Annotated in this window: 51 protein-coding genes and 1 riboswitch (1 of these 52 running past the window's edge); of the genes, 29 read left to right on the top strand and 22 right to left on the bottom strand. The window is 67.1% G+C overall.

The genetic code is table 11. From position 1 onward, the window contains the following. The 4 genes from ehuA to ehuB form a co-directional block, all read right to left on the bottom strand. A protein-coding gene (gene ehuA, locus DN824_RS16525) for an ectoine/hydroxyectoine ABC transporter ATP-binding protein EhuA (RefSeq protein WP_138409504.1) crosses the window boundary here: on the bottom strand, positions 1-685 show its 5' portion. It extends 95 nt beyond the left edge of the window; the window shows 685 of its 780 coding nt (coding positions 1-685); its start codon is at positions 683-685; its stop codon lies off the left edge, out of view. Positions 686-712: 27 nt separating this feature from the next. Next, positions 713-1375, bottom strand: a complete 663-nt coding sequence (ehuD, locus tag DN824_RS16520; protein ID WP_138409503.1) for an ectoine/hydroxyectoine ABC transporter permease subunit EhuD — start codon at positions 1373-1375, stop codon at positions 713-715. Continuing rightward, a complete protein-coding gene (gene ehuC / locus DN824_RS16515) occupies positions 1372-2031 on the bottom strand; it encodes an ectoine/hydroxyectoine ABC transporter permease subunit EhuC (protein WP_138409502.1) in 660 nt (219 codons plus the stop codon). The genes ehuD and ehuC overlap by 4 nt, the downstream gene beginning before the upstream one ends. 76 nt (positions 2032-2107) lie before the next feature. Continuing rightward, complete coding sequence (gene ehuB, locus DN824_RS16510; protein WP_138409501.1) at positions 2108-2965, bottom strand: ectoine/hydroxyectoine ABC transporter substrate-binding protein EhuB; 858 nt, start codon at positions 2963-2965, stop codon at positions 2108-2110. Between the two features lie 243 nt (positions 2966-3208). Between ehuB and ehuR the strand changes: the two genes are divergently transcribed. The 15 genes from ehuR (at position 3209) to DN824_RS16435 (ending at position 22368) form a co-directional block, all read left to right on the top strand. Then, positions 3209-4606: a MocR-like ectoine utilization transcription factor EhuR gene (gene ehuR / locus DN824_RS16505; protein ID WP_138409500.1), complete on the top strand. Its 1398-nt coding sequence runs from the start codon at positions 3209-3211 to the stop codon at positions 4604-4606. A gap of 135 nt (positions 4607-4741) precedes the next feature. Continuing rightward, entirely contained in the window at positions 4742-5713 is a 972-nt protein-coding gene (gene eutB / locus DN824_RS16500) for a hydroxyectoine utilization dehydratase EutB (protein ID WP_138409499.1), read from the top strand. A 35-nt stretch (positions 5714-5748) separates the two neighbouring features. Continuing rightward, complete coding sequence (locus tag DN824_RS16495) at positions 5749-6732, top strand: cyclodeaminase (RefSeq protein ID WP_138409498.1); 984 nt, start codon at positions 5749-5751, stop codon at positions 6730-6732. 76 nt (positions 6733-6808) lie between these two features. Next, positions 6809-7999, top strand: a complete 1191-nt coding sequence (doeA, locus tag DN824_RS16490; RefSeq protein ID WP_138409497.1) for an ectoine hydrolase DoeA — start codon at positions 6809-6811, stop codon at positions 7997-7999. Positions 8000-8105: 106 nt separating this feature from the next. Next, positions 8106-9107, top strand: coding sequence for a N(2)-acetyl-L-2,4-diaminobutanoate deacetylase DoeB (gene doeB / locus DN824_RS16485; protein ID WP_138409496.1), 1002 nt, complete (start codon positions 8106-8108; stop codon positions 9105-9107). Positions 9108-9162: 55 nt separating this feature from the next. Then, entirely contained in the window at positions 9163-9639 is a 477-nt protein-coding gene (locus tag DN824_RS16480) for an Lrp/AsnC family transcriptional regulator (RefSeq protein ID WP_138409495.1), read from the top strand. A gap of 60 nt (positions 9640-9699) precedes the next feature. Beyond that, positions 9700-10587: a LysR substrate-binding domain-containing protein gene (locus tag DN824_RS16475; RefSeq protein ID WP_138409494.1), complete on the top strand. Its 888-nt coding sequence runs from the start codon at positions 9700-9702 to the stop codon at positions 10585-10587. Positions 10588-10702: 115 nt separating this feature from the next. Beyond that, complete coding sequence (gene leuC, locus DN824_RS16470) at positions 10703-12106, top strand: 3-isopropylmalate dehydratase large subunit (RefSeq protein WP_138409493.1); 1404 nt, start codon at positions 10703-10705, stop codon at positions 12104-12106. Positions 12107-12118: 12 nt separating this feature from the next. Then, entirely contained in the window at positions 12119-12769 is a 651-nt protein-coding gene (leuD, locus tag DN824_RS16465; protein ID WP_138409492.1) for a 3-isopropylmalate dehydratase small subunit, read from the top strand. Positions 12770-12896: 127 nt separating this feature from the next. Continuing rightward, on the top strand, positions 12897-14183 hold the full coding sequence (locus DN824_RS16460) for an SLC13 family permease (protein WP_174236530.1): 1287 nt from the start codon (positions 12897-12899) through the stop codon (positions 14181-14183). A gap of 223 nt (positions 14184-14406) precedes the next feature. Beyond that, a complete protein-coding gene (locus DN824_RS16455) occupies positions 14407-15063 on the top strand; it encodes a 7-cyano-7-deazaguanine/7-aminomethyl-7-deazaguanine transporter (protein WP_138409491.1) in 657 nt (218 codons plus the stop codon). A gap of 314 nt (positions 15064-15377) precedes the next feature. Continuing rightward, positions 15378-16847 (top strand): NAD-dependent succinate-semialdehyde dehydrogenase, encoded by a 1470-nt coding sequence (locus DN824_RS16450; RefSeq protein ID WP_138409490.1) that lies wholly within the window; start codon positions 15378-15380, stop codon positions 16845-16847. Between the two features lie 89 nt (positions 16848-16936). Then, complete coding sequence (locus DN824_RS16445; protein ID WP_138409489.1) at positions 16937-18313, top strand: aspartate aminotransferase family protein; 1377 nt, start codon at positions 16937-16939, stop codon at positions 18311-18313. 373 nt (positions 18314-18686) lie between these two features. Then, on the top strand, positions 18687-20285 hold the full coding sequence (locus DN824_RS16440; protein WP_138409488.1) for a malate:quinone oxidoreductase: 1599 nt from the start codon (positions 18687-18689) through the stop codon (positions 20283-20285). 160 nt (positions 20286-20445) lie between these two features. Beyond that, on the top strand, positions 20446-22368 hold the full coding sequence (locus tag DN824_RS16435; RefSeq protein WP_138409487.1) for a methyl-accepting chemotaxis protein: 1923 nt from the start codon (positions 20446-20448) through the stop codon (positions 22366-22368). Between the two features lie 42 nt (positions 22369-22410). On the opposite strand, the gene DN824_RS16430 is transcribed toward DN824_RS16435, so the two are convergent. Genes DN824_RS16430 through def form a run of 5 tightly spaced genes read right to left on the bottom strand, consistent with a single transcriptional unit; the run spans position 22411 to position 26954 of the window. Beyond that, positions 22411-22722: a tetratricopeptide repeat protein gene (locus tag DN824_RS16430; protein WP_138409486.1), complete on the bottom strand. Its 312-nt coding sequence runs from the start codon at positions 22720-22722 to the stop codon at positions 22411-22413. A 23-nt stretch (positions 22723-22745) separates the two neighbouring features. Continuing rightward, positions 22746-24119, bottom strand: a complete 1374-nt coding sequence (gene trkA / locus DN824_RS16425; protein ID WP_138409485.1) for a Trk system potassium transporter TrkA — start codon at positions 24117-24119, stop codon at positions 22746-22748. After that, positions 24116-25444: a 16S rRNA (cytosine(967)-C(5))-methyltransferase RsmB gene (rsmB, locus tag DN824_RS16420; RefSeq protein WP_138409484.1), complete on the bottom strand. Its 1329-nt coding sequence runs from the start codon at positions 25442-25444 to the stop codon at positions 24116-24118. Before rsmB ends, trkA begins: the two co-directional genes overlap by 4 nt. 10 nt (positions 25445-25454) lie before the next feature. Beyond that, on the bottom strand, positions 25455-26387 hold the full coding sequence (fmt, locus tag DN824_RS16415; protein WP_138409483.1) for a methionyl-tRNA formyltransferase: 933 nt from the start codon (positions 26385-26387) through the stop codon (positions 25455-25457). 60 nt (positions 26388-26447) lie between these two features. Next, positions 26448-26954, bottom strand: coding sequence for a peptide deformylase (def, locus tag DN824_RS16410; protein WP_138409482.1), 507 nt, complete (start codon positions 26952-26954; stop codon positions 26448-26450). A gap of 147 nt (positions 26955-27101) precedes the next feature. On the opposite strand from def, the gene DN824_RS16405 reads away from it, so the two are divergent. From DN824_RS16405 to tsaC, 3 genes are all read left to right on the top strand, one after another. Next, complete coding sequence (locus DN824_RS16405) at positions 27102-28127, top strand: LysM peptidoglycan-binding domain-containing protein (protein WP_138409481.1); 1026 nt, start codon at positions 27102-27104, stop codon at positions 28125-28127. Positions 28128-28217: 90 nt separating this feature from the next. After that, positions 28218-29327 (top strand): DNA-processing protein DprA, encoded by a 1110-nt coding sequence (gene dprA, locus DN824_RS16400; RefSeq protein ID WP_138409480.1) that lies wholly within the window; start codon positions 28218-28220, stop codon positions 29325-29327. A gap of 52 nt (positions 29328-29379) precedes the next feature. Further along, positions 29380-29937 (top strand): L-threonylcarbamoyladenylate synthase type 1 TsaC, encoded by a 558-nt coding sequence (gene tsaC / locus DN824_RS16395; RefSeq protein WP_138409479.1) that lies wholly within the window; start codon positions 29380-29382, stop codon positions 29935-29937. A 20-nt stretch (positions 29938-29957) separates the two neighbouring features. Here the strand turns inward: tsaC and DN824_RS16390 are convergent, their stop codons facing one another. Then, positions 29958-30935, bottom strand: coding sequence for an NADPH:quinone reductase (locus tag DN824_RS16390; protein ID WP_138409478.1), 978 nt, complete (start codon positions 30933-30935; stop codon positions 29958-29960). A gap of 172 nt (positions 30936-31107) precedes the next feature. On the opposite strand from DN824_RS16390, the gene hemF reads away from it, so the two are divergent. Beyond that, positions 31108-32028, top strand: coding sequence for an oxygen-dependent coproporphyrinogen oxidase (gene hemF, locus DN824_RS16385; protein WP_138409477.1), 921 nt, complete (start codon positions 31108-31110; stop codon positions 32026-32028). Then, positions 32028-32849, top strand: a complete 822-nt coding sequence (gene aroE / locus DN824_RS16380; protein WP_138409476.1) for a shikimate dehydrogenase — start codon at positions 32028-32030, stop codon at positions 32847-32849. The genes hemF and aroE overlap by 1 nt, the downstream gene beginning before the upstream one ends. Before the next feature lie 9 nt (positions 32850-32858). On the opposite strand, the gene DN824_RS16375 is transcribed toward aroE, so the two are convergent. After that, positions 32859-33476 carry an NAD(P)-dependent oxidoreductase gene (locus DN824_RS16375; RefSeq protein WP_138409475.1) on the bottom strand — a complete coding sequence of 206 codons (618 nt, stop codon included), beginning with the start codon at positions 33474-33476 and terminating at the stop codon, positions 32859-32861. Positions 33477-33492: 16 nt separating this feature from the next. Then, complete coding sequence (locus DN824_RS16370; RefSeq protein WP_138409474.1) at positions 33493-33804, bottom strand: ElaB/YgaM/YqjD family protein; 312 nt, start codon at positions 33802-33804, stop codon at positions 33493-33495. A 280-nt stretch (positions 33805-34084) separates the two neighbouring features. Beyond that, a riboswitch (cobalamin riboswitch) is annotated at positions 34085-34288 on the top strand. 106 nt (positions 34289-34394) lie between these two features. On the opposite strand from DN824_RS16370, the gene DN824_RS16365 reads away from it, so the two are divergent. The 5 genes from DN824_RS16365 (at position 34395) to treS (ending at position 41543) form a co-directional block, all read left to right on the top strand. Next, the gene (locus tag DN824_RS16365) at positions 34395-36545 is read left to right on the top strand and encodes a TonB-dependent receptor (RefSeq protein WP_241666720.1); all 2151 of its coding nucleotides are present in this window, start codon (positions 34395-34397) and stop codon (positions 36543-36545) included. A gap of 46 nt (positions 36546-36591) precedes the next feature. Continuing rightward, positions 36592-37371, top strand: coding sequence for an ABC transporter ATP-binding protein (locus tag DN824_RS16360; RefSeq protein WP_138409473.1), 780 nt, complete (start codon positions 36592-36594; stop codon positions 37369-37371). 20 nt (positions 37372-37391) lie between these two features. Then, positions 37392-38336 (top strand): ABC transporter substrate-binding protein, encoded by a 945-nt coding sequence (locus DN824_RS16355; protein WP_138409514.1) that lies wholly within the window; start codon positions 37392-37394, stop codon positions 38334-38336. Then, on the top strand, positions 38333-39364 hold the full coding sequence (locus DN824_RS16350; protein ID WP_241666719.1) for a FecCD family ABC transporter permease: 1032 nt from the start codon (positions 38333-38335) through the stop codon (positions 39362-39364). Before DN824_RS16355 ends, DN824_RS16350 begins: the two co-directional genes overlap by 4 nt. Before the next feature lie 109 nt (positions 39365-39473). Then, positions 39474-41543, top strand: a complete 2070-nt coding sequence (gene treS / locus DN824_RS16345) for a maltose alpha-D-glucosyltransferase (RefSeq protein WP_138409472.1) — start codon at positions 39474-39476, stop codon at positions 41541-41543. Here treS and DN824_RS16340 read toward each other — a convergent pair whose 3' ends face one another. Further along, positions 41544-43163, bottom strand: coding sequence for a hybrid sensor histidine kinase/response regulator (locus DN824_RS16340; protein WP_158295394.1), 1620 nt, complete (start codon positions 43161-43163; stop codon positions 41544-41546). 67 nt (positions 43164-43230) lie between these two features. After that, entirely contained in the window at positions 43231-43869 is a 639-nt protein-coding gene (locus tag DN824_RS16335) for an MEDS domain-containing protein (RefSeq protein ID WP_138409470.1), read from the bottom strand. Positions 43870-44219: 350 nt separating this feature from the next. Here DN824_RS16335 and DN824_RS16330 point away from each other — a divergent pair, with 350 nt between their 5' ends. Together DN824_RS16330 and DN824_RS16325 are read left to right on the top strand one after the other, a co-directional pair. Continuing rightward, complete coding sequence (locus DN824_RS16330; protein ID WP_138409469.1) at positions 44220-45494, top strand: hypothetical protein; 1275 nt, start codon at positions 44220-44222, stop codon at positions 45492-45494. Between the two features lie 170 nt (positions 45495-45664). Continuing rightward, positions 45665-45865, top strand: a complete 201-nt coding sequence (locus DN824_RS16325; RefSeq protein ID WP_138409512.1) for a DUF2934 domain-containing protein — start codon at positions 45665-45667, stop codon at positions 45863-45865. An 84-nt stretch (positions 45866-45949) separates the two neighbouring features. Here DN824_RS16325 and DN824_RS16320 read toward each other — a convergent pair whose 3' ends face one another. The 4 genes from DN824_RS16320 to DN824_RS16305 all read right to left on the bottom strand — a co-directional run bounded on the left by DN824_RS16320 (position 45950) and on the right by DN824_RS16305 (position 50828). Continuing rightward, entirely contained in the window at positions 45950-47752 is a 1803-nt protein-coding gene (locus DN824_RS16320) for a bifunctional metallophosphatase/5'-nucleotidase (RefSeq protein WP_138409468.1), read from the bottom strand. A 135-nt stretch (positions 47753-47887) separates the two neighbouring features. Next, entirely contained in the window at positions 47888-48553 is a 666-nt protein-coding gene (locus DN824_RS16315; RefSeq protein WP_138409467.1) for a DUF2931 family protein, read from the bottom strand. A gap of 68 nt (positions 48554-48621) precedes the next feature. Continuing rightward, positions 48622-49278: a DUF2931 family protein gene (locus tag DN824_RS16310; RefSeq protein ID WP_138409466.1), complete on the bottom strand. Its 657-nt coding sequence runs from the start codon at positions 49276-49278 to the stop codon at positions 48622-48624. Further along, positions 49278-50828: a T6SS phospholipase effector Tle1-like catalytic domain-containing protein gene (locus tag DN824_RS16305; protein ID WP_138409465.1), complete on the bottom strand. Its 1551-nt coding sequence runs from the start codon at positions 50826-50828 to the stop codon at positions 49278-49280. Before DN824_RS16305 ends, DN824_RS16310 begins: the two co-directional genes overlap by 1 nt. 185 nt (positions 50829-51013) lie before the next feature. Between DN824_RS16305 and DN824_RS16300 the strand changes: the two genes are divergently transcribed. Both DN824_RS16300 and DN824_RS16295 read left to right on the top strand, forming a co-directional pair. Further along, positions 51014-51496, top strand: coding sequence for a DUF4126 domain-containing protein (locus DN824_RS16300; RefSeq protein WP_138409464.1), 483 nt, complete (start codon positions 51014-51016; stop codon positions 51494-51496). 177 nt (positions 51497-51673) lie between these two features. Next, positions 51674-52864, top strand: coding sequence for an MFS transporter (locus DN824_RS16295; RefSeq protein WP_138409463.1), 1191 nt, complete (start codon positions 51674-51676; stop codon positions 52862-52864). Positions 52865-52996: 132 nt separating this feature from the next. Here DN824_RS16295 and DN824_RS16290 read toward each other — a convergent pair whose 3' ends face one another. From DN824_RS16290 to DN824_RS16275, 4 genes are read right to left on the bottom strand one after another with little or no spacing between them, the layout of a single operon-like run. After that, entirely contained in the window at positions 52997-53875 is an 879-nt protein-coding gene (locus tag DN824_RS16290) for an ABC transporter substrate-binding protein (protein WP_138409462.1), read from the bottom strand. Beyond that, positions 53872-55881 (bottom strand): Fe(3+)-hydroxamate ABC transporter permease FhuB, encoded by a 2010-nt coding sequence (fhuB, locus tag DN824_RS16285; RefSeq protein ID WP_138409461.1) that lies wholly within the window; start codon positions 55879-55881, stop codon positions 53872-53874. Before fhuB ends, DN824_RS16290 begins: the two co-directional genes overlap by 4 nt. Beyond that, positions 55881-56651: an ABC transporter ATP-binding protein gene (locus DN824_RS16280; protein WP_138409460.1), complete on the bottom strand. Its 771-nt coding sequence runs from the start codon at positions 56649-56651 to the stop codon at positions 55881-55883. The genes fhuB and DN824_RS16280 overlap by 1 nt, the downstream gene beginning before the upstream one ends. Next, on the bottom strand, positions 56645-57403 hold the full coding sequence (locus tag DN824_RS16275) for a siderophore ferric iron reductase (protein ID WP_138409459.1): 759 nt from the start codon (positions 57401-57403) through the stop codon (positions 56645-56647). Before DN824_RS16275 ends, DN824_RS16280 begins: the two co-directional genes overlap by 7 nt. Between the last annotated feature and the right edge of the window lie 268 nt (positions 57404-57671).

Here is a 57671-nt window from a genome sequence, read left to right as displayed (position 1 = left end):
TGCCCTTGTGGAAGAAGCACACGCGGTCGGCGAATTCCCGGGCGAAGCCCATCTGGTGCGTCACCATCAGCATCGTCAGGTTGTGCTCGGCGCCCAGCTTGCGGATCACCCCCAGCACCTCACCGCACAGCTCCGGGTCCAGCGCCGAGGTCACCTCGTCGAACAGCATCACCTTCGGCCGCATGGCCAGTGCCCGAGCGATGGCCACACGCTGTTGCTGGCCGCCTGAGAGCTGCGACGGGTAATGCTGGTGCTTGTCGCCCAGGCCCACCAGATCCAGCAGCTCGCGCGCCCGTTCGCCGGCTTCCTGCTTGTTCATGCCCAGCACCTGGACCGGCGCTTCCATGACGTTCTGCAGCGCGCTCATGTGGGGAAACAGGTTGAAGCTCTGGAACACCATGCCGATCTTGCCGCGCACGCGCCGCTGGTGCCGCGCGCTGGCCGGTACCAGCCGACCGGAGCGGTTGGGCATGTGGGTCAGGGGCTCGTCGTCGACGACAATCAGGCCGTCGTCGATCTGCTCGAGCGTCATCAGGGCGCGCAGCAGGGTGGATTTGCCGGAGCCGCTGGGTCCGATGATCGCCACCTTTTCCCCCGCTTCGACGCTGAGGTTCAGGTTATCGAGCACCGTGAGGTTGCCATAGCGCTTGGTGACATCGGTGAAGCGAACGATGGGGCGGGGCATGGGGAAACTCCTCGGGCAATCGCGCGGTCAGCGCGGGGCGTGTTCCATGCGCGCTTCGAGGCGCCGCACGAACCAGGCCAGGATGAGGCTGACCGCCAGAAAGAACAGGCCGACCAGGGTGATGGGTTCGAGGTAGCGGAAGCTTTCCGAACCGATGTTCTTGGCCTGCTGCATCAGCTCGACGACGGTGATCGCCGACAGCACGGGCGTGTCCTTGAGCATCGCCACCAGATAATTGCCCAGTGCCGGCAATACCGGGCGTAGCGCCTGCGGCAGGATCACGTCGCGGTAGGCCGTCAGCGGCTTCATGTTCAGCGCCGTGACCGCTTCCCACTGGCCGCGCGGCACCGCATCGAGGCCGGCGCGGTAGACCTCGGCCGTGTAGCAGGCATAGTGCAGCGCGATACCGATGATGCCGGCCTGCAGCGCGGTGAGGCTGATCCCGTAGTTGGGGAACACGTAGAACAGGAAGTACACCTGGATCAGCAACGGCGTGCTGCGAATGAATTCGATCAGCCCGGTGGCCGGCCAGGAAAACACCGCCAGGCGACTGCGCCGTGCGATCGCCAGCAGCAGGCCGAGGACCAGGGCGATGGCGAACCCGACGGCGGTGATGTACAGCGTGTTGAGCGAGGCGCGCAGCAGGTCGGGCAGAATGGCGAGCGCGAAATCCCAGTCGAACAGCTTCATGACATCCCCCCGCGCATGCGGCCGCGACTGAGCCGACGATCGAGCAGGCGCATGGCCAGGTTGATCGCCTGGGCCATGACGAAATAGAGCACCAGGGTCAGGGCGAATATCTCCAGGGTCATGAAGGTCGCCTGGTCCAGCTGACGGGCACGGAACGTCAGGTCCGACAGCGTGATCAGCGACACCAGGGAGGTGTTCTTGAGCAACTCGATCAGCAGGTTGGTCCCGGGGGGAATCGCCGCCAGCAAGGCTTGGGGCAGCACGATCCGATAGAAGCGCCGGACCGGGGTCATGTTCAGTGCCACGCAGGCCTCGTACTGGCCCTTGTGTACCGAGCGGATGGCGCCTCGCATGACCTCGGCGCCGTACGCGCCGATGTGCAGGCCCAGGCCGATCACCGCCACGCTGAAGGCGCTGAGTTCGATGTTGAATGGCGGCATCGGCAGCACGAAGTACAGCCAGAACAGCTGCACCAGCAACGAGGTACCGCGAAACAGCTCGATATAGGTCACCGCCAGCCAGCGTACTGGTGCAATGGGCGAGAGCCGGCCCAGCGCGCCCAGGATGGCCGAGACAATCGCCAGCAGCGAGCCCCAGAAAGTGACCTGCAGGGTCATCCAGGCGCCCTGCAGCAACAGGGGAATCAATTCGTTCATAAGGGTCCCGATGCGGTCCGCGGGGTACAGGCAGGCCGCCGCCGGAGGTCTCGCGCGGCGGCTGCCGTTTCGGGCCTTACTGGCCGCAGAGCTCTGCGGCGGTCTTGTCGGTCAGGTTGGAGCGGTCGAAGCCGAACGGCTCGATCGTCGCCAGGTGATCGTCGCTGCCCAGCCACTCCTTGAGCTGGTCGTTGACCGCATCGCGCAGGGCCTTGTCCTGCGGACGGAACGCCAGGGCGCCGTAGCCGGTGTGGGCCGGATCGTCCTTGAAGTCGGAAATGGCTTCGACACGATCACCGCCCTTGTCGGCAAGACCCTTCATGGTCAGCTGCGTGCCGACCGCGGCGTCGGCGCGGCCGCTGCGTACCGCCTGCAGCTGCGCGGTGGTGTCGGGGACCTGGAGTATCTGCGCATCGGTGATACCGGCGCTGCGGGCATAGCCGAGGTTGACGGTGCCGGCCATGATCGCCACCTTCACCTCGGGGTTGGCGGCGATGTCTTCGTAGCTGCCGAGCTGCCTGGGATTGCCCTTGGCCACCAGCAGGGTGTCGGGCAGCTGGTAATGCGGGTCGGTGAAGAGAACCTGCTTGCAGCGTTCGGGGGTGATGTACATGCCCGCGGCGATCAGGTCGAAGCGGCCGGCGCCGAGGCCGGGAATCAGCGAGCCCCATTCGGTGAGCACCGGCTTGATGGTCTCGACGCCGAGCCGGTCGAAGACCTTGCGGACGATTTCCGGGGATTCGCCGGTCACCTTGCCGTCGAGTTCGGTATAGGCGAAGGGGGTCTCGTTGGCGTAGCCGATGCGCACGCTGCTGCTGGCCTTGACCTTGTCCAGGGTATCGGCCATGACCAGGCCGCTGGCGAGGGTGGCGCAGAGCATCGAGCAGGCGATCGCCAGCCGAGCGAGGGGAGTGGTGCCTGTGGCGCTGCTCATCGTTGTATCTCCTAGCTTATTGTCATCCACCCCTGGGTGGAACGCGCTTTCATAGGAGGCAGTAATCAAGAGCGAAGAGGTTGGAAACCCCAGGTATGGATTTTTATTGGATTCTGTCGTGATTGTTCCAACCTGGGTTCGAGCATACAAAAGGGCGTTTCGTCATTCGATTGCACTAGGACAATAGAGTTGGCGCCAAGGGCAGGGGATGCTTGCATCGGTCAAGCGGACGAAGAGGCGGTCATGCAGCACTGGAAACAGGCCCTATCGGCGGCACGTTGCGGCGAGACCAAATACAAGCGGCTGGTTCACGCGATCGTCGCCGACATCGAACAGGGCCGGCTCGGCGACGGCCAGCGCTTGCCGCCCCAGCGCCAGATCGCCAGTGCGCTGGGCATCAGCATGCAGACGGTGACCAACGCCTACAAAGAGCTCGAGCGCCAGGGACTGGTGCGCTGCGAGGTGGGACGCGGCAGCTTCGTTTCCCGGCGCACCAGCGAGCGGGTCGCCACCTCGATGCTCGACAGCGAGGGCGAGCTGCTGGACTTTTCCAGTGCCCGCATCGTCCACACGCTCGAGCACGATCGCCTCTGGCAGGAGACCTGCCTGGAGCTGGCCGGCGAAGCCGAACAGCCCTGGATGCGTGCCTTCCGTCCGATCGCAGGGTTCGAGCGGCATCGCGAAGTCGCCGTCGGCTGGCTCGCGCACCTGGGTCTTGCGGTCGAAAGCCGTGACCTGCTGCTGACCAACGGCGCCTCCCACGGCATCTTCCTGGCCCTGGCGTCCCTCGCCGGCCCCGATGACGTGGTGCTCTGCGCCGGGCTGTCCGACCATGGCGTGATCGGCGCCTCGCAGGTGCTGGGCTTCACCCTGCGCGGGCTGGAAATGGATGGCGACGGGATCGATCCCGAGCATTTCGAGGACCTCTGCGCCAACGAGCGGATCACCGCCCTGGTCTGCACGCCGAACCTGAACAACCCCACCAGTTGCGTGATGCCCGACGCCCGTCGCCGGGAGATCGCCGCCATTGCCCGGCAGTACGGCGTGCACGTGATCGAGGACGACGTCTACGGTCCGCTGCTGGCTGGCCAGCAGAAGGCGCGGCCGATCAGCCACTACCTGCCGGAGCTGTCCTTCTATTGCACCAGCATGACCAAGTCGGTGCTTTCCGGCTTGCGCCTGGGCTATCTGGCGATGCCCAAACGCCTGGCGTTGCGCACCGAGAGCATCCTGCGGGTCAACAGCTGGATGGCCACGCCGCTGCTCGGCGAAATCGCCACGCGCTGGATCGAAGGCGGGCAGGCCGAGGCGCTGGTGCAGCTGCAGCGTCAGCTGCTGGCCAACCGGCAGGCGATGGTCGAACAGGAGTTGGGCGAGCATCTGCTGCGCAACCACGTCTACTCGCTCAATGCCTGGCTGCGGGTACCCGATTACTGGGAGGCCGACATGCTGCAGCGTGAGCTGCGCCAGCGGCAGATCGCCCTGACGCTGCCCGACCCGTTCATGCCGCCCGGCGCGCCGCGTCCACGGGCGATGCGCCTGTGCGTGGGCGCCGAGTGCAGCGAAGCCCAGATGCGCCAGGGCTTGCAGGCGGTGCGGGAAGTCTTCGAGCAGTACCCCCACATCCACCAGGATTTCTAGCGAAAGCCCTTTTGTTAGGGGGCATCGGGGCGATTGCCATGCCCGTGAAAAAATAGCGTCCTAGTACATTCGGCGATTGTGCGACGCACTTTTACACTCGCCCGAAATCGGACCTCACGGGAAGACCCTCGGGCCATGCAAACCCTCCAGCCAGACGCGATCCGGGCCGCCCGCCAGCACATCGGCGAGCATGTCCGGGTGACCCCGCTAGAACACTCGGCGAGTCTTTCGCAGCGGCTCGGCGTGCCGGTGTGGCTCAAGCTCGAATCGCAGCAGGCCACCGGCAGCTTCAAGCTGCGCGGTGCGGTCAACGCCGTGGCGCAGCTTTCGGCCGAGGCTCGCCGTGGCGGGGTGGTCACCGCCTCGACGGGCAACCACGGCCGGGCCTTGGCCCATGCCGCCGCGCAACAGGGCGTCAGGGCCACCGTATGCCTGTCGCGCCTGGTGCCGGCGAACAAGGTCGAGGCGATTCGTGCGCTCGGCGCCCAGGTGCGCATCTGCGGCGACAGCCAGGACGCCGCCGAGGCGATGGCGCTGCGCCTGGCCGCCGAGGAGGGGGCCACCTACCTGCCGCCGTTCGATCATCCGCACATCGTCGCCGGCCAGGGCACCCTCGGGCTGGAAATCCTGGAACAGTGCCCGGAGGTCGCCGAGGTGCTGGTGCCGCTGTCCGGCGGCGGCCTGCTCGCCGGTGTGGCGTTGGCGCTCAAGAGCGCACGCGACCAGATCCGCGTGCACGGCATCAGCATGCGCCGCGGCGCCGCGATGCACGCCAGCCTCCAGGCCGGCCATCCGGTCGAGGTCGAGGAGCTGCCGACCCTGGCCGACTCGCTGGGCGGCGGCATCGGCCTGCACAACCGCTTCACCTTCGGCATGACCCGCTCGCTCTGCGACGCGCTGCACCTGCTCGACGAGCCGGCGATCGCCGCTGGCATCCGCCACGCCTACCACGAGGAGCGACTGGTGATCGAAGGCGCCGCCGCAGTGGGCATCTCGGCCCTGCTCGAAGGGCTGATCGAGCCGCGCGGTCCGGTGGTCGTGGTGATCAGCGGGCGCAACATCGACATTCAACAGCACCTGCGGGTGATCAACGGCGAGAACAGCTGATTTCGGCGCGCCGGACAGCGATTCGGAGGGACACCATGGCCACTGTCGTTCTGCTCAATGAATCCGACCTGCGCGCCTGCGTCGGGCTCGACCACGACAGCCTGGAGGCCGTGGAGCAGGCCTTCGCGCTGCTGGCCACCGCGGCGGTGGCGATGCCGCCGATCCTGCGTCTGGACATCCCCGAGCATAACGGCGAGGTGGACGTGAAGACCGCCTACCTGCCGGGCATTCCGCACTTCGCGATCAAGGTCAGCCCAGGCTTCTTCGACAACCCCAGGCGCGGCCTGCCGAGCCTCAACGGCATGATGATGCTGCTCTCGGCGCAGACCGGTCTGCTCGAGGCGCTGCTGCTCGACAACGGCTACCTGACCGCGGTGCGTACCGCCGCCGCCGGCGCGCTGGCTGCCAAGTGGCTGGCCCGGGAAGATGCCCGCTGCGTCGCGATTCTCGGTGCCGGCGAGCAGGCGCGCCTGCAGCTCGCCGCCCTGCGCCTGGTGCGTGACGTCCGCGAGGTGCGTATCTGGGCGCGCGACGCCGGCAGGGCCACCGCCTTCGCTGCCGAGATCGAAGGGCTCGAGGCCCGCGTCTGTTCGAGCATCGACGAGGCGCTGGCCGATGCCGACATCGCCCTGACCACCACGCCGAGTCGCGAGCCGCTGATCGAGGCGCGTCACCTGCGTCCAGGGCTGCACATCACCGCGATGGGGTCGGATGCCGAACACAAGAACGAAATCGCCCCGGCCGTGCTGGCCGCGGTCGATCTCTACGTCGCCGACCGCCTGAGCCAGACCCGTCTGCTCGGCGAACTGCACCACGCGCTGGAAGCCGGCTGCGTCAGCGACGAGAACGGATTCACCGAGCTGGGACGGGTAATTGCCGAAGAGCACCCCGGCCGCACCTCGCCGCAGCAGGTCACCCTGTGCGATCTGACCGGCACCGGTGCGCAGGACACCGCCATCGCCAGCTTCGCCTTTGCGCGCGCGCAAGCGCTCGGAAAGGGTTTCGCGTTTTCTTCCTAGGTGCCAGCGGCAGGCGCCCGGGTTCTCACTGCCAACGCCGTAACCCCATTATCGAGCCATACACGAGGGCAGTTGCATGTCCGAAATCGTCGTCAATCTCCCGTTCAGCCGGGAGGAATATGCCACGCGCATCGCCAAGACCCGCAAGGCCATGGAAGCGCAGGGCATCGAGCTGCTGATCGTCACCGACCCGTCGAACATGGCCTGGCTGACCGGCTATGACGGCTGGTCCTTCTATGTCCACCAGTGTGTGCTGCTGCCGCTCGAAGGCGATCCGGTCTGGTTCGGCCGAGGCCAGGATGCCAACGGCGCGCGTCGCACCGCCTTCATGGGTGATGCCGACATCATCGGTTACCCGGATCACTACGTGCAGTCGCGGGTGCGTCATCCGATGGACTACCTGTCCCTGGAAGTCATCGTCGCCCGCGGCTGGGAACGCCTCGGCATCGGCGTCGAGCTGGACAACTACTACTTCAGCGCCGCGGCCTACGGGTCGCTGCGCCGGCACCTGCCCTGCGTGCGCTGGTGCGACGCGACCGGGCTGGTCAACTGGCAGCGGGCGATCAAGTCGCCCAAGGAAATCGAGTACATGCGCGTCGCCGCGCGCATCGTCGACCGCATGCACGAGGCGATCTACGAGCGTATCGAACCCGGCTTGCGCAAGAACGAACTGGTCGCCGAGATCTACCGCACCGGGATCTGCGGGGTGGAAGGCCATGGCGGCGACTACCCGGCCATCGTCCCGCTGCTGCCCACCGGGGCCGACGCCAGCGCGCCGCACCTGACCTGGGACGACACGCCGTTCGAGCGCGGTGCGGGCACCTTCTTCGAGATCGCCGGCTGCTACAAGCGCTACCACTGCCCGCTGTCGCGCACCATCTACCTCGGCAAGCCGCCGCAGCACTTCCTCGATGCCGAGCAGGCGGTGCTCGAGGGCATCGCCGCCGGCCTGGAGGTGGCCAAGCCCGGCAACACCACCGGCCAGGTCGCCGCCGCGCTGTTCAACGTGCTGGAGAAGTCCGGCATCCACAAGGACAGCCGCTGCGGCTACCCCATCGGCCTGAGTTATCCGCCGGACTGGGGCGAGCGCACCATGAGCCTGCGGCGCAGCGATGAAAGCGTGCTGCAGCCCGGCATGACCTTCCACTTCATGCCGGGGCTGTGGATGGAGGACTGGGGGCTGGAAATCACCGAGAGCCTGTTGATCACCGACACCGGCGCCGAGACGTTCTGCAGGGCGCCACGCAAGCTGTTCGTCAAGGACTGAGCCTGTACCACCCGTTGCGGGGAGGGAGATGCCCGGCGCGCATCTGCCCCCTGCCATTGACCCGGGCGGACGAACCTGCGTCCGCCCCTGATGCTGGATGCCATCGATGACCGCATTGCGCGACAACCCCATCAGCCCCACCGTGGACTTCGACCGCGACGGGGTGCAGCACGGCTTTCTCAAACTGCCCTATTCGCGGGACGACTCCGCCTGGGGCGCGATCATGATTCCCCTGACCGTGGTGAAGAACGGCGCCGGCCCCACCGCGCTGTTCACCGGCGGTAACCACGGTGATGAATACGAGGGGCCCCTGGCCCTGACCAAGCTGGCGCGCGAGCTGGACGTCGACCAATTGCAGGGGCGGGTCATCATCGTCCCGTTCATGAACCTGCCCGCGGTGCAGGCCGGCACCCGCACCTCGCCGATCGATCGCGGCAACCTCAACCGCAGCTTTCCGGGACGGCCCGACGGCAGCGTGACGGAAAAGATCGCCGACTATTTCCAGCGCACCCTGCTGCCGATGGCCGACTTGGTGCTGGACATCCATTCCGGCGGGCGGACCCTGGATTTCCTGCCGTTCGCCGCCTGCCACCTGCTGCCCGACAAGGCCCAGCAGGCGCGCTGCGAAGCCGGCATGCGGGCCTTTGGCGCGCCCTACTGCATGCAGATGCTCGAGCTCGATGCGGTGGGCATGTACGACAGCGCCGCCGAACAACAGGGCAAGGTGTTCGTCACCACCGAGCTTGGCGGCGGGGGCAGCAGCACGGCCCGGAGCCTGGCGATCGCCGAACGCGGCGTACGCAACCTCTTGATCCACTTCGGGCTGTTGGCCGGTGAGCTGCAGGCCAGCGACTCGGTGAAGCTCGACATGCCCGACGGCGACTGTTTCGTCACCAGCGAGGACGCCGGCCTGCTGGAGATGTGCCGGGACCTGGGCGATACGGTCGCGGCCGGAGACGTCATCGCCCGGGTGCACAGCCTGAGCCGCACCGGGGTTCCGCCGACCGAATATCGCGCCCGGCGCGGCGGGCTGCTGGCGGCCCGGCACTTCCCGGGACGCGTCCAGGTCGGCGATACCCTGGCGGTCGTCGCCGAGGTGCTGGGCTGATGGCGTACGCCTGCGGGTTCACCCTCCGTGGCACCTTCGATCGAGGGCACCCGTGATGCACAAGCTCGACCGCTACGACCTGAAGATCCTGCGCATCCTCGGCGAGGACGGGCGCATCACCAAGTCCGCCCTGGCCGAGGCGATCAACCTGTCGGTGACGCCGGCCTGGGAACGGGTACGCAAGCTCGAGGCGGCCGGGCTGATCCAGGGTTATCGCGCCCGGATCGACTGGGCGATGCTGTTCAAGACCCAGCAGGTGCTGGTGGAAATCACCCTGGCGCGCCACACCGCCCAGGACATGCGCCGCTTCGAGCAACGCCTGGCCGAAGCCCCGGAGGTCGCCTTCTGCTACGCCACCGGAGGGGGCGTCGATTACCTGGCGATGATCCGCGCGCGCGACATCGACCACTACCAGCGTTTCATCGACCAGCTACTGCTCGAAGACATCGGCATCGAGCGCTATTTCACCTACATCGTCACCAAGACGGTGAAGACGGACGAAGACCTTCTGCCGGCCGAGGCATACGAGTAGCGCCGCCGGCACGAGATTCGGGCATGATCGCGGCTTCGTTCGCCCACCGGAGAACCAGCCTTGGCCCTTGACCCGATCTCCCTCAAGCTCTTCATCCGGGTGGTAGAAGAAGGCCGTATCGCTGCGGCGGCCAATAGCGAACACATTGCCGCGGCGGCAGTGAGCAAGCGGCTCGGTGAGCTGGAAGGAACCCTCGGCACGCAGCTGTTGATCCGCACCAACAAGGGCGTAGTGCCCACTGCCGCCGGGTTGGCGTTGCTAGGTCCTGCGCGCGCCGCGTTGCGCAGCCTGGAGCAGATCGAGTCACAGATGGAGGACTATCGGCTCGGCGTTCGCGGCGACGTCCGGATCGCCGCCAACATCTCTTCGCTTTCGCAGTTCCTGCCCGGCGACCTCAAGGCCTTCTCCGCACGCTACCCGCAGGTGAACATCCACCTGGAGGAAAGCGTCAGCACACGCACGCTGCAGGCCGTGGCCAGCAATTCGGTCGACATCGGCATCTTCAGCTACGGCAGTCTGCCGGTGGATCTGGAGGTGCGCCCCTACCGGCGCGATCAGCTGATGCTGATCACACAGGCCGACCATGTTCTGGCGGGAAGACCGAAAGTCCGCTTTCGGGACACGCTCGATTACCCGTATGTAGGCATGCGCGCCGACAGCGCCCTGTCGATCATGATGGCGGCGGCCGCCAACGAGCTGGCGCGCCCGTGGCATGTCCGGATGCACGTGGCTAGCTATGACGTGCTGTGCCTGATGGTCGATGCTGGGCTCGGGTTAGCGCTGCTGCCGAGACAGGTGGCCAGACACCACGCCAACCAGTTGGCGCTCGCGGTGGTCGAGATGGACGAGACCTGGACCTATCGCGAACTCAAGCTCTGCGTGCGCGATTACGCCGCGCTTCCAGTGGCCGCCCGCCTGCTGGTCGATCACCTGCAAGGCAAACTCTGACCCTTCCTCTTGACGCTTGCCATCGCGAAACGCGATGGCGGACTCGCAATTCATTTCTATGCAGTTCTGCGCGAGCGCCCCTACATTGCCTCCAAACAATGATAAGGAGGCGACAATGGCCGAGGCCAAAACGCTCTTTCAGAAGCTGTGGGATAGCCACAGAGTCATCGATCTGGACGATGGCGAAGCACTCATCTACATCGATCGCCATCTGGTCAACGAAGTGACCAGCCCCCAGGCCTTCGAAGGCCTGGCGCGTCGTGGCCGCAAGCCCTGGCGGGTCGATGCGGTGCTTGCGGCCGCAGATCACAACGTACCCACCCTGATGCGCGCGCAGGGCATCTCCGACGAGCTGGCGCTGGTGCAGGTTCGCGCCCTGGCGAACAACTGCCAGGCGCTGGGTATCACCCATTACGGCATGGATGACGCGCGCCAGGGCATCCTGCACGTCATCGCGCCGGAGCTGGGCGTTACCCAGCCCGGCATGACCATCGCCTGCGGCGATTCCCATACCAGTACGCACGGTGCCTTTGGTGCGCTGGCGTTTGGCATCGGGACCTCGGACATCGAGCACCTGCTGGCGAGCCAGTGCCTGCGCATGCGTCCGCTCAAGACGCTGCGCATCACCGTCAGCGGCACCCTCGGCAAGGGCGTCTCGTCCAAGGATCTGGCCCTGGGCATCATCGCCCGGCTGGGCGCGTCGGGCTGCGCCGGCCATGCCATCGAGTTCGCCGGCGACACCATCGAATCGCTGTCGATGGAGGCGCGCATGACCCTGTGCAACATGTCCATCGAGGCGGGTGCCAGGGTCGGCTTGGTCGGCGTCGACCAGACCACCATCGATTATCTGAAAGGCCGCGCGGCCGCGCCGTCGGGCGACGCCTGGGAGCAGGCGCAGGCCTACTGGCGCGAATTCGTCAGCGACGAAGGCGCGCGTTTCGATCGCGAACTGGCCATCTCGGCGGAAAGCATCCAGCCGTTCGTCACTTGGGGCACCTCGCCGGACATGTCCTGCACGATCGACGGGCGCGTACCCCACCCCGAGGACGTCGAGCCGCTGCGCAGGGAGAGCTACACCCGAGCGCTGTACTACATGGATCTCTGTCCGGGCATGGCGATCAGCGATATCCGCCTGGACAAGGTCTTCATCGGCTCCTGCACCAATGCCCGGATTGAGGACCTGCGCATCGCCGCCTCGGTGGTGAAAGGGCAGCGGGTGGCCCCCGGCATTCGCCAGGCACTGGTCGTTCCCGGCTCCGGGATGGTCAAGGCGCAGGCCGAGGCCGAAGGCCTGGACCGGATCTTCGTCGACGCCGGGTTCGAGTGGCGCGAGCCGGGTTGCTCCATGTGCTTAGGGATGAACGACGATCGGCTGCAGCCCGGCGAACGCTGCGCCTCCACGTCCAACCGCAATTTCGAAGGTCGCCAGGGCGCCGGTGGTCGATCCCATCTGGTCAGCCCGGCGATGGCGGCCGCCGCCGCCATCGCCGGGCATTTCGTAGACGTGCGCAACTGTTGAGGGAGTCGGCTCATGCAACCATTCACCACGCTTGACGGGCTGGTCGTTCCACTGGACAGGCGCGACGTCGACACCGACGCGATCATGCCCAAGCAGTTCATGAAGTCGATCCGGCGTACCGGGTTCGGGCAGAACCTGTTCGATAGCTGGCGCTACCTCGATGAAGGCGTGCCAGGTGCCGACTGCGGCAACCGGCCGCTGAATCCGGAGTTTTCGCTCAACCAGCCTCGCTACCAGGGTGCTCAGGTCCTGCTCTGCCGGGATAACTTCGGTTGCGGCTCGAGCCGCGAGCATGCGGTCTGGGCGATCGAGGAGTTCGGCTTTCGCGTGCTGCTCGGCACCCGCTTCGCCGACATTTTCTTCAACAACTGCCTGAAGAACGGCGTCCTGCCCATCCGCCTGGCACCCGAGGTCGTCGATTCGCTCTTCGTTCAGGTGGAGCAAACGCTTGGGCTGAGAATGCAGGTTGATCTGCCGAAGCAGCAGGTTCGTTGCGGCGAGCAGCAATGGGGCTTCGAAATCGACAGCCATAGCAAGCATTGCCTGATCGAAGGACTCGACGATATCGACCTGACTCTCGAGCGTGCCGCCATGATCGAGCGATACGAGCAGCAGCGGCAGCAGCGAACGCCGTGGTTGTTCGAGCCGGTCAGGGGGCTTTGACCAGGTCGGATCTCGACAGCACCAAGGCCATTTCCGACGCGGCGGGTTCCGGCGCGTCATAGCGCGCGGCTGGTCGTGGCATCGCCGCGTTTCAACTCCCTATTCCAATAACAAAAGGGGCACGCACGTGCTAACGATCATCATCATTCTGGCCATCCTGTCATCCATTGGCATCGGCTACTGGCTGAACATCAACATCGGCCTGCTGGCCATGGGGTTTGCCTACATCATCTCGGTGTTGGTGATGGGGCTGAGCAGCAAGGAGCTGCTGGGCTTCTGGCCGATCAATCTGTTCTTCATCATTTTCGCCATCACCTTCTTCTTCGGCTTCGCCATCAGCAACGGCACGCTGGACAAGGTTTCCCACCGCACCGTCTACATGGCGCGGCGCATGCCGGCGATGATTCCCTTCGCCCTGTATGGCCTGGTAATGCTGATTTCCGGAGTGGGACCAGGACACTACGCGGTGTTCGTCTTTCTTTCCCCGCTGGTGATGTCGGTCGCGGCGCGCACCGGAATGAGCCGGGTGCTGGGGGCGATCATTGTCGTCTGTGGCGGCATGGCCACGACCTTCGTGCCCATCAGCATGGGCGGTCGGGTCACCCAGGGCATTCTCGAGAACGCCGGCTACGATGTGGTGACCGCGGCGAACCATACGCACGTGCTGCTGATCGACGCCTTTGTCGTCAACACGGTGATGTTTCTCGCGGCCTACGTGCTGCTCAAGGGATACCGCACCCGCCATCTGGACAGCGAACCGCCGGAGCCGCTGGACCCCGCACAGCGGCGCACGCTGGCGCTGATCCTGGCCGTCATCGCCGCCATCGTGTTGCCAAGCGTGCTCGCCGCCGCGATGCCCTCGGTCGCCTTGCTGGGCACGATCGCCTCGCGGATGGATGCCACCTTCGTCTCCATCATCGGTATCGTGCTGGCGCTGGTCCTTCGTGTCGGGAACGAAAAGGACGCGCTGGCCAAGGTCCCGTGGGCGATCATCGTGCTGCTCTGCGGCATGGGCATGCTCATTGCGGTAGCGGTTAAAGCCGGGACCATCAGTGCACTGTCGCAGTGGCTGGCCACGCATGTCAGTGCCACCAACGTCCCCTATGCGACCGGTATTTCCGCGAGCCTGATGAGCTTCTTCTCGAGCACGCTCGGTGTGGTGATGCCGACGCTGTTCCCCATGGCGCCGAGCCTGGCAGCGCAGACCGGCACCAGCGAGACGCTGCTGCTGGCGGTAATCATGCTTTGCGCCTCGATGACCGGTTTCTCGCCCTTCTCTTCCGCAGGTGCCCTGGCCCTGGCCGGCGTACAGAGCGAGGCGGAGCGGGGGCGGTTGTTCTTCCAGCTGCTGCTGTTGCCTTTCATTGGCGTGTCATGCGTGCTGCTGCTCGTGTTCTTCAGGCTGATCGGCTAGCCGGTCAGGCATCGCCCGTCCATTGGCGGCCCCGGGGTGCCAATGGGCGTTCAACGAGCTTGGTCTCAGCCTGCGGTTGAATACGCCCGAGCCAGTCCTGGCCAGGATCTGAGCGACGAAAGCCCTGGCCGGTCCATCGCGGCAAGGCTAGAATGCGCGCCGCCCCGGCCTCCCGGCGGGGCAATGGGTTCCCTCACCCCATCACCCCCAAAAAGGACATGCCATGCTGCAGATCCCTTCGTCGGTCCGCCGCGCCACGCTGGCCGGCCTGATCGCTTTCCACATCCTCATCATCATCACCAGCAATTACCTGGTGCAGCTGCCGATGACCCTGTTCGGCTGGCACACCACCTGGGGCGCGTTCAGCTTTCCGTTTATCTTCCTGGCCACCGACCTGACCGTGCGCTTGCTCGGCAAGGGTCCTGCGCGGCGGGTGATCGCCCGGGTAATGATCCCGGCGCTGGTGGCCTCCTACGTGGTCTCGGTGCTGTTCCACCAGGGCGTATTTGGCGGTCTGGCGGCGCTCGGTGAGTTCAATCTGTTCGTGTTCCGCATTGCGGTGGCCAGCTTCCTCGCTTACGCGCTTGGCCAGATTATCGATATCCAAGTATTCGATCGGCTGCGTCGGCTGCGCCAATGGTGGGTCGCGCCCAGTGCTTCCACGGTCTTCGGCAACCTGCTGGACACATTCGTGTTCTTCTCCATCGCCTTCTGGCACAGCGACGACCCCTTCATGGCAGCGAACTGGGTGGAAATCGCCAGTGTCGACTACGTGATCAAGCTGATCATCAGCCTGGCGCTGTTCGTGCCGCTCTACGGCATGCTGCTGAACGTCATTGTGCGCTTGCTGCAGGGCCAGCGAAGCACCGCCACGGTGTAAGCGTAAAAGCCGATAAGAGCGCTGGAGGCTGGAAGGCTGGACGAAGGCGGGCTCACCATCCCGTTCTTCTCTAGCGTAGGGTGGAAAACGGCGCTGTCTTTATTCACCGCCGGCCCTGGGGTACATCGAAGTTCGGTGGACAAGCAGAGCGTTGTCCACCCTACGCAGCCTTCCAGCCTTCCAGCCTTCCGCCCTTTTCCCGTTTCACCCCTGACAAACAGAAAGAACCTCCAGCGCCCCACCGCGCTACGGGAAAAAATCCAAGCGGCCCTTCCCTAGGATGTCTCTCATGCCACACGGCCGGAGACGTCGTTATGCCGCTCAAACATCCCCTGTTGTTCAAGTCGCTCTGCTATGTCGACGGTCATTGGGTCCATAGCCAGGACGGTGCCAGCATCGCCGTGCAGAATCCGGCGAATCAGCAGGTCATCGGCCACGTGCCGCTGCTCGGGCGCGAGCAGATCCTCGCCGCGGTCGACGCGGCGCAGCGCGCCTTTGCCAGCTGGCGGGAGCGGAGTCTGGACAGCCGCGCGACGCTGCTGCGCCGTTGGGCCGAGCTGATCCTTGAGCACGAGGAGGACCTGGCCTGGGTTCTCAGCCAGGAGCAGGGCAAGCCGCTGGCCGAGGCGCGCGGCGAGATCCGCTACGCCGCGAGCTTCATTCCCTGGTTCGCCGAGGAAGCGCGGCGTCTGCATGGCCAGACCATCCCCAGCCACATTCCCGGTGCCGAGCTGGCCACTTTCAAGCTGCCGGTCGGTGTCTGCGCCCTGATCACACCCTGGAACTTCCCTTCGGCGATGATCACCCGCAAGGCCGCGGCGGCGCTGGCAGCCGGTTGCACGGTGGTGGTCAAGCCGGCGCATGAAACGCCCTATTCGGCCTTCGCCCTGGCGCAGCTGGCCGAGGAGGCGGGGATGCCCGCCGGGGTGTTCAACGTGGTGCTCGGCGAGCCGCAGATGGCCATGGAGACCCTGGTGCAGGATCCGCGGGTGCGCTCCGTCAGCTTCACCGGTTCGACCCGGGTCGGTCGGCTGGTGGCCGCCGCCGCGGCGCCAGGGGTGAAGAAGCTCGCGCTGGAGCTGGGCGGCAACGCGCCCTTCATCGTCTGCGCCGACGCCAACCTCGACCACGCCGTGCAGGTGGCGCTGGACGCCAAGTTCCAGACCTCCGGCCAGGACTGCTGCGCCGCCAACCGTATTCTCGTCGAGCGGTCTGTCTACGAGGCCTTCCTGCAGCGCTTCGCCCAGGCGATCCGTGGGTTGCGTGTCGGCCCCGGGCTCGATGAACGCAGCCAGATCGGTCCGCTGATGCACCAGGCGGCCTTCGATGCCACCGCCGAGCGGGTCGCCGATGCCCTGGAGAAGGGCGCCCGGCTGCTCGCCGGTGGCGAGCCACATGCCCTTGGCGGCTGGTTCTGGCAGCCGACTCTGCTGGCCGCCGTCACGCCCGAGATGCGCATCTACCGCGAGGAAAACTTCGCGCCCATCGCCGGCGTGCTGCCCTTCGACGATCTCGACCAGGCGCTGGCCATGGCCAACGACACCGAATACGGGCTGGCGGCCTACCTCTGCTCGAACCGGCTGGACGTGGTCCACCGGCTGGTGCGGCGGCTCGAGCATGCGATGGTCGCGGTCAACGGCACCAAGTTCACCGGCCACCCGATTCCCTTCGGCGGCATGAAAGCCTCGGGGCTGGGCCGAGAGGGAGGTAGCGAGGGCTTCGAGCCCTTCGTCGAGACCCAGTACGTCTGCATCCATCCCTCGGGGCAGCGCTACCCGGCGTGAACGCAACGATCGAATCGCCCCTTTCCCGCAGGAGAGGGTTGGGAGCGGACCTGCGATCCGCTCCTTCCACACCGCCACTGGAGAAGCCCATGAGCCACCTTGAAAGCCTGTTCGAACAGGACCGCGCCCACTTCATGCACCCGTCCACCCACGCCCATGACCATGCGAGCGGCGCGCTGCCGGGCAAGATCATCACCGGCGGCAGCGGTGTGCACATCCGCGATCACCAGGGCCGCGAATACCTCGACGCCTTCGCCGGGCTGTACTGCGTCAACGTCGGCTACGGGCGTGACGAAATCGCCGAGGCGATCTACAGGCAGGCCAAGGAGCTGGCCTACTACCACACCTACGTGGGTCATTCGAGCGAGGCGATCATCGAGCTGTCGACGCGCGTCATCGGCTGGGCGCCGCAGGGCATGAAGAAGGTCTACTACGGCATGTCCGGCTCCGACGCCAACGAGACCCAGATCAAGCTGGTGCGCTACTACAACAACGTGCTCGGGCGCCCGCAGAAGAAAAAGATCATCTCCCGCCAGCGCGGCTACCACGGCTCGGGAATCATGACCGGCAGCCTCACCGGACTGGCCAGCTTCCACCAGCACTTCGACCTGCCGGCGCCGGACATCAAGCACGCCGCCTGCCCGCACTTCTACAAGGCGCCGGCCGGGATGGACGAGGCGGCCTTCGTGCGCCACTGCGTCGAGGACCTCGAGCGGCTGATCCAGGCCGAGGGGCCGGACACCGTGGCCGCCTTCATCGGCGAGCCGGTGATGGGCACCGGCGGCATCATCGTACCGCCGGCCGGCTACTGGGAGGGGATCCAGGCGGTGCTGGCCAAATACGACATTCTCCTGATCGCCGACGAGGTGGTCTGCGCCTTCGGCCGGCTGGGCGATCGCATGGGCAGCCAGCGCTACGGCATGCGTCCGGACCTGATCACCACCGCCAAGGGCCTGACCAGCGCCTACGCGCCGTTGTCGGCGGTGATCGTCGGTGAGAAGGTCTGGGACGTGATCGATTCGGCCTCGGCCCGCGATGGCGCCATGGGCCACGGCTGGACCTACTCGGGCCACCCGATCTGCGCGGCCGCCGCGCTGGCCAACCTGGATATCCTCGAGCGGGAGAACCTCACCGCCAACGCCGCCGAGGTCGGGGCCTACCTCAACCGCCAGCTGCGCCAGACCTTCGAAGGCCATCCGCTGGTGGGCGAGGTGCGCGGCGACGGCATGCTCGCGGCGATCGAGTTCATGGCCGACCGTGAGACCCGTACGCCGTTCGATCCGGCCCTGAAAGTCGGTCCGAAGGTTTCGGCGGCCTGCCTCGAGCGCGGCATGATCGCCCGCGCCATGCCCCATGGGGATATCCTCGGCTTCGCTCCGCCGCTGGTGCTGAGCCAGGCCCAGGCCGACGAGATCGTCGGGATCGCCAAGGCCGCGGTCGACACGGTGGCCAACGAGGTGCTCTGAACCTACCCGCTGACGCATCATCGCGCTGCGGCAGCGGGTCTCTGGCGCGAGGCGCGAGGCTGTGCCTTGCGCATTGCATCGCCCGGGCAGGCTGCCTAGAATGCGCCCTCGCGCCGGTTCCGCCAAAAGTCAGAACATCGCCGGCCGAGCAGGCCTTGCCGCCCCGTCTTCGCTCGACGTCCCAGCACCGGGACGCCCCCGCGCGCTCATGCCCACGCTCAAGGGCTTCGCAGTCGCGCCTTTCCGCAACACCAAGCGCAACGCTTCACCCGTGTCCACGCAACCTGCTGGCTGGCCAGAGGACCTTTCCGTGCCTTGCGGCACCGTTGGCGGACACGCCATGCAATTCTTCCGTAGTAGGCAATTTCCTTTCATGAAAAAACTGTTAGTGGCACTGCTGGGCTTCAGCCTGTTCGGCTGCTCCAAGCCGAGCGAGCCGGAAAAGACCGTCGACGTCCTGTTGATCGGCGGCGGCATCATGAGCGCAACCCTGGGCACCTACCTGCACGAGCTCGAGCCGGGCTGGAGCATCGACATCTACGAGCGCCTGGACGCCGTCGCCGACGAGAGCTCCAACGCCTGGAACAATGCCGGTACCGGCCACTCCGCGTTCTGCGAACTGAACTACACCCCCGAGACGGCCGATGGCAGCATCGACATCAGCAAGGCGGTGGCGATCAACGAGTCCTTCGAGATCTCCAAGCAGTTCTGGGCGCACCAGGTGCAGAACGAAGTGCTCAAGGAGCCCAAGCGCTTCATCAACAACGTGCCGCACATGAGCTTCGTCTGGGGCGACGCCAACGTCGAATTCCTGCGCAAGCGCCACGAGGCCCTGCAGCACAGCTCGCTGTTCCGCGGCATGGAGTACTCCGAGGACCCGGCGCAGATCGAGCAGTGGATTCCGCTGGTGATGGAAGGCCGTGAGGCGACGCAGAAGATCGCCGCCACGCGCATGGCGATCGGCACCGACGTCAACTTCGGCGAAATCACCCGCCAGCTGGTGGGCGCCCTGACCCGCAGCGACAACGTCAACCTGCACCTGCAGCACGAAGTGCGCGGCATCACCCGCAACGAGGACGGCACCTGGACGGTGAAGGTCGCCGATCTCGCCAAGGGCGAGGCCGAAACCCAGGTCAAGGCCAAGTTCGTCTTCATCGGTGCCGGTGGCGGCGCGCTCAAGCTGCTGCAGATGGCCGACATTCCGGAAGCCAAGGGCTATGCCGGCTTCCCGGTCGGTGGCCAGTTCCTGGTGACCAAGAACCCGGAAATCGTCGCTCGCCATCAGGCCAAGGTATATGGCCTGGCCTCGGTCGGTTCGCCGCCGATGTCGGTGCCGCACCTCGACACCCGGGTGATCGACGGCGACAAGGTCCTGCTGTTCGGGCCGTTCGCCACCTTCTCCACCAAGTTCTTGAAGAACGGTTCGCTGCTGGACCTGTTCAGCTCGATGAGCACCGACAACGTCATCCCGATGATCCAGGCCGGTACCGACAACTTCGCCCTGAGCAAGTACCTGGTCGGTCAGCTGATGCTGGACCAGGAAGACCGCATCGACGTGCTGCGTGACTACTTCCCCGACGTCCGCGCCGAGGATTGGGAGCTGTGGACGGCTGGCCAGCGCGTGCAGATCATCAAGAAGGACCCGGAGAAGGGCGGCATCCTGCAGTTCGGCACCGAAGTGGTGAGCTCCGCCGACGGCAGCATCGCCGCGCTGCTGGGCGCCTCCCCGGGCGCCTCGACCGCCGCGCCGATCATGCTCAACCTGCTGAAGAAGAACTTCGCCGAGCGCGTCGAGTCGCCCGAATGGCAGGCCACGCTCAAGCGGATCATTCCCTCCTACGGTCGCCAGCTGAACAACGACCTGGCACTGACCAACGAGATCCGTGCGTACAGCAGCCAGTACCTGCAGCTGCAGTTCGACGAGGTCATGCCTGAAGAGGTGCAGACCGCGTCGCTAACCGACGCCCTCTGACGCAGGACAGGAACCCGCCTCGGCGGGTTCTTTTTTGTCGGGCGAAACCCCTTCAGAAAGGCGCGTTCGTGTCGATACCGTGTGCAAGAAATCCGGCTGGCTTCATAAGAACAATTTCCAGCGTTTCGCACTTTGAAAAATGGAATATGGAGATGTTTCTATGAAGAGCTGGTTTGCCAACATCAGCGTCACCAAAAAGCTGGCGCTGGGCTTCGGCGTCGTTCTGGCGCTGACCGTGATCCTGGCCTGGAACGGCTGGAACAGCCTGGGCAGCGTGATTCAGCGCAGCCTGTGGATGACCGAGATCACCCACCTCAACACCACTTGGACCAACGTGCGCATCGCCCGGCTGCAGTTCATGGTGGACAACGCCGACCAGGTCAGCACCGATCGGCTCAAGACCAACCTGGGCATCTACATCGAGCAGCAGAAGAAGCTGCTGGGCAGCTTCACTAACCCGGTGAACGTCGAGCTGCTGAAAAAGCAGGCGTCCATCAACGAGGACTACCAGCGTTCGCTGCAGGTCATGTTCGACGCCTATGCGCTGGCCAACGGCGCCCAGCAGAATGTCACCGAGCAGTCGGAGAAGGCCAAGCAGGCGATTGCCGCTCTCACCGCTTCGACGGTGCGCCTGCAGGCCGACAACGACAGCCGCTTCGCCCGGCTGCTGGCCATTACCGAGATCAAGGAAGACTTGCTGGAGCTCGACTACCTGATGGCGGCCTACCGCGCCAACGCCAATCCGCAGACCGAGAAGGCCTTGCTTCAGGCTGTCGAGGGAATGGTTTCGAGCGTGCCGCAACTGGCGAGAGCCATGTCGGGCGACGAGCGCATGCTGGTGCAGCAGATCGAAGGGGCCGTCAGCGCCTATCAGGCAGCGGTAGGCAACTACACCAAGGCCAACGAAGCCATCGCCCGGTCGCGCCAGGAGATGACCCTGCAGGGCTATGAAATCAACAAGATCAGCGACGCGCTCTACAAGTTCCAGGTCGATCGCCTGGGGATCGAGAGTGGCGAGGCGCGCAACCTGCAGCTGATCAGCGCGCTGCTGGCGGTGCTGTTCGGCGTGCTGGCAGCCTGGCTGATCACCCAGCAGATCATTCGTCCGCTGCGCGAAACCATGACCCATGTGGAGCGCATCGCCGCTGGCGACCTGACCAGCAGCGAGCAGATCACCCGCCGTGACGAGATGGGTGTGTTGCAGCAGGGCATCCAGCGCATGGGCTCGACCTTGCGCGAGCTGATCAGCGGCATCCGTGACGGTGTCGGTCAGATCAGCAGCGCCGCCGAAGAGCTGTCCGCGGTGACCGAGCAGACCAGCGCCGGGGTCAACAGCCAGAAGGTCGAGACCGACCAGGTGGCGACGGCCATGCACGAGATGTCGGCCACCGTCCAGGAGGTCGCGCGCAACGCCGAAGAGGCGGCGCAGGCCGCCGTCGAGGCCGACAACGAAGCCCGCGAGGGCGACCGCGTGGTCGCCGAAGTCGTCGCCCAGATCGAGCGCCTGGCCAGCGAGGTGGGTCGCTCCACCGAAGCGATGAAGGTGCTGGAGAAGGAAAGCAACAAGATCGGCAGCGTGATGGACGTGATCAAGGCGGTCGCCGAGCAAACCAACCTGCTGGCCCTCAACGCCGCCATCGAAGCCGCACGTGCCGGCGAGGCTGGCCGCGGCTTCGCGGTGGTCGCCGACGAGGTGCGCGGGCTCGCGCAGCGCACGCAGAAGTCCACCGAAGAGATCGAGGAGCTGGTCGCCGGCCTGCAGAGCGGCACCCAGCAGGTCGCGACCGTGATGCAGAGCAGCCGCACCCTGACCGACAGCAGCGTCGAGCTGACCCGTCGCGCCGGTGGTTCGCTGTCGAACATCACCCGCACCGTGTCGAACATCCAGTCGATGAACCAGCAGATCGCCGCGGCGGCCGAGCAGCAGAGCGCGGTGGCCGAGGAAATCAGCCGCAGCATCCTCAACGTGCGCGACGTCTCCGAGCAGACCGCCGCAGCCAGCCAGGAAACCGCCGCTTCGAGCGTGGAACTGGCGCGCCTGGGCAACCAGCTGCAGATGCTGGTCAGCCGCTTCCGCGTCTGACCGGGCGGCCGGCGCGCGCAGGCGTGCCGGCCCTTTGCGGGTTCAGCGCGGCTTGTCGAGCTTGCGCAGAAACACCGTCATTTCCTTTTCGGCCTGCTTGTCGCCCTTTGCCTGGGCGGCGACCAGGCCCTGCTCCCAGGCCGCGCGCGCGGCCTCGGCGTCGCCACGCTGCTGGTGCGCCTTGCCGAGCAGCTTCCAGGCCGCCGAATAGCCAGGGTCCTGCGCGACGCAACGTTGCAGGTGCTCACTGGCGCGCGCCGCATCGCCGGCATCCAGATAACCCTTGCCGAGACCGAAGCGCAGCATCGGGTTGTCCATGCCTTTGGCGAGCATCTTTTCCAGCGATTCGAGCATGGCAAGCCCTCCGGGCGGCGCGGCTAGAAGAACGTCAGGCCGGCCTGGAACAGCCGCTCGACGTCGCGGATGTGCTTCTTGTCGACGAGGAACAGGATCACGTGGTCGCCCGATTCGATCACCGTGTCGTCGTGGGCGATCAGCACCTGCTCGTCGCGGATCACCGCACCGATGGTGGTGCCCGAGGGCAGGGCGATCTGTTCGATCATCCGCCCAACCACCTTGCTCGAGCGTGGGTCGCCGTGGGCGATCACCTCGATGGCTTCGGCGGCGCCGCGGCGCAGCGAATGCGCGCTGACGATGTCGCCCCGGCGCACGTGGGTCAGCAGCGAGCCGATGGTGGCCTGCTGCGGGCTGATGGCGATGTCGATCTCGCCGCCCTGCACCAGGTCCACGTAGGCCGGGTTGTTGATGATGCTCATCACCTTGCGCGCGCCCAGGCGCTTGGCGAGCAGCGAGGACATGATGTTGGCCTCGTCGTCGTTGGTCAGGGCGAGGAAGACGTCGGCCTCGTTGATGTTCTCCTCGACCAGCAGGTCGCGGTCCGAGGCGCTGCCCTGCAGGACGATGGCGCTGTCCAGGGTCTCGGAGAGGTAGCGGCAGCGTGCCGGATTCATCTCGATGATCTTGACCTGGTAGCGGCTCTCGATGGCCTCGGCCAGGCGTTCGCCGATGTGCCCGCCGCCGGCGATGACGATGCGCTTGTAGCTGTCGTCGAGTCGACGCATCTCGCTCATCACCGCGCGGATGTGGGCACGCGCGGCGATGAAGAAGACCTCGTCGTCGGCCTCGATGACCGTATCGCCCTGGGGCAGGATCGCGCGGTTACGACGGAAGATCGCCGCCACCCGCGTATCGACGTTCGGCATGTGCTGGCGCAATTGGCGCAACTGCTGGCCCACCAGCGGGCCGCCATAGTACGCACGCACCGCGACCAGCTGCGCCTTGCCCTCGGCGAAGTCGATCACCTGCAGCGAACCGGGGTGCTCGATCAGCCGCCGGATGTAGTTGGTGACCAGCTGTTCGGGGCTGATCAGCACGTCGACCGGGATCGCCTCGTTGCTGAACAGGCCGCTGCGGATCAGGTAGGCCGACTCGCGCACCCGGGCGATCTTGGTCGGGGTGTGGAACATGCTGTAGGCCACCTGGCAGGCGACCATGTTGGTCTCGTCGCTGTTGGTCACCGCGACCAGCATGTCGGCGTCGTCCGCGCCGGCCTGGCGCAGCACGGTGGGAAAGGAGCCGCGACCGTGGATGGTGCGGATGTCCAGGCGGGTGCCGAGGTCGCGAAGGCGATCGCCATCGGTGTCGACCACGGTGATGTCGTTGGCCTCGCTGGCGAGGTGTTCGGCCAGCGTCCCGCCGACCTGCCCGGCGCCGAGAATGATGATCTTCACTGAGGGTTCTCTGTGCTGCGCGGGCCCGCCGCGATCTTGATCAGTTTGGCATAGTAGAAGCCGTCATGGCCGTCGGGCTGTGGCAGCAGCTGGCGGCCGTGGGTTTGCTTGAGGCCGAAGTCGCCGGCGATGTCCAGCTCGCGGGCGCCAGGGGTACGGGCGAGAAACGCCGCGATCACCTCGCGGTTCTCGGTGGGCATCACCGAGCAGGTCGCATAGAGCAGCACGCCACCAACTTCCAGGGTCGGCCAGAGCGCATCGAGCAGCTCGCCCTGCAGCGCCGCCAGGGGGGTGATGTCCTCGGGCTGGCGGGTCAGCTTGATGTCCGGATGGCGGCGGATCACGCCGGTGGCCGAACAGGGCGCATCGAGCAGGATGCGCTGGAACGGCCGGCCGTCCCACCAGCGCGCCGTGTCGCGGGCATCGGCGGCCACCAGCTCGGCGGCAAGGCCGAGGCGGGCGAGGTTCTCCTCGACGCGGGCCAGGCGCTTGGGTTCGAGCTCCAGGGCGACCAGTCCGGCAAGACCCGCTTCGCGTTCGAGCAGGTGGCAGGTCTTGCCGCCAGGCGCGCAGCAGGCGTCGAGCACGCGCTGGCCGGGCGCGAGGTCGAGCAGGGCGGCGCTGAGCTGCGCGGCTTCGTCCTGCACGCTGACCCGTCCCTCGGCGAAACCCGGCAGCTGATGCACGTCGCAGGCCTGGGCCAGGCGAATGCCGTCTTCGCTGTAGCGGCAGGCCACCGCCTCGATGCCCTGCGCGGTGAGCTCGGCCAGGTAGGCGTCGCGCGAGCCGTGGCGGCGGTTGACGCGCAGGGTGAACGGCGGATGGGCGTTGTTGGCCGCGCACACCTGCTCCCATTGCTCGGGCCAGTGGGCCTTGAGGGCCTTCTGCAGCCAGCGCGGATGCGCCACGCGAATCACTGGGTCGTGCTCGAGTTCGACCAGCAGGGCTTCGCCCTCGCGCTGGGCACGACGCAGCACGGCATTGAGCAGGCCCTTGGCCCAGGGCTTCTTCAGCTTGTCGACGCAGCCGACGGTTTCGCCGATCGCCGCATGGGCCGGGACGCGGGTATAGAACAGCTGGTAGAGGCCGACCAGCAACAGCGCCTCGACGTCGCGATCGGCCGCCTTGAACGGCTTCTGCAGCAGGCGCTCGGCGAGCCCGGCCAGGCGTGGCTGCCAGCGCGCGGTGCCGAGCGCCAGCTCCTGGGTCAGGCCGCGGTCACGGGCATCGACCTTGGCCAGTGCATCGGGCAGGGCGCTGTTGAGCGAGGCCTTGCCGGCCAGCACCGAGGCCAGGGCGCGGGCGGCAGCCAGGCGCGGGTTCATCGCCAGGCCCTCATCGGCCCAGCACCGCGCCGAGGGCGAAGTGCTCGCGGCGGCTGTTGTAGAGATCGCCGAATGCCAGGGCCTTGCCGCCGGGCAGCTGCAGGCGGGTCAGCAGCAAGGCGCCTTCGCCGCAGGCGACCAGCAGGCCGTCGCGGCTGGCCTCGAGCACGGTGCCTGGCGCGCCCTGGCCCTGGGCGAGCCGCGCCGCATGGACCTTCAGGCTTTCACCTTCGAGGCTGCTGTGGCAGAGCGGCCAGGGGTTGAAGGCGCGAATCCGCCGCTCCAGTTCGGTGGCCGGGCGGCTCCAGTCGAGCAGCGCTTCGTCCTTGCTCAGCTTGCGGGCGTAGGTCGACAGGCTGTCGTCCTGCGGCTCGCCGGTCAGGGTGCCGGCGGCCAGCGCACGCACGGCCTCGACCACCGCCTGGGCGCCGAGCGTGGCCAGCCGGTCGTGCAGACTGCCGCCGGTGTCCTCGGCGCCGATCGGCGTCTCGACCTTCAGCAGCATCGGTCCGGTATCCAGGCCGGCCTCCATCTGCATCACGGTGACACCGCTTCGCGCATCGCCCGCTTCGATCGCCCGCTGGATCGGCGCCGCACCGCGCCAGCGCGGCAGCAGCGAGGCATGGCTGTTGATGCAGCCCAGGCGCGGGGTGTCGAGCACCGCCTGCGGCAGGATCAGCCCGTAGGCGACCACCACCATGAGGTCGGCCTGCAGCGCCGCCAGCTCGGCCTGGGCGCCCGCATCGCGCAGCGTCGCCGGCTGGCGAACCTCGATGCCGTGGTCGATGGCGAGCTGCTTGACCGGGCTGGGCATCAGCTTCTGGCCGCGGCCGGCGGGCCGGTCCGGCTGGGTGTAGACGGCCACCACCTGCTGGCCCGCATCGAGCAGGGCCTTCAGGTGCTGGGCGGCGAATTCGGGGGTGCCGGCGAAAACGATGCGCATGGGAATCTCGCTACGAAAAAAGGCTTGCCGCGGCAAGCCTTTCTGGGACGAAAGAGCAGGTCAAGCCTGCTGGCGATGAAGCTTTTCCAGCTTCTTCTTGATCCGGTCGCGCTTGAGCGTGGACAGGTAGTCGACGAACAGCTTGCCGTTGAGATGATCGCATTCGTGCTGGATGCATACCGCCAGCAGGCCTTCGGCGATCAGCTCGTACGGCTGGCCGTCGCGGCCCAGGGCCCTGACCTTGACCTTCTGCGGGCGGTCCACGTTCTCGTAGAAGCCGGGCACCGACAGGCATCCTTCCTGATACTGGTCCATCTCTTCGGTCAGCGGCTCGATCTCCGGGTTGATGAAGACCCGTGGCTCGGTCTTGTCCTCGGACAGGTCCATCACCACCACCCGCTTGTGCACGTTGACCTGCGTCGCCGCCAGGCCGATGCCCGGTGCGTCGTACATGGTCTCGAACATGTCGTCGACCAGCTGGCGAATGCTCTCGTCCACTTCTGCGACCGGTTTGGCGATGGTGCGCAGGCGTGGATCGGGAAATTCGAGGATGTTCAGAATCGCCATATGCGTTTGTGATGCACTTATGGAATAAAGTCAAAATCCGCTGCTAAGATGCCCAGCAGCTTGGAAACGGCTTCACGCCGCGTCCTACAAGGGTTTCGCGGCGCTAGGGCGCTTTACGTGAAGACACATAATAAAGGGATTCACCACATGAGGAAATCACTACTCGCCCTGTTGCTAGTGGCCGTCGGCGGGTTGGCCCAGGCTGCGGTGCAGCTGAAGGACGGGCATCCGGAGCGGTATACCGTAGTGAAGGGGGATACGCTCTGGGACATTTCCGGCCGGTTCCTGCGCGAGCCATGGAAATGGCCCGAGCTCTGGCACGCCAATCCGCAGATCGAAAACCCGCACCTGATCTACCCCGGCGATATGCTGAGCCTGGTCTACATCGACGGCCAGCCGCGCCTGACGCTCGATCGCGGGGCATCGCGGGGCACCATCAAGCTGTCGCCGCGCATTCGCAGCACGCCGATGGCCGAGGCGATCCCGACCATTCCTCTGGAGGCCATCAACAGCTTCCTGCTGAAGAACCGCATCATCGACAGCGCCGCCGAGTTCCAGGGCGCGCCCTATATCGTCGCAGGCAACGCCGAGCGCGTAATCAGCGGCTCGGGCGATCGCATCTACGGCCGCGGCCAGTTCGAGGAAGGCCTGCCGGCGTACGGCATCTTCCGCCAGGGCAAGACCTACACCGATCCGGATACCAAGGAATTCCTCGGGATCAACGCCGATGACGTCGGCGGTGCGGAAATCGTCGACATCGAAGGCGACATCGCCACCCTGCATCTGCTGCGCACCAACCAGGAAGTGCGCCTGGGCGACCGTCTGTTCCCCACCGAAGAGCGTGCGGTCAATTCGACCTTCATGCCCCGGGCGCCGGAAGCCGAGATCAAGGGCGTGATCCTCGACGTGCCCCGCGGCGTGACCCAGATCGGCCAGTTCGACGTGGTCACCCTGAACAAGGGCGCCCGCGACGGCCTGGAGGAAGGCCACGTGCTGGCGGTCTACAAGACCGGCGAAACCGTTCGTGACCGCGTCACAGGCGAATACGTGAAGATTCCGGACGAGCGTGCCGGTCTGCTGATGGTGTTCCGCGCCTACGACAAGCTCAGCTACGGGCTGGTCCTGCAGGCGACCCGGTCGCTGTCGGTGATGGACAAGGTCCGCAACCCCTGACCCCGAGTCGACAAGAGCCCCGCTGATGCGGGGCTTTTGCTTTATGCTGCACTCGCCGCACGGACGCGGTGTTTCGAACAAGGATGTCGCATGGCTGCCATTTCTCCTGCCGAGCTCGAAGCCCGGCTGCGCCTTCATCTGATCCCCGAGCTGGGTCCCCAGCGCCTGCGCAAGCTGATCAGTGCCTTCCCCGATGCTTCTTCCGCCATGAGCGTGCCCGCCAGTGCCTGGCGCGCGCTGGGTTTGCCGGGCGTCTGCGCCGAGTCCCGGCGCAGCCCCGAAGTGCGGGAACGGGCTGCCGGTGCCCTGGACTGGCTGCAGGGCAACCATCGTCACCTGCTGATGTGGGACGACCCCGGATACCCGGCGCTGCTGGCCGAAGTGCCGGATGCGCCGCCGCTGTTGTTCGTCGAAGGCGATCCCGCCCTGCTCGAGCTGCCGCAACTGGCCATGGTCGGCAGCCGTCGGGCCTCGCTCGGCGGGCTCGACAACGCCCGGGCGTTCGCGCGCAGCCTCGCCGGCGCCGGTTTCGTGATCACCAGCGGGCTGGCGCTGGGCATCGACGGTGCGGCCCACCAGGGCGCGCTCGATGTCGGCGGTCGGACCGTCGCGGTACTCGGCACCGGTCTGTGCCGGCTCTACCCGCACCGTCACAAGGCGCTCGCCGCCGATATCGTCGCCGGTGGCGGTGCGCTGGTGTCGGAACTGCCGCTGGACTGCGCGCCGCATGCGAGCAACTTTCCCCGGCGCAACCGGATCATCAGCGGCCTGTCCCTGGGCGTGCTGGTGGTCGAGGCGAGTCCGTCGAGCGGCTCGCTGATCACTGCGCGCCTGGCCGCCGAGCAGGGCCGCGAGGTGTATGCGATCCCGGGGTCGATCCATCATCCCGGCGCACGCGGCTGCCATCAGTTGATCCGCCAGGGCGCGGCGCTGGTCGAGTGCGTGGAGGACGTGCTGCAGGCGTTGCGCGGTTGGCAACAGGTGACGGCCGACACGGCGCCCGCCGCGCCCGACGACGGCCCGGTCGATCCGCTCATCCGGGAGCTGCGCGCCGCTCCGCTGAGCAGCGAAGCGCTCGCGCTGGCGCTGGGTCGGCCGTTGGGCCAGGTGCTCGGCGAGCTGACCGAACTGGAGGTGCAGGGGCTCATCGCCTGCGAGAACGGCCATTGGACGGTGCGCGCGCAGGCCGGCCACTACTGATCGTCACGGCGCTTGGTTACACTGCCGCCAGCCTTGGCGAAAGGGGATGGCGATGATCAGCAGTTGGCGGGTGAAACAGGCGGCGCGTGTGGTGTGGGCAGGCGGCGTGATCGCCTATCCGACCGAGGCGGTCTGGGGGCTGGGGTGCGACCCCTGGGACAGCGATGCGGTGCATCGGCTGCTGGCGCTCAAGGAGCGTCCGGTGGACAAGGGGCTGATCCTGATCGCCGACAATCATCACCAGTTCGACTTTCTCCTCGAAGACCTGCCGGACGCCTGGCTGGACAAGCTCTCCAGTACCTGGCCGGGCCCCAACACCTGGCTGGTGCCGCACCAGAACCGGCTGCCGCAGTGGATCACCGGGCAGCACGACACCGTCGCCCTGCGGGTCACCGATCATCCGCTGATCGGCGAACTCTGCGCCCTGACCGGCCCGCTGGTCTCCACCTCGGCCAACCCGGCAGGACGGCCGGCGGCGCGCAGCCGCCTTCGTGTCGAGCAGTACTTCCCACGCGAACTCGATGCGGTGCTCAACGGCCCGCTTGGCGGCCGCCGCCATCCGAGCACGATCCGCGACCTGCGCAGCGGCGAGGTGATCCGCCCGTCCTGAGCCGGCGGGCGGGCCTGGCGTCAGGGCAGCAGAATGGTCGAGCCGACCGTCTGCCGCGCCGACAGCGCCTCCTGTGCCTTGGCCGCATCCGCCAGGGCGTGGCGCTGGCCGATTTCCACCTTGACCTTTCCACTGCCGATCATCTCGAACAGCTCATCGGCCATGGCCTGCAGGCGCTCGGCCGAGTCGGCATAGCCGGCCAGGGTCGGCCGCGTGAGGAACAGCGAGCCCTTCTGCGCCAGCACCCCCAGGTTGACGCCGGTGACGGCGCCCGAGGCGTTGCCGAAGCTGACCAGCAGCCCACGCGGTGCGACGCAGTCGAGCGAGGTTTCCCAGGTGCTCTTGCCGACCGAGTCGTAGACCACCGGGCATTTCTTGCCGTCGGTGAGTTCCATGACGCGGCTGACCACGTCTTCCTGGCTGTAGTCGATGGTCGCCCAGGCGCCCAGCGACCTGGCGCGCTCGGCCTTTTCCGCCGAACCGACCACACCGATCAGCTTCGCGCCCAGCGCGTTGGCCCACTGGCAGGCGATCGAGCCCACGCCGCCGGCCGCCGCATGGAACAGGATGGTTTCGCCCGCCTGCACCGGATGGGTCTGGCGCAGCAGGTACTGCACGGTCAGACCCTTGAGCATGACCGCGGCGGCCTGCTCGAAGCTGACCGCTTCCGGCAGCCGGACCAGGTGGCGGGCCGGCAGCAGGTGGTGCTCGCCGTAGGCGCCCAGCGGGCCGGTGGCGTAGGCCACGCGGTCGCCCGGCTTGAACGCGGTGACCCCGTCGCCTACCGCTTCGACCACCCCGGCGCCTTCGGTGCCCAGGCCCGACGGCAGGCTCGGCGGCGCGTAGAGGCCGCTGCGGAAGTAGGTGTCGATGAAGTTGAGGCCGATCGCATGGTTGCGCACCACCACTTCGCCGGACGAGGGCGTGGGCGTTGCCACCTCGACCATTTCGAGAACCTCTGGGCCGCCGTGCTGGCTGAATTGGATGCGCTTGGACATGTCGGTTCCTCGGGACGGAAAAGTCCCTATCCAACCTCTCCGGGCGGCTGTTCGTCAATCGGTCCGATGCTATGCTTGCCGGCCCAACCGCCAGGTTGAACGCATCATGCGGGCCGCAAAGGCCTGCCGTCGTCCAGACCGATGCCGCGTCGGTCGCTGCCAGGGTGAACTCGTGAACACGCAAACCGAAGCCGTCAAAGCCTACCTGCTCGACCTGCAGGACCGAATCTGCGATGCCCTGCAAGCCGAGGACGGCGGCGCCCGTTTCGTCGAGGACGCCTGGGAGCGTCCGGCCGGCGGCGGTGGACGCACCCGGGTGCTGGAGAACGGCGCGGTGATCGAGAAGGGCGGCGTCAACTTCTCCCACGTGTTCGGCGCCGGGCTGCCACCCTCGGCCAGTGCGCATCGCCCGGAGCTCGCCGGTCGCGGGTTCCAGGCTCTCGGCGTATCCCTGGTGATCCACCCGGAAAATCCCTACGTGCCGACCTCCCACGCCAACGTGCGGTTCTTCATCGCCGAGAAAGAGGGCGAGGAGCCGGTCTGGTGGTTCGGCGGCGGCTTCGACCTCACGCCCTACTACGGCAACGAGGAGGACTGCCGGCACTGGCACCGGGTGGCGCGTGACGCCTGCGCGCCCTTCGGTGCGGACGTCTATCCCCGCTACAAGGAATGGTGCGATCGCTACTTCCACCTCAAGCATCGCAACGAGCCGCGCGGCGTGGGCGGCCTGTTCTTCGACGACCTGAACGAGTGGGACTTCGACACCTGCTTCGCCTTCATACGCGCCGTCGGCGATGCCTACGTCGAGGCCTACCTGCCCATCGTCCAGCGCCGCAAGGCCACGCCGTTCGGCGAACGCGAGCGGCAGTTCCAGAGGCTGCGCCGTGGCCGCTACGTCGAGTACAACCTGGTCTACGACCGCGGCACGCTGTTCGGCCTGCAATCGGGCGGGCGCACCGAGTCGATCCTGATGTCGCTGCCGCCGCTGGTGAGCTGGGGCTACGACAAGCACCCCGAGCCCGGCAGCGAGGAGGCCCGGTTGACCGAGTACTTCCTGCAGGATCGCGACTGGCTCGGCGAGGCGGGCCTCTGATGGATCGCTATGGCGTATTCGGCAACCCCATCGGCCACAGCAAGTCACCGCAGATCCACCGACTGTTCGCCGAGCAGACCGGCCAGGCGCTGAGCTACGAGGCGCTGCTGGCGCCGCTGGACGACTTTCCCGGGTTTGCGCGGGCTTTCTTCAACGAAGGCCGTGGCGCGAACGTCACGGTGCCCTTCAAGGAGCAGGCCTTCGCCCTGGTCGATGAGCTCAGCGAACGGGCGCGGCTGGCCGGCGCGGTGAATACTCTGCTCAAGCGCGACGACGGCAGCCTCTACGGTGACAACACCGACGGCGCCGGCCTGCTGCATGACCTGCTCGACAACGCCGGTGTGACCCTGCGGGGCAAGAGCATCCTGTTGCTCGGGGCCGGCGGCGCCGTGCGTGGCGTGCTCGAGCCGCTGCTGGCGCAGGCGCCGGCAGCGCTGGTGATCGCCAACCGTACGCTGGAAAAGGCCGAGGCGCTGACCCGCGCCTTCGCCGACATCGGGCCGGTGGCCGCCGCGGGCTTCGACTGGCTCGAGGAGCCGGTGGACCTGATCATCAACGGCACCTCGGCGAGCCTCGGCGGGGAGCTGCCACCGCTGGCGCCGTGCCTGATCGTGCCTGGCCATACGCTCTGCTACGACATGATGTACGCCGCCACGCCGACGCCGTTCTGCCAGTGGGCCGCGGACCTCGGCGCGCAGACCCGCGACGGGCTGGGCATGCTGGTGGGCCAGGCGGCCGAAGCCTTCGAGCTCTGGCGCGGCGTGCGCCCGGATACCGCGCCGGTCCTGGAGGCCCTGCGGCGTCAGCTCGGCGCTGCCTGAGGCGAGCGCTCAGGACTCGAGGACGAAATTGATTCGTTCGTGGAGGTGTCGCGGCGTTTCCAGCTCGTCGACGATGCCCGCCGCGATGCGCCGCAGCTGGTAGCGCGGATCGTCCGGCTTGTCCGTCGGTACCACGCTCAGGTCGTCGATCGACAGGCCATGGCCGGCGGGTGGCGCGTTGACCAGCGTCCAGTCCAGCGGATGTGTCGCCAGGCGCTGGAGGGCCGCTTCGACCTCCGGCGCGCCGGCCAGTGCATCGAAATCGGCCACCAGGATCAGCCGTCGCACCTGCACCCGGGGCATCCCCACCAGCAAGGCGTCCACCGCCTGATAGAAACCCTGCGGTCCATGGGGCGCGGTGTGGTCGGGCGAATGGGGCAGGCGGGGACTGTTGTGCAGGCAGATCACCGCATCGAATCCCGCCACGCTTTCGCTGACGCTTTCCGGATCCTGCAGGTCGGCCAGCTTGGTGCGCAGCCCGGGCCGGGCCGCCAGGGAATTAAGGTCGTCCATCAGCGCCACCGCCTCGTGCTGGCGGCTCAGCAACTCACAGATCAACGCGCTGCCCAGGCTCGAGTGCGCCCCGTAAAGGGCGAACTTGAGCCTGGGCGTTTCGGCGTTCCTCATGGCGAGGCGGTTGCGCTCAGCGGCGAGTGACCAGGTAGCCGATCAGCGCGCAGGCGCCGGCGGCCAGGGCCAGGGTCGAAAGGGGATGTTCGCGGGCGCAGTCCTTGGCCAGGCGGCTGGCTTCGCGGGTCTTGCGCGAGAGGTCGGCGTAATGCTCGTCCAGGTGGACGTCGTTCCACAGCGATTCGGCGCGCGAGCGCAGCGAAGCGAGGCGGTGGCGCGAGTCGCGGCCGGCGCTGTGCTTGAGCTCGTCCAGCGCACTCATCAGGCTCTGGATCTCGTGCTCGATGTCTTCACGGGTGGTCGACTTGCGTGCGAACAGGGACATGGTCAGTCCTCCCCTTTGCTTGTAAATGTCAGCGTTGGACCGTGGGTTTGGACAGACGTTGCGATGAGTGACGCACCGCCGACGGGATTCACCGGACCGGCCCGCCGGGAGATGCCTTGGCGCTTGCTGTCGACCTGATATGTTATGTTATAACATACTTAGTCAGGTCCAGACGGTACTGGAAAGCGCAGTGCGGGCTTCGGGCAGGCGCAGGTGGCAGCGACGGGCGTGGCGGCAAGGCAGTGGCACGTCAGGCTTGCCGTCGCTCCGTGGCTCTGTTTTGATGCACACCACTTCAGGTGTCCCATGCACGGCATGGGGTTAAACGGGAAGCCGGTGCGTCATCCCAGATGATCAGTCCGGCGCTGCCCCCGCAACGGTAAGCGAGCGAAGCATTCGAAGGACCACTGTGCCTCGGCATGGGAAGGTGAATGGCTTCATGACCCTCGCAAGCCCGGAGACCGGCCTGAAGGTTCGATTGGCAACCCGCGGTGGGCGGGCGCAGGCCGGTTTTCGGGCGCTTGGCGTCCGCGACTCCTCATGCGTGTTTCCCTCCGGGCCTTGGTTCTTCTTCTTTCAAGTGGAATGACATGACCCGCATCTCCTTTTCTGCAATGCAACGGCTGACGCTGTTCGGCGTCTTCGCATTGATCGTACTGCCTTCGAGTTCCATCGCCGCGGAGGGCGACGATCCGCCTCCCCTGACACTACCGTCGATGGCCGTCACCCACGAGGCCGGCCAGGGGGAGTCGCTGAGCGCCCCGACCCGCACCGGCTCGCGCCTCAACCTGTCGGCACGGCAGACGCCAGCGAGCACCAGCACGCTCGACGAGCGCGCCGTTTCCGAGCGCAGCAACCTGTCGGTGCAGGACGCCGTCACCCGAAGCCCTGGCATCACCTCGATCGCCAACCCGGGCAATGGCAACACGGCGCTGTCGGCCCGCGGCTTCACGGGCCACACGTCGGTGATGACGCTGTTCGACGGCAACCGCCTGTACACCGGCGCCGGCACCCAGACCTTTCCGGTCGATACCTGGATGGTGGAACGCATCGAAGTGATCCGCGGGCCGGCCTCGGTGCTGTACGGCGAAGGGGCCACGGGCGCGACGGTGAACATCGTGCCGAAGAAGCCGTTCGAGGGTGACATCCGCAACCGGGCCCGGGTCGGTTACGGCTCGGACGATCGCCAGCAGCAGGCCCTGGACAGTGGCGGCTCGCTGTCCGAGACCTTCAGCTATCGGCTGACTCTCAACCGCCAGGCCAGCAACGGCTGGGTCGATCGCGGCGACTCGAACAGCCACGCCCTGAGCGCGGCGCTGCGCTGGCAGCCCAGCGACGACCTGAGCGTCACCCTGGCGCACGAGCGCGGCGACAGCGAGCCGGCCGGCTACTTCGGCACGCCCCGGATCGGCGGACAGTTGCGCGGCAGCCTGGAGGAAAAGAACTACAACATCCGCGACGCCGTGCAGCACTACCGCGACGAGTGGACTCGGCTCGACACCGACTGGAACCTGAGCGACACCGTCAGCGCCAGCAACCAGCTCTACGTCGTCAGGAGCCGGCGGCACTGGCGCAACGCCGAGGCCTACCGCTGGGATGAAGGTCGCGGGCAGTTGCTGCGTGGGGATTATCTGGAAATCCGCCACAACCAGGAGCAGCTCGGGGCGCGCCAGAGCTTCACCTTCGAGCATGGCCTGTTCGGCCTCTCCAGCAAGACCGTGGTCGGTACCGAGTACAACCGGATCCGCTTCGGCGTCGACAACAATGCGCCCTATACCGATATCGGCGGCGACTACATCGACCCCTGGAATCCGGCCGACGGCTACTACCAGAGCGCCTCGCCCTATGCCCCGAACAACCGCAGCCGTACGCGGACCTTCGCCCTGTTCGCCGAAAACGCGACCCGGCTCTCCGAGCGCTGGACCCTGGTCAGCGGTGTCCGCCGCGACCAGAACCACATCGACCGCGACGACGAGCGCGCCGGCACGCGCAGCGGCCGCAGCCTGAGCGGTGGCAACTGGCGCGCCGGACTGGTGTTCGACGTGACGGACGAACTGTCCCTCTACGGACAGCATGCGACCAGCCAGGACGGCGTCAACAACCTCATCTCGCTGACGCCCAGCCAGCAGCAGATGACGCTCACCCGTGCCCGGCAGACCGAGTTCGGCCTCAAGCAGAGCTTCTGGCAGGAACGCGGGCACTGGACGCTCGCCGCCTTCCAGATCACCAAGAAAAGACTGTTGAGCCGAACCGCGCCCAACGAGCCCACCCAGCAGGTCGGGCAGCAGTCGTCCGAGGGCCTGGAGGCCACGCTCGAGCTGGCCCTGGCTCATGGCTGGCGGCTGTCGGCCAACGCCTCGCTGCTGCGCGCCGAATACGACGACTTCAATGAGGCGGTCGGCGGCGCGCTGGTCTCGCGCGATGGCAACACGCCGGTCGGCGTGCCGCGCAGGACGGCCAATCTCTGGGTCAGCAAGCGGATCGGCCCGCAGCTGGATGCCGGGCTAGGGGTGCGTTACGTCGACAAACGCTACACGGACACCGCCAACCTCGGTGCGCTGCCCGGCTATACGGTGCTCGACGCCAACCTGGGCTGGGACGCCACCCGCGACATTCGCCTCGGCTTCGAAGCCTACAACCTGCTCGACCGGCGTTACGCGAACACCTACTACGGCAGCGGCGAGCAATGGCTGCTGGGCCAGCCGAGGTCCTTCCTGGTCACCGCCGATTACCGCTTCTGAGCCCGTCACGGCGCGCGGTCCTGCCGCTGCGCCAGGAGCACATGCCATGTCATCGTTGCACCTGCGAGACGTCAGCTGGTCGCCCCGCGAAGCGAGGCGCGAGGCGCCGTGGCTGATCGACGCCATCGAGCTGTCGGTCCGGCCCGGCGAGTTCGTCGGACTGATCGGACCCAACGGCAGCGGCAAGACCAGCGTGCTGCGCTGCGCCTACCGCTTCAACAGGCCGCAGCGCGGCGGGGTGCGGCTCGATGCTCAGGACCTGGAGCGCGTCTCCGAAAAATGGTCGGCGCAACGTATCGCCGTCGTCCTGCAGGAGTTTCCCCAGGAGTTCGGGCTTACCGTGGAGGATGTCGTGCGTCTGGGGCGCATCCCACACAAGGGCCTCTTCGAGGGCGACGGGCCGGGCGACGAGGCGCTGGTGACGCGCGCGTTGCAGGCGGTGGGGATGGAGCCGCTGCGCCAGCGTGTCTTCGAGCAGCTGTCGGGCGGCGAGAAGCAGCGCGCCCTGGTCGCCCGGGCGCTGGCCCAGGAGCCGAGCCTGCTGATCCTCGACGAGCCGACCAACCACCTGGACCCGCGTTTTCAGATTGAGCTGCTGAGGCTGCTGCGCGGCCTGCGGCTGAGCACCCTGGCCAGCTTCCATGACCTCAACCTGGCCGCGGCCTTCTGCGACCGGCTCTACGCCCTCCAGGACGGGCGCATCGTCGCGCAGGGCACGCCCGATCAGGTGCTCACTGCCGAGCGGGTGCAGCAGCTCTACGGGCTGGACGTGATCGTCGACCGCCACCCCCACGCGGGCTACCCACGACTGACCTGGATGACCTGAACGTGACACTCAAACGGATCATGCTCTGCGTATTCGCCACGCTGTCCTTACCCGCCTTCGCCTCCGGCTATCCGCTGACCGTGCGCAGTTGCGACCGCGAGGTGATCTTCCAGCGCGCGCCCGCCCGGGCCGTCAGCCATGACATCAACATGACCGGCATGCTGGTGGCGCTCGGGCTGACCGATCGCATGGCCGGCTACACCGGCATCAGCGGCTGGAAGACCCTCGACCCGGCGCTGCGCGATGCGCTGCAGGGATTGCCCGAGCTGGCCAGCCGTTATCCCTCGCTGGAAACGCTGCTCGATGCCGGCGCGGATTTCTTCTTTGCCGGCTGGAGCTACGGCATGCGCGCCGGCGGGCCGGTCACCCCGACCACCCTGGCCCCGCTGGGCATCCCGGTCTACGAACTGAGCGAGTCCTGCTCGAGGATCGGCCGGCGCGCCCGCGCGAGCCTGGACGACCTGTACCGGGACCTCCAGGCCATCGGCCGGATCTTTGCGGTCGAGCCACGGGCGCAAGCCCTGGTGACGCGGATGCGCGAGCGGGTGTCGGCCGTCCAGGCGCGGATCGAAGGCCGTTCCGCCACGCCCCGGGTGTTCCTCTACGACAGCGGCGAGGATCGCCCGACGACCTCCGGCAGCCTGGGCATGCCCCAGGCGCTGATCGAGGCCGCCGGCGGGCGCAACGTCATGGAGGACGTCATGGCGAGCTGGACCCAGGTCGGTTGGGAAAGCGTCGTGGAGCGCAACCCGGAAGTGATCGTGATCGTCGACTACGGCCCCCTGTCCTGGCAGCAGAAGCGCGACCTGCTGCTGCGTCAGCCGGCGCTGGCCGATGTCGAGGCGATCCGGCACCAGCGGTTCGTCGTGCTGCCCTACATCGCGGTCACGCCCTCGGTACGCAACGCCGAGGCCATCGAGATCCTGGCCGACGCGCTGCATCCCGTGGAAGGACAGGCCCGTTGAGGCAGGCGGACAGCTCGCTTCGCTACTCGGCGTTCATCGCCCTGTTGCTGGCGGCCCTGGTGCTGTCGGGCCTGTTGTCGCTCGGCCTGGGCGCCGCCCAGATGAGTCCGGGCCGCCTGCTCGGCATCCTGGCGTACAAGGCCGGGCTCGCGCCTGGCGGCGACTGGAGCGCGGGCCAGGAACACATCGTCTGGCTGATCCGCGCGCCGCGGGTGCTGCTCGGGATGTTCGTCGGCGCCGGGCTGGCGTTGATCGGCTCGGCGCTGCAGGCGGCCACGCGCAACCCGCTGGCGGACCCGCACCTGCTCGGCGTCAGCTCCGGCGCCGCCCTCGGGGCGGTGCTGGTGATGCTCTACATCGGCGAGTTCATCGGCTCGGCGAGCCTGCCGCTGGCCGCCTTTCTCGGTGCCCTGGGCAGCACCGGCGTGGTGTTGCTGGTGGCGCGGCGCGGCGGCCGTTTCGATAGCGAGCGCCTGGTGCTGTCCGGGGTGGCCGTGTCGTTCGTGCTGTCGGCCCTGACCAGCCTGCTGCTGTTCACCGGCGACCACCATGCGGCGAGCTCGGTGATCTTCTGGATGCTGGGCGGGCTGGGCTCGGCGCGCTGGGAGCTGGTCTGGCTGCCGGCGGTTTCGGTCGCCGCCGCCGGCATGGCGCTGGTGGCCTGGGCGCGACCGCTCAATGCGCTGATGGCCGGCGAGCAGACCGCCGTGAGCCTCGGGATAGGTCCCGCGCGGCTTCGCCTGTTCATCTTCGTCTCCACCTCGGCGCTGACCGCCGTGCTCGTTTCGCTGACCGGCGCCATCGGCTTCGTCGGGCTGATGGTGCCCCACGTGGCCAGGCGCCTGGTGGGGGCCGATCACCGCCGGCTGATACCGGTAGCCGCGCTGATGGGCGCGCTGTTCGTCGTCTGGGTCGACGCCTTCGCGCGTACCGCGCTGGCGCCCCAGGACCTGCCGATCGGCATCGGCACCGGTCTGCTGGGCGGGCTCTACTTCATCTACCTGCTCTGGCGCAGGGACGGTCGCTGAAGGCGCCGCGGGGATGTCCGCGATCCGCGCGCCGGTCGATGCAACGATGGCGACCCGTCCCACTCAAACGACTACACCGTCTTCAGACGCACCGGGAAGCGAACGTCGAATGAGCACGCCTGACACCTCCTACGTCGACTGGCTGGTCAGCCAGTCCATGCTGCACGCCGCCCGCGAGCGGGCCCGTCTCTATGCCGGCCAGCCCCGCCTGTGGCAGCGCCCTTACGCCCAGGCCCGGCCGCGTGACGCCAGCGCCATCGCCTCGGTCTGGTTCACCGCCTACCCGGCGGCGATCGTCACCCCCGAGGGCGGCACCGTGCTCGAGGCCCTGGGCGACGATCGCCTGTGGAGCGCGCTGTCGGAGCTGGGCGTGCAGGGCATCCACAACGGGCCGATGAAACGCTCCGGCGGCATACGCGGGCGGGAGTTCACGCCCACCATCGACGGCAATTTCGACCGCATCAGCTTCGAGATCGACCCCAACCTCGGCACCGAGGAGCAGATGCTGCAGCTCAGCCGCATGGCCGCTGCGCACAACGCCATCGTCATCGACGACATCGTCCCGGCCCATACCGGCAAGGGCGCGGATTTCCGCCTGGCCGAAATGGCCTACGGCGACTATCCGGGCCTCTACCACATGGTCGAGATCCGCGAGGAAGACTGGCCGCTCCTGCCCGAGGTGCCGGCCGGGCGCGATGCGGTCAACCTCGCGCCGGCGGTGGTCGACCAGCTAAAAGACAAGCACTACATCGTCGGCCAGCTGCAGCGGGTGATCTTCTTCGAGCCGGGTATCAAGGACACCGACTGGAGCGCCACCGGCGAGATCACCGGCGTCGACGGCAAGGTGCGGCGCTGGGTCTACCTGCACTACTTCAAGGAAGGGCAGCCCTCGCTGAACTGGCTGGACCCGACCTTCGCCGCCCAGCAGCTGATCATCGGCGATGCGCTGCATGCCATCGACGTCGCCGGGGCGCGGGTGCTGCGGCTCGACGCCAACGGCTTTCTCGGCGTCGAGCGGCGTGCCGAAGGCACCGCCTGGTCGGAGGGCCACCCGCTGTCGGTCACCGGCAACCAGCTGATCGCGGGGGCGATTCGCAAGGCCGGCGGCTTCAGCTTCCAGGAGCTGAACCTCACCGTCGACGACATCGCCGCCATGTCCCACGGCGGGGCCGACCTGTCCTACGACTTCATCACCCGTCCGGCCTATCACCACGCGCTGCTCACCGGCACCACCGAGTTCCTGCGGCTGATGCTCAAGGAAATGCACGCCTTCGGCATCGACCCGGCCTCGCTGATCCATGCGATGCAGAACCACGACGAGCTGACCCTAGAGCTGGTGCACTTCTGGACGCTGCACGCCTACGACCATTACCACTACAAGGGCCAGACGCTGCCGGGTGGCGTGCTGCGCGAGCACATCCGCGAGGAGATGTACGAGCGCCTGACCGGCGAACACGCGCCCTACAACCTCAAGTTCGTCACCAACGGCGTGGCCTGCACCACGGTCAGCGTGATCGCCGCCGCGTTGGGCATCCGCGACCTCAACCGCATCGGCCCGGCGGAGATCGAGCAGATCCAACGCCTGCATATCCTGCTGGTGATGTTCAACGCCATGCAGCCGGGCGTCTTCGCGCTGTCCGGCTGGGACCTGGTCGGCGCGCTGCCGCTCCAGCCCGAGCAGGTCGAGCACCTGATGGGCGACGGCGATACCCGCTGGATACACCGCGGCGCCTACGACCTGGCCGACCTCGCCCCGGAGGCCGAAACCTCCGCCGAAGGCCTGCCGCGCGCCCGCTCGCTGTACGGCAGCCTGCCCGAGCAGTTGCAGAACACCGGCTCCTTCGCCTGCCAGCTCAAGCGCATCCTCAGCGTGCGCCGCGCCTACGACATCGCCGCGAGCAAGCAGATCCTGGTGCCGGACGTGGAGGCGCCCGGGCTGCTGGTGATGGTCCACGAGTTGCCGGCAGGGAAGGGCGTGCAGATCACCGCGCTCAACTTCAGTGCCGAGCCGATCAGCGAAACCCTCTGCCTGCCCGGCGTCGCGCCCGGGCCGGTGGTGGACATCATCCACGAGCGGGTCGAGGGCGACCTGACCGAGAGCTGCGAGATGACGCTCAACCTCGACCCCTACGAGGGCCTTGCGCTGCGGGTGGTGAGCGCCGCGCCATCGGTGCTCTGATCAGGTGTCGCGGCCGGGGCTCGAGGGGGCCGGGGTCCCGCTTCGAAGCACCGGCGCCGCGTTGATCGCGGCATCGAGCGCTTCGAGGGCGACCGGCTTGACCAGGTGGATCTCGAAGCCTGCCTGCTTGGAACGCTGGAAATCCTTGGTCTGCCCGTAACCGGTCAGCGCCACCAGGCGCAGCCGCTGCGCCGGGAAGGCCGCGCGCAGGGCCCTGGCCAGCGCGTAGCCATCCATGCCCGGCAGGCCGATGTCGAGCACGGCGACGTCCGGCTGGAAGCGCTCGGCCAGATGCAGCGCCTGCAGCGATTCGCTCGCCGTCGCCACCTCGTGGCCCTGATGGGCGAGGTAGTCGCGCAGGCTTTCCAGCGCATCGATGTTGTCGTCCACCACCAGCACGCGAACCGCGGCGGGTGGTACGCCGGGCACCGCGTCGCCGGCCGGCGGGGCGACCGCCGGCTGCTCCAGCAGCGGCAGCGTGACCTTGAAGGTCGAGCCGCAGCCGATCCCCGCGCTGCTGGCGGTGACCGAGCCCTCGTGCAGCTCGACGAAGGATTTCACCAGCGCGAGGCCGATGCCGAGCCCGCCCTTGGCGCGATCGATGGTGGCGCTGCCCTGCTCGAAGATATTGAACAGCTTGGGAAAGAGCGCCGGGCTGATGCCCGAGCCGTTGTCGCGCACGAAGATACAGACCTGCTGCCCCGAGGTTTCCATCGTGACTTCGATGCGGCCGCCACGGTCGGTGTATTTCGCCGCGTTCGACAGCAGGTTGGCGAACACCTGCATCAGCCGCGTCGGGTCGCCGAACACCCAGACCGCCTGCTCGGGAAGCCGTGCGTCCAGCGTATGGCCACGTTCGTGGAAGAGCGCGCCGGAGGCCTCGATGGCCCGGTCGAGCAGGTGGGTCAGGTCCAGGGGTTCGCGCTTGAGTTCGACCTTGCCCCGGATGATGCGGGTGACGTCGAGCAGGTCGTCGAGCAGGCGGGACAGATGCTTGGCCTGGCGCTCGATGATCACGTGCTCGCGCGGCAGCGGCTGGCCCTTGTTGCGCAGTTTGACCAGGTCCAGCACGGTGATGATCGGCGCCAGCGGGTTGCGCAGTTCGTGGCCGAGCATGGCGAGGAACTCGTCCTTGGCGCGGCTGGCCTGCTCCCGCTCGAAATCGGCCCGGGCGGTCTGCACGCCGGTGGTGGCGAGCGACGCGGCCGCGCGAAGAAACGCGAGCTGGGAGGTGGTCGGGAAATCCTCCCGGTCCGAGCCGAACCAGATATTGCCGCCGAAGGTGCCGTATCCCATGCTCAGGCGCACCACGCGCATCGGTTGCCGCGGCGTCGCCAGGCGATGGACGCGTCCGTCCGGCAGGCGCGTCTGCTCCCATTGGGAGGCGGCGGCCTCCCACGCCAGGCGTTCGGGCTCATCGACGTTGCGGCCGTCCAGGCGCAGCACGCAGTGCCTCGGGGTGTCCGGCAGCAGGTCGATGCTGGCCATGGCGAAGCGGATGGGTACGATGCGTTCGGCCGCCTCGATGGTGATCTGCAGGATGCTCTGCCCGTCGCGGCCCGCCCACATCGCGGGCAGGGCCAGCAGGCCCATCAGATCACGAATGCTGCGCTCGTCCACGGAGCCGACCCGAAGGTCCGGCTCCGTGTTCGTTTCGATGCCGGCCGTCCCTGGCTCCGAACGAGGGTCAGTGGGCATCGGTGGCGTGATGCCTGTTTTCGCGGGTGCGCAGTTCTTCGAGCATTTCCGAGGCGGGGGTGTAGAAGGGGTTTTCCTGGACGATGCCATTGATCAGCGTAAGCGGATGGGTTCGCAGCAGGTCCATCATCATCGAGCCGCTGAGCCTGGAGGTGTCATAGACGCAGATGGCGGGGTGGCGGTTGCGCGACAGCACTTCATTGACCTCCGCCTCGTACGCCAGCAGGTCCTTGGCGCCGTTCTTCTCGGCGAAGATCCAGTCCATGTTGCCCATGATGCGCACGCGCGGGTAGCCATCAGCGGCGGCCGTCTCGCAGAGTTCGCTCAGGTTTTGCAGCATGCGGTCCTTGTCGAAGGCTCCGTCTTCGTCCAGATAGGCGCCCTGCCAGGGCTTGAGCTCGAGCTGGCCGCAGGCTTCGCAGGCATGGGCGTCGATGCCGGCCTCGGACAGCCGCTGGCGATGCCCGTCCAGCGCTTGCGGATTGAGAATGTGAACGGTCTTCTCGCCCTGCTCGAGGGCTTCCTTGAGAAAGGGAAGCAGGACTTCGTATTCCTGCTCGCGACTGTCGAAAAACGCGCAAACGTGAAAATGCTCGATCGGTGTACCTGCCAGCGAAAGCTCATTCATGACTCGGTTCCTCGGTGGGGGCCGCGGTAGAGGGCTACGAAAAGTGGATGGAAAGTGGCCAGTCGCCATTGTAGCGACGCCGCCGGCGGCCGCCCGAAAACCGCGGGCGTTTGCGATAAACGGTTCGACCCGTGTCCGGCATGCCGGTTGCGTCACGCGCGAAGGGCTTTTTCCGCCACCGGCCCATGCGGCGCGGACAGTGCCACAACGCGTCGCCCCTAGCCACCGTTGTCGTCCGGCCTGCATCGACCGCTGCCGCGGACGCCTCGTATCGCCAGTATCGGCCTCGTTCACCGCACAACGCGACGCGATCCTCTATCATGCGGCGCTCTTCGGGCCCGGACGTCTCCATGATTGCCAAGTTTCGTACCCTGCTGATCGTTTCTGCCGCCGCTGCGCTGCTGACAGGCGCCGCCGTGATCTGGATGCAGGACGAGCCGCTCGACGCGCAGGCCGTGGCCTGGATGGATGCCGTCAACCAGCAGGGCGGGAGCAGCGAGGGCTATCTTTACCTGCTCGGGCTGGACGCCGCGCAGGAGCCGATGGCCGTGGGGCGCGCGCGTCAGGCCGAGTACCGGCAGTGGCTCGATAGCCGTTCGGCGCTCGACGCGTCGTTCCGGCCGCAACAGGTCGAGCTGCTGCCGCGGTCGGTGGTCGAGCAACGCTGCGGTGGCGAATGGCTGTATTGCCTCCAGCAGGTGCTCGACGGTCGGCGCGACGTCGACGCGCTGCTGCAGGACGGCGCCCAGGTGCTCGCACGCTACCAGCGGGTCATCGGTTTCGAGCACCTGCTCAGGCGTTCGGCGCTTACCGCTTCGTCGCCGTTACCCAGCTACTCGGTGCTGATCGCCGGCAATCGCCTGCTGGCGCTGCAGGCCTATCGGCTGATTCTCGACGGCCATGCCGACCAGGCCCAGGCGTTGCTCGAAGCGGATTTCACCCGTTGGCGGCGGCATCTGGCCGAAGCCGACACCCTGGTGCAGAAGCTGGTCATCGCCCACCTGATGGCGGCCGATGTCGGCACCCTGAGCGTCCTGCGCCAGCGAAACCTGATCGAGGCGCCGGCCCCGCTGGCGCCGCTGTCGCCCGCCGAGCGTTCGCTGCAGGTGGTCATGCGCAGCGAGTTCGTGATGGCCGCCAACGGTTACGCGGCCATGCGCGACGACCCGCAGATCATTCGCGAGCAGGGCCGGTTGTTCATGCGCGTGCTGTTCAAGCCGAACATGACCATCAACGCCACGCTGCCGAACTACCGCGGCGTGGCCGACGCCTCGCGGCAGGATGCGGCGGCGTTCGTCGAGTGGCTGCGCCAACCGCAGCCGGCCGTCAGCCGGGATTGGCGCAACCCGGTCGGCAACGTGTTGCTCGACGTCGCCAGCCTCGACATGAAGCGCTACCTGGCCCGCCTGCACGACCTCGATGCGCGCATCGAGCTCTACAACCGTCTGGCCCGCCTCGCCCCCGGCTTCACCGAGCGAGAGGCCATCGCCGCCGCCGAGGGCGGCAACCCCTACGCCATCCATCCGGCCAGCGTGCTCGCCGGCAAGCCCGGATGGCTCTGCTACGACGGCCCCCTGAAAGACCACAGGAACCTGCGCTGCCTGCCGCTCGTCGGCGAGCGCTGAGGCAGGCCCCGCCGTGGCGGGATCGGGCCGGGGCGTTCGTCGGTTGCCCGGCACCGCCAGGAACCATCTGTCGCGGCATGTCTCTGCTGACTATCTGGGTCGCCAGTTGCCTGGCACGCCAAGCGCAGCGGGCGCTGACGCCCCGTTACAAGCAACGCGAGGTGACGGACATGAACGACGTGGAACAACGCATACGCGAACGGGCCTACCAGCTCTGGGAAGAAAACGGCCGCCCCGAGGGCCGTGACGTCGACTACTGGCTGCAGGCGCGCGAGGAAATCGAACCCTTCTACAAGGAAGGTGACGCCACGGCCGGCAGTGTGGAAAGCAGCGTCGCGATTCCCATGCCGAGGCGGGAAGAGGAGCGCTGAGCCTGCGGCCGGGGTCGCCGCCCCGACCCCGGGCCAAGGTGCGGAGGCGTGCGGCACTGCCGGTCTTGGGGCGGGCCTAGTGGATCAGTCGGTCCGCTGAATCCGCCCTTCGACGGTCGCGGTGAACGGCTGCGCCAGCGACTCGATGTAATCGACCAGCGCATCCAGGTCCACCGGGCCGACGACGCGGTTGGTGCCTTCGGTCAGCAGGGTGAAGTTGTCGCCGCCACTGGCGAGGAACGAATTGACCGTCACCCGGTAGGTCGCGGCCGGGTCGATGGGCGCACCGGCCGCGTCGCGCATCTCGATCACGCGATTGCCCAGCGGGCGGCTCGCCGACCAGCTGTAGCGGATGCCGGAGGGCTTGAGCAGCCGCGTGGCGCCATCGCTCCACTGCTGTTCCAGCAAGGTCTTGATCTGCGCGCCGGTCAGGTCCATGGAGACCAGGTCGTTGGCAAAGGGCTGGACGGCGAACAGCGCGCCCCAGGAGACCTCGCCGCCGGGCAGGTCGGTGCGGATGCCGCCCGGGTTCATGAAGCTGATCTGCGCATCGGTGGCCACGCGCTGGGCGTCGGCGATCAGGTTGCCCAGCGCGGATTCGCCGGCGGGCGTCTCGGTACGGGTGATGTCGCCCAGGGCGATGCCCACCACCCGAGCGACCAGCGGCTCGACCCGCGCATCGGCCTGCGCCACCAGGGCGGCGACCTCGGGGTCCGGAGTCAGGCCCGGCCCCTGGTCGGCCCAGGTGGTGACGATGGCGGCCGATTTCTCGATCACGTCGCGCGTACGGCGGCTGACCACCAGCTCAATGTCGGCATAGGCCGTGCCGGCCGAAAACGCCTGGGTGACGAGGATCGGCTTGCCGTTGGCGTTGGGTATCAAGGCATTGGTGAAGCCATGGGCGTGCCCGGAGATGACCACGTCGACCTCGTCGTCCAGCCGTTCGACGATATCGACCACCGGGCCTTCGAGCCTGTCCGCCTGGGGATGGGTGGGCCCGTCGTAGCTGGTCTGCTGGCCGCCTTGGTGCAGGGCGACGACGATGGTGCGTATCCCGTGGCGTCGCAACTGCGCCACCGATGCATTGATCGCCTCGGCCTCGTCGACGAAGCGCAGCCCCGCCACCCCGCTGGGCGAGACGATGGTCGGGGTTTCCTTGAGCACGGCACCGATCACGCCGACGCGCACGCCGTCGGCATAGTGGACCGAGTAGGGCGGTAGCAGCGGCTCGCCGGACGCGGCGTCGAGCACGTTGCTCGACACATGGGGGAAGCGTGCGCCCTGCCAGGGGTCTTCGAGGAAGGGGCCGTCGGCGTGGTTGCCGCCGGTGAGCTGGCGCAGCAGCTCCGTCCGGCCGTAATCGAATTCATGGTTGCCGAGGGTGCCGACCAGGTTGCAGCGCTGTTGAGCGAAGGGCTGAACGTCGCGCGGCATCTGGTATTGCCTGCCGAAGGGGCGGCAGTGGGGGTTGGCCAGCAGGTTGAGAAAGCTGATCGAGGGCTCGTCCCGCAGCAGCGCCGAGTTGGGCGGCGAGGCGCCCACCTGATCGCCGTCATGCACGATGAGGGTGTGTTCACGGCTCGCCGCCCTGAGATAGGACGCCAGCACCGCCGCGCCACCCGCCGGCCGGCCGGACACGGCGCGCGGGGACAGCTGACCATGAAAGTCGTTGATCCCGAGGATGTTCAGCGATACCACCGGTTCGGGCCGCCAGTCCGGTGTGCGCCAGCTGCGGCGCTCGCCTGCCTGTCGCCGGGCCTCCAGGCCTTCGAGCCGCTCGTCACGGTAGTCCTGCTCGATCGAGCCGTGCTCGGCCTGCGCCAGCGTTGGGCCGGCGAGGCCGACCAGGCTTGCAGCGAACAGCCAGTCCAGGATGCGCATACGCATAGCGGTGTTCCTCGGGTGCGGTGGTAAACCGACACTAGGAAGCACAGGTGGCAGGTTTATGACGGGCGTCAGGCGTTTCGGTGAGTGGCGACGGGCGGTCGGCGCGTCGCGCCAAGGGGGAGGACCAGGGAACCGTTACCAGCTCCCATACGGGATGCCGTATTTCTCGATATAGCGTTTGGAGTTCTCGCTGATGGGGTAGGCATAGCGGCCGTCCGTCAGTCCCTGGGAAGGCCCCAAAGGCTCGACTTCAGCCTGCGCGCGGGCCACTTTCACCGGGTTGTTGCACTCGTCCCGTGCCCATACCTGCACCGTGCCGCCAGGGGCCAGGCCGAGATGAAGCACAGCCGTATAAAGTGCGGTGCGCTCGGGTGTTTCCGGGCAACGCCGATGAGTGGAGTTGTGCATGATCTGCCGGGCTTCTTGGGGTATGTCCACCCAGGCGCGATAAGTCTGGGGCTCGACCACGGACTGCCAGCGTACGAAAACGCGTTTGGGCAGGTCTGCACCTATGACCCCGCGAAAGCCGCCTCCCAGAGCTCTTGGCCATCCCCGAGCCAGTTCGCTCGCAGTGCCGTAATCCACACTGCCGGTGCCAATGACACCTCCGCTGCCATGGTCAAGAAGCCGGCCTCTGATGTCTTCCACCAGGCTGGCCTCGACCCAGCCGGTCATATAGATAGGGGCGGTAAATTCGAGGCTCCACTGAGAGTCTTTTGGATCTTTTTCGCCTGACAGTGGATCGGTCGCCTGGCAACCGCCCAACAACAGCGCGCCCAGCAGGGTGATCAATGGTTTCATCACAGGAGGGTCCGGTCCATGGAAAGGGCAACGTCCTGCGGATCAGTTAAGCGCCCCAGGGCTGCCGCTCACCAGCTTCCGTAAGGAATGCCGTATTTGTCGATATAGCGCTTCGAGTACTCGCTGATCTTGTAGGCATAACGGCCTTCCGTCAGCCCTTGGGAAGGGCCCAGCGGCTCGATTTCGGCCTGCGCCCGAGCGACTTTCAACGTGTTGCTGCATTCGTCGCGCACCCATACCTGCACTGTGCCGCCGGGTGCGAGGCCAAGGTAAAGCGACGCGGCGTAGCGAGGACCCTGTCCGGAAGTCTCGGCACATGGCCGGCGAGTCGAAGCATGCATGATTTGACGGGCTTGCTCGGGTATCTCCACCCAGGCGCGATAGGTCTGGGGTTCCACCACAGACTGCCAGCGTACGAAAACGCGTTTGGGCAGGTCTGCGCCCACCACGCCGCGAACTCCTCCTCCTAGCGCCTGCGGCCAACCCCGAGCCAGCTCAGTCGCAGTGCCATAGTCCACGCTGCCAGTACCGATGACGCCACCGGTCCCATGGTCGAAAAGCCGACCTTTGATGTCTTCCACCAGGCTGGCCTCAACCCACCCTGTCATATAGATAGGTGCCATGAACTCAAGGCTCCACCAAGGCTCATGTCTCCTAGACAGCGGCTCGGTCGCCTGGCAACCGCCTAACAACAGCGCGCCCAGCAGGGCGATCAATGGTTTCATCACAGGAGGGTCCAGTCAGGTACATGGGGATGTTGTATGCGTACGCCATCGGCGTGGGGGGCATGGATATAAACTACCTTCAAGCCGCTGGGCGTTGCTTTTCCAAGAGGGGGGTTCCAGTGCGCAGATGTATGTATGTAGCGCTCCTTGAGCAGTGCTTCGTCGGCGGCAGTGGTGCTGTAGTCACCCGCTACAAATCGATCGCAAAGGTGTTGAAGTTCTGCAGGTATCGCTTGCTCGGGTGTCTCCGGTATGTCGTCAAACGGGACTCCCTTCTGTCTGGCCAGCGCATACATCACTCGCATATAGACCCGCGACAGCTCCCCTCTGACCCTGCGCTTTAGCTGCAAACCGGCATAGACACGCTGCTGTCGAGGGGCCAGGCGATCCAGAGGGTCGATGGGTAGCAGCCTCGCGGTTGGCGTGACGATCTCCAGGACTGACGCTGGCCACCCCTCTGAAACCATACGGGCCTTGACCTGGGCGACATCCCGGTAGATCGACGTGGTCTTTACATCGATACCCTGCCGCACGGTCAACGCCTGCATCGGACTGACCAGCACCCGCTCTTCGGCGTCGACCAGATAGCCTCCGCCAATATCGGAGTGTGCCCCTGGCAGGGTGATTTCCAGGTGGTCGGGCTTCACGGCGCTCAAGGCAAAGTTGGCGCGTAGCTCGTCGCGCGCCACCAGATGCACCACATGGCCGAAAAAGTTCGGAGCCAAGTGCAGCTTTATGCCCGGGGTGATGGTGCTGCGGACATTGCCTAGGTTGGACAGGCCGGCCACCGACGCGACGGTATCGAACAGGCCAATGAAGCCCATGTCGATGTCACGCTGGTATTGATCGACGAAGGTCCGGCTGAACGCCTTGGCGTTGTCCCGCAAGGCTGAACGTAATGACCCGTTCTTGCCACGGACGACTTCATTGGCGAAGTGCCGTGCGGCTGCGGCGCCTCGGCTGAACCCGAAAGCGTCGAACGTTAGCGAGCTGATTTCAGCGTTCGGGTTTCCCCTGAGGGTATCCTTGATGAGAGCATTGATCTGATCAAAAGCCAGCTGTACCCGCCCTTCGATGCCCGTACCACCCCGTCCAGCGCCAAAACCTATGATGCTGTCTTCTTCACCCGCACGGGTGCCGATTCCCTCGACGTACAGCCTGCGAGATATCCGTTTTTGCGGCCCCTCACCTTGAGGTGAAGGGGTCTCGAGATAGAGGTCAAACAGCTTTCGGACATTAGTCACATCGTTCCCATAGCTGCTGTCCGGGTCACCCATATACGGCCTGCAGCTGGCGTCGAGGTCTTCCTGCTGCACCGGATGGTGCGCGCCGCAGAGCACCCCGAATGCGCTGTTGCTGGCGTTATTGCCGGTGCCATCGAAGAACAGCCCGATCCGCAAGGCGATCCTTATCTTCTCTGCCGGCGGCGCGGGCTCCTTGCTGTACTTCTCGTATTCCGCCCAGCGCTGGGCATGGAGATCCGTGGGTGTGACCCCTTCAAGCTCGGCTTCCCGTTTGGCCTGGGGAATATTGGCGACGTAACCACTCATGCCTGATACCTGTCCTTGGTAAGCGCAACGCTGCACGATAGCCGTATCTGGGCGGCCGCTCTGCCTATTCGAGCGCATTTCGAATACTGAAGCAGGTCCGTGGGCCGCCGGCCAACCTGAGGCTGTGAGCTGAACACGTCCGCCCGCTCCCGGTCGGAATGGAATACCCAACGGGAGACGCAGCGATGACGACAGCCAGCAATCTTTTATGGGGCGCCCTGGCGATTGGGGTGGTGACGGGCATGCGCAGCATGCTGGCGCCGGCCATGGTGAGCCGGGCGCTGGCCGATCGGCCGGACATCGGCGAGGCGGACGAGCCGGCGCGTACGCTGTCGTCGCACCGTACGCGGCAGTTTCTGATGCCGCTGGCAGCCGCTGAGCTGCTGGGCGACAAGATGCCCTTCGCGCCTGACCGCACCATCGCACCCTCGATGCTGGTGCGTGCCCTGTCCGGTGGGGCCAGCGCGGCAGCGTTGGCGGCTACTCGGCGGCAACCGGTGCTGGTGCCGGCGCTGATCGGGGCGACGGCCGCCTGTGTGGCGGCCAAGGTCGCGATCGGCCTGCGCAAGCGCTACCGCACCAATGACCTGGTCAATGCCGCGCTGGGGCTCACCGAGGATTGCCTGGCGTTCTCCCTGGGCCGGGCCGGGTTGCGACGCGCCCTGTAGCGATCGCTGGCGGGCGAACGAAGGGCGCGCGGGTGCGCCTGTGAGGGGACGGGGGCGAGTTCAGCGCGGCCGGTCGCCGGGCGGCCCTTCGGTCGGGTACGGGGGCGGCGACGCATCGCTTTCTCACGGCCGGACGTGCATCATGGCGGCCCTTTGAATCGATCCTGCCGCACCCCAATGAACCTGCGTTTCTGCCTGATCGCGATGACTGCGCTCGCGGTCGTCACCGATAACCTGATCATCCCCTTCTATCCGCAATATTTCGCGGAGCGTTTCGGCAACCCGCCCGCCTCCCACGTGGGGCTGTACCTGGCGGCGATCAGCCTGACCGTGATGACCGCCTTCCCCTTCTGGGCCCGACTGGCCAAGCGCGTGCATCCGGTGCGCATCCTGGTCAGCGCCCAGTTCATCGCCGGCAGCCTGACCGCCGCCTGCACCTTCATCGACTCGCTGCCGCTGTTCTGGGTGGTCTCGCTGGTGATGATCGTGTTCAAGGGCAGCTACCTGCTGATGTACCCCTACGTGATGAGCCTGCAGCAGCAGGAGAGCCACACCCAGACCATCGGCACGCTCTCGGTGGTGGTGCACTTCGGCGCCATCCTGGGCGCGGCGGTGGGCGGGCTGATCCTGCAGGTGATGAACATCGGCGATGTCTTCCTGATCATGGCTGCCGGCGACTTCATCCAGATGGCGATCTGCATGCACCTGCTGCGCCGCGGCCTGCCCGAGGCCGGCGCGCCGAGCGAACAGGCCGCCGAAACCCCGGCGCCCGAAGCCGCCGAGGGACGGGGCCGCAGCCTGGTGGCCATCTACAAGCTGTGCGTGGTGATGCTGCTGTTCTATTGCGTGGGCTACATCACCCGGCCGTTCTTCGCCGTGTACTGGCAGGAAGTGGCGCGCTGGAACAGCGAGCTGATGGCCGGGTTCGTCTACTCGCTGCCCGGCGCGATCGCCGTACTGGCGCTGTGGTGGAGCCGACGTGCCGCCAGCAAGGGCTCCACCCGTGACGGCATCCTCGCGGGGCTGCTGCTGGGCGCCGCCGCGACCTTCCTCCAGGGCTTCGAGAACCAGTGGCTGATCCTGCTGGGCCGGGTGCTGTTCGGCTGGGCGCTCTACCAGGTGACGGTACGCCTGGATGCGCTGCTCTTCGAACTGAGCACGCCGGAGAACTATGCGGTGGATTTCAGCAAGGTGAACATCTTCCAGTGCCTGGGCAACATGGGCGCGGCCTATGGCGCGGGGCTGCTGGTGAGTCACTACGGCACGGCGATGCCGTTCTGGGTGGGCGCGGCCGGGCTGGTGCTGACGGCGCTGCTGTTCCCCTGGCTGGTCCGTGCGCCAGCACGCGCACGCACGGCCCAGGCCTGAGGCGAGCCGCGCGTTCCAGTGGGAGCGGCCTCGACCGAGAATGGGTCGCCACTGCAGTCGCGTTCGGCCCGCTCCCTCGGAGCCCTGCCCCTTGTCCGCTGCCAATCAGCACCATGACTCCCGACCGGCAAGCTAGGGCGCCTGCGCCTCGTCCGGTGGGATCTTCAGCAGCGCCTTGGCGATGGACTCGGCCAGGTATTCAACCGAGAACACGCCGCCATAGGTCCAGGTGGAGGGCAGCGAGCCGAAACGCCCGGCCTTGACGAAGGGCATGGCCTGCCACAACGGCGTGCCGAAGATCGCATCCTGCTGGGCGAAGGGTTCGATATGCAGCACCACGCCGTCACGGATCGCGCCCAGGGTGGTCACCGACGTCTGGGTGATGCCCCAGTCGCTCGCCGGCTGCGGGAAGGCCGGCTCCAGCTGCAGAAGGTCCATGGCCCGCTGCACCATCGAGTTCTGCCCATTGATGTACACCACCGTGGGCGACGAGAAACGGATGACGGTGACCTTCGGCGGCTGGCCGGAGAAATGCGCGAAGAGCTGCTGGCGCAGGGCCTCGATGTGCGCCTCCATCTCCGCCAGGCGCTCATGGGCCAGTGCCTCGCGGCCCAGGTGCCGCGCCAGGGCGAGGTAGCTGTCGCGCTGCAAGGCATAGTTGTCGGCATCGCGGGTGAAGCTCCTGTAGGACAGCACCGGCGCGATGCGCTCGAGCGTCTTGCGCATGTCCTCGAGCATCGGCGGGATCACGATCAGCCCGGGCCGCAGGCCGGCCAGCAGTTCCAGGTTAGGCTCGGTGCGCGAGCCGACGTCGAGCACCGCCTCCGGCAGGTTCGGACGGACCACCCAGGCGCGATAGTCGCCCGCATCGGCCACGCCCAGCGGCGTGACGTCGAGCTTGAGCAGGTGCTCGGCCGACTCCCAGCTCAGGGCGACCACCCGCGCCTCGTCGGCCGAGGCGGTGAAGGCCAGCGCCGCGCCGAGCAGCGTCAGCAGGCGGGCCCATCTCATGCGAGCCTCCGGCGGACCAGCAGGTAGACGAAATAGGTGCCGCAGATGACCGAGGCGACGATGCCCACCGGTATCTGCAGCGGGAAGATCAGGGTGCGTCCGAGCCAGTCGGCCAGCAGCATGAGGGAGGCGCCCAGCGCCGAGGCCAGCAGCATCTGCGGCAGCGCGCGGCGCGCCCCGAGGATCGCCGCCATGTGCGGCGCCAGCAGGCCGAGGAAGGCCACCGGCCCCATCAGGCTGGTCACCAGCGCGCACAGCAGCGACACCAGCACCAGCAGCCCGACCCGGGTGAGGGTGACGTTCAGGCCCCGGCTGCGCGCCACGCCGTCGCCGATGGAAATCAGCGTCAGGGCGCGATGGAACACCAGGCTCAGGCCGCCCAGCACCAGCACGCCAAGGGTCAGGGCGACGGCCTGGCCGGGGCTCACCCGGTAGGTGGAGCCGGCCAGCCAGCCGAGCAGCGCGAAGGCATCGGCGGTGCCCTTGGCCAGGCCGAACTGCAGCGCGGCGTTGAGCAATGCGGTCAGGGAAATGCCCACCAGCGCCATCAACGCCGGTGAATAGGCATGGCGCCGGCCCAGCAGCAGGAGGATCGCCAGCACCACCAGGCTGCCGACGAAGGCCGCGATGGGCGCCGTGAAGCCCAGCAGCGAGCCGCCGAAGAGCATCAGCGCGACCATCACCGCCAGGGTGGCGCCCGCCGAAAGCCCGAGGATGTCCGGGCTCGCCAGCGGATTGCGCAGCAGGCGCTGCAGCATCATCCCGGAGATCGCCAGGCCACAGCCGGCGGCGGCGGCGGTCAGCATGCGCGGCCAGCGCAGCGACCAGATCAGTGCGTCCGGCCAGGCGAACGACCAGCCGTCGAGGCTGCGGGCCAGGGCGACGCTGACGGTCAGCGCCGCGATGGCGAACAGCAGGGCCCAAAACAGATGGCGGCGATTCATGCGCTCGGCCCCATCGGGCAGCTGCAGGCCGCGCGGGTCCTCCGCCGAGAGCTGGCGCCGGGACAGCCAGAGCAGCGCCGGCGCGCCGATCAGCGCGGCGGCGGCGCCGCTGGGCACCAGGTCCGTGGTCCAGGTGTTGATGTACAGCGCGACGGCGTCGGTGGCGGTCAGCAGCACGGCGCCGAGCAGGGTGCTGAACAGCAGTTCGTCACGCGAGGTCCGCGCGCCGAACAGCCGCGCCAGGTTGGGCGTCAGCAGGCCGATGAAGCCGATCAGCCCGACGGCGGTGATCGACACCGAGGTCAGCCAGATCGACACCAGGAACAGCGTCAGCATCACCGGCCAGAGGCTCAGGCCGCGCGCCCGCGCGCCGTCGGTGCCCAGCTGCAGCAGGGTCAGCGCACGCGGTGCCAGGGCCATCACCACGAGGCCCACCAGCAGCTTCGGCCAGAGCCAGCCCACCCAGTGCCAGTCGATCTGCGCCAGGTCCCCCGCGCCCCAGACGAACAGCCCACGGGTGTACTGGTTGTTGACCAGGGTGATGCCCGCTGCCAGCGCGCCGAGCAACAGGTTCATGGCCATGCCGGCGAGCACGATGGGCAGCCCGGCGATGCCGTCGCGCCCGGCGATCAGCAGCACCAGCCCCACGGCGAACAGGGCGCCGGCGAGCGCGGCCCACTGGCCGTGCCCGGCCACCACCGAGGGTAGCCAGAGCGTGGCGCACACCAGGCCCAGCCAGGCGCCGGAGCTGGCGCCGATGGTCATCGGCGAGACGAGCCGGTTCTGCGTCATCTGCTGCAGCACGCTGCCGGACAAGCCCATGGCCGCGCCGACCAGCAGCGCCATCACCAGGCGCGGCAAGGCGGAAAGGCCGAACTCCAGCGCCTCGAAGCTGCCTTCGGCCGCGCCGGTGATGACCGCCCATTGGCGGGCGAAGGGCAGGGCGCTGGCCAGGTGCAGATGGGTAAAAATCAGCGGGACGAGCAGCGCGAGCGTCAGGACGTAGCGCCAGGCATCGCCATGCCATGCCGGCAGCGCCGGCTCGGCCAGGGTGCGGCTCATCACGGCGCCACCACGGCGATCCGCCGGGCGGCCCCTGGTTGCTCGACCAGCTGAATGTCGATGTCGTAGAGCGCGCTCAGGAGTTCGCTCGAAAGCAGCTCGTCCGGCGTGCCGTCGAAGAACACGCGGCCCTGCTTGAGCGCGATGACGCGGTCGGCGAAGCGGGTGGTGAGGTTGACGTCGTGCAGGATCGCGACGATGCCGCGGCCGGCCGTCTGGTTGAACATGCGCAGCAGGGCCATGAGTTCGTACTGGTGCGACAGGTCCAGCGCGGAGGTCGGCTCGTCCAGCAGGATCAGTGGCGACGCCTGGGCCAGCAGCATGGCGATCCAGGCCCGCTGGCGCTCGCCGCCGGACAGGGTGTCGGCCAGGTGGTCGGCGAACTGGTGGACGTCGGTCTCGCGCATCGCCTGCTCGACCGCGTCGAGGTCCTCGGCGCGCCAGCGTCCGAGCAGGCCGCGCCAGGGGAAGCGTCCGAGCCGCACCAGCTCGCGCACGGTCAGCCCGGCCACCTCGGGCAGGCGCTGCGGCAGAAAGGCCACGCGCCGGGCGAACTCGCGCTGGCTGTACGCCTCCAGCGGCCGACCGTCGAGGCTGAGGTGACCCTTGTCCGGTTCCGCCTGGCGGGCGATGAGGTTCATCAGCGTCGACTTGCCCGAGCCGTTGTGGCCGAGGATGACGGTGAAGGCATCCTCTTCGATGTCCAGGCGGGGAATGTCCAGCGTGACGCGTCCATCGTGGCGGACGGTGATGTCCTGCAGGTTCAGCATTCGGCGGCCAACTCCTGGCGCAAACGTTCCAACCGTTCCGCTTCGCGGATTTTCGGGCATGTACTACACAGTACGCCGTCCGATCGACGGAAATGCTGGCAGCAGACCTTGCGGCCCAGGGCCAGCCGGTCGCGGCCGTCGTCGAGGTGGACGTCGATCAGCGTGCTGTCGCCCTTGAGGCCAAGGGCGGTCAGCCAGCGCGTTTCCAGCGCATGGGCCTGGTCATTGCACAGGCGCTGCTGGCGCTGGACGAGCAGCAGCGCCGCCAGCACGTGGTCGGCGGCCAAGCGGTTCGCCATCTTCGTGTGGATCGGCGCGATCGCCTGGAATTCTTCCAGCTGGCGCACCAGCTGCTCGCGCAACTGCACGGCGGCGAAATCGATCAGCGCGGTCTGGGCGGCATGGCGCGGGCAGTGCTCGGGCAGGCAGAAACCGGCCACCACGCCGTCGGTGACCGACTGGCCCATGTCGGCCAGGCAGGGCGCACGTTCGGCCAGGTGCACCGCCAGCAGGCTGAGGTAGATGGGCTGCCAGACCAGCAGCGTCCAGCTGCGGGCGGACCAGTAATGCGGCCCGGCCTCCGGGTGCGCCTGGCGCCAGTGATCGTGCAGCGCGGCGATGCGCTCCCGGTTGCCGTCATCGCCGACCTTCAGCTGGTCGCGCCCGGCCTCGCCGACACGTCCGCTGAGCCCCGGAAGGCTACGGGCGGTGACGTCGAGCAAATGCAGGAGGTCGGGGTTGGCCTGATACATCGTGGTCGCGTGGCAGCAGAGGAGGTGGCACCGGTAAAAGCCGGGGGGAGCCGGCAGTTTACTCATCCACTTGCGATTGCATCAAATTATCATTCGCAAACCTGACGAGACGAAGTGTCACGGGGCGATCGGTCGTCCGTGCAGGTCACTGGGGCCGGCGGGGCTACCGAAAACGCGCCCCTCGACCCGGGGGAAGAGGGGCGGGACGGGTAGCCATCATGCGGGGACCGATGCGAATGCGTTCGGCCCGCGGCGGTCAGTCCAGGTC

The sequence above is a fragment of the Stutzerimonas nosocomialis genome, assembly GCF_005876855.1.
Classification (GTDB): Bacteria; Pseudomonadota; Gammaproteobacteria; order Pseudomonadales; family Pseudomonadaceae; genus Stutzerimonas; species Stutzerimonas nosocomialis.
The sequence above is the reverse complement of the archived record's forward strand: the minus strand, read 5'-3'. Positions and strand labels throughout refer to the sequence as shown.

Coding starts and splice junctions, on each gene's coding strand:
- ehuD (WP_138409503.1), bottom strand. CDS start 1,375: ATGAAGCTGTTCGACTGGGATTTCGCGCTCGCCATTCTGCCCGACCTG.
- ehuC (WP_138409502.1), bottom strand. CDS start 2,031: ATGAACGAATTGATTCCCCTGTTGCTGCAGGGCGCCTGGATGACCCTG.
- ehuB (WP_138409501.1), bottom strand. CDS start 2,965: ATGAGCAGCGCCACAGGCACCACTCCCCTCGCTCGGCTGGCGATCGCC.
- ehuR (WP_138409500.1), top strand. CDS start 3,209: ATGCAGCACTGGAAACAGGCCCTATCGGCGGCACGTTGCGGCGAGACC.
- eutB (WP_138409499.1), top strand. CDS start 4,742: ATGCAAACCCTCCAGCCAGACGCGATCCGGGCCGCCCGCCAGCACATC.
- DN824_RS16495 (WP_138409498.1), top strand. CDS start 5,749: ATGGCCACTGTCGTTCTGCTCAATGAATCCGACCTGCGCGCCTGCGTC.
- doeA (WP_138409497.1), top strand. CDS start 6,809: ATGTCCGAAATCGTCGTCAATCTCCCGTTCAGCCGGGAGGAATATGCC.
- doeB (WP_138409496.1), top strand. CDS start 8,106: ATGACCGCATTGCGCGACAACCCCATCAGCCCCACCGTGGACTTCGAC.
- DN824_RS16480 (WP_138409495.1), top strand. CDS start 9,163: ATGCACAAGCTCGACCGCTACGACCTGAAGATCCTGCGCATCCTCGGC.
- leuC (WP_138409493.1), top strand. CDS start 10,703: ATGGCCGAGGCCAAAACGCTCTTTCAGAAGCTGTGGGATAGCCACAGA.
- leuD (WP_138409492.1), top strand. CDS start 12,119: ATGCAACCATTCACCACGCTTGACGGGCTGGTCGTTCCACTGGACAGG.
- DN824_RS16455 (WP_138409491.1), top strand. CDS start 14,407: ATGCTGCAGATCCCTTCGTCGGTCCGCCGCGCCACGCTGGCCGGCCTG.
- DN824_RS16450 (WP_138409490.1), top strand. CDS start 15,378: ATGCCGCTCAAACATCCCCTGTTGTTCAAGTCGCTCTGCTATGTCGAC.
- DN824_RS16445 (WP_138409489.1), top strand. CDS start 16,937: ATGAGCCACCTTGAAAGCCTGTTCGAACAGGACCGCGCCCACTTCATG.
- DN824_RS16440 (WP_138409488.1), top strand. CDS start 18,687: ATGAAAAAACTGTTAGTGGCACTGCTGGGCTTCAGCCTGTTCGGCTGC.
- DN824_RS16435 (WP_138409487.1), top strand. CDS start 20,446: ATGAAGAGCTGGTTTGCCAACATCAGCGTCACCAAAAAGCTGGCGCTG.
- DN824_RS16430 (WP_138409486.1), bottom strand. CDS start 22,722: ATGCTCGAATCGCTGGAAAAGATGCTCGCCAAAGGCATGGACAACCCG.
- rsmB (WP_138409484.1), bottom strand. CDS start 25,444: ATGAACCCGCGCCTGGCTGCCGCCCGCGCCCTGGCCTCGGTGCTGGCC.
- fmt (WP_138409483.1), bottom strand. CDS start 26,387: ATGCGCATCGTTTTCGCCGGCACCCCCGAATTCGCCGCCCAGCACCTG.
- def (WP_138409482.1), bottom strand. CDS start 26,954: ATGGCGATTCTGAACATCCTCGAATTTCCCGATCCACGCCTGCGCACC.
- DN824_RS16405 (WP_138409481.1), top strand. CDS start 27,102: ATGAGGAAATCACTACTCGCCCTGTTGCTAGTGGCCGTCGGCGGGTTG.
- dprA (WP_138409480.1), top strand. CDS start 28,218: ATGGCTGCCATTTCTCCTGCCGAGCTCGAAGCCCGGCTGCGCCTTCAT.
- tsaC (WP_138409479.1), top strand. CDS start 29,380: ATGATCAGCAGTTGGCGGGTGAAACAGGCGGCGCGTGTGGTGTGGGCA.
- DN824_RS16390 (WP_138409478.1), bottom strand. CDS start 30,935: ATGTCCAAGCGCATCCAATTCAGCCAGCACGGCGGCCCAGAGGTTCTC.
- aroE (WP_138409476.1), top strand. CDS start 32,028: ATGGATCGCTATGGCGTATTCGGCAACCCCATCGGCCACAGCAAGTCA.
- DN824_RS16375 (WP_138409475.1), bottom strand. CDS start 33,476: ATGAGGAACGCCGAAACGCCCAGGCTCAAGTTCGCCCTTTACGGGGCG.
- DN824_RS16370 (WP_138409474.1), bottom strand. CDS start 33,804: ATGTCCCTGTTCGCACGCAAGTCGACCACCCGTGAAGACATCGAGCAC.
- DN824_RS16365 (WP_241666720.1), top strand. CDS start 34,395: ATGACCCGCATCTCCTTTTCTGCAATGCAACGGCTGACGCTGTTCGGC.
- DN824_RS16360 (WP_138409473.1), top strand. CDS start 36,592: ATGTCATCGTTGCACCTGCGAGACGTCAGCTGGTCGCCCCGCGAAGCG.
- DN824_RS16355 (WP_138409514.1), top strand. CDS start 37,392: ATGCTCTGCGTATTCGCCACGCTGTCCTTACCCGCCTTCGCCTCCGGC.
- treS (WP_138409472.1), top strand. CDS start 39,474: ATGAGCACGCCTGACACCTCCTACGTCGACTGGCTGGTCAGCCAGTCC.
- DN824_RS16335 (WP_138409470.1), bottom strand. CDS start 43,869: ATGAATGAGCTTTCGCTGGCAGGTACACCGATCGAGCATTTTCACGTT.
- DN824_RS16330 (WP_138409469.1), top strand. CDS start 44,220: ATGATTGCCAAGTTTCGTACCCTGCTGATCGTTTCTGCCGCCGCTGCG.
- DN824_RS16325 (WP_138409512.1), top strand. CDS start 45,665: ATGAACGACGTGGAACAACGCATACGCGAACGGGCCTACCAGCTCTGG.
- DN824_RS16320 (WP_138409468.1), bottom strand. CDS start 47,752: ATGCGTATGCGCATCCTGGACTGGCTGTTCGCTGCAAGCCTGGTCGGC.
- DN824_RS16315 (WP_138409467.1), bottom strand. CDS start 48,553: ATGAAACCATTGATCACCCTGCTGGGCGCGCTGTTGTTGGGCGGTTGC.
- DN824_RS16310 (WP_138409466.1), bottom strand. CDS start 49,278: ATGAAACCATTGATCGCCCTGCTGGGCGCGCTGTTGTTAGGCGGTTGC.
- DN824_RS16305 (WP_138409465.1), bottom strand. CDS start 50,828: ATGAGTGGTTACGTCGCCAATATTCCCCAGGCCAAACGGGAAGCCGAG.
- DN824_RS16300 (WP_138409464.1), top strand. CDS start 51,014: ATGACGACAGCCAGCAATCTTTTATGGGGCGCCCTGGCGATTGGGGTG.
- DN824_RS16295 (WP_138409463.1), top strand. CDS start 51,674: ATGAACCTGCGTTTCTGCCTGATCGCGATGACTGCGCTCGCGGTCGTC.
- DN824_RS16290 (WP_138409462.1), bottom strand. CDS start 53,875: ATGAGATGGGCCCGCCTGCTGACGCTGCTCGGCGCGGCGCTGGCCTTC.
- fhuB (WP_138409461.1), bottom strand. CDS start 55,881: ATGAGCCGCACCCTGGCCGAGCCGGCGCTGCCGGCATGGCATGGCGAT.
- DN824_RS16280 (WP_138409460.1), bottom strand. CDS start 56,651: ATGCTGAACCTGCAGGACATCACCGTCCGCCACGATGGACGCGTCACG.
- DN824_RS16275 (WP_138409459.1), bottom strand. CDS start 57,403: ATGTATCAGGCCAACCCCGACCTCCTGCATTTGCTCGACGTCACCGCC.